At 38.4% G+C, this 57,671-nt stretch carries 49 protein-coding genes and 3 pseudogenes (1 of these 52 running past the window's edge); 35 read left to right on the top strand and 17 right to left on the bottom strand.

Annotated elements, in window-relative coordinates:
• Positions 1 to 1,816, top strand: the 3' portion of a protein-coding gene (locus tag C4E06_RS17520; protein WP_107669231.1) for a methyl-accepting chemotaxis protein. The gene continues 755 nt to the left of window position 1, outside the view; 1,816 of the gene's 2,571 nt are visible here — the last part of the coding sequence; the start codon falls outside the window, past its left edge; it ends in the stop codon at positions 1,814 to 1,816.
• Positions 1,817 to 1,857: 41 nt separating this feature from the next.
• Positions 1,858 to 4,491 (top strand): response regulator, encoded by a 2,634-nt coding sequence (locus C4E06_RS17515; RefSeq protein WP_107669219.1) that lies wholly within the window; start codon positions 1,858 to 1,860, stop codon positions 4,489 to 4,491.
• On the opposite strand, the gene C4E06_RS17510 is transcribed toward C4E06_RS17515, so the two are convergent.
• Positions 4,488 to 4,952: an SRPBCC family protein gene (locus C4E06_RS17510; RefSeq protein WP_107669218.1), complete on the bottom strand. Its 465-nt coding sequence runs from the start codon at positions 4,950 to 4,952 to the stop codon at positions 4,488 to 4,490. The two genes, C4E06_RS17515 and C4E06_RS17510, sit on opposite strands and share 4 nt — an antisense overlap.
• A gap of 105 nt (positions 4,953 to 5,057) precedes the next feature.
• Between C4E06_RS17510 and C4E06_RS17505 the strand changes: the two are divergent.
• Positions 5,058 to 6,013 (top strand): annotated as a pseudogene (locus C4E06_RS17505) (alcohol dehydrogenase catalytic domain-containing protein).
• A 3-nt stretch (positions 6,014 to 6,016) separates the two neighbouring features.
• Here the strand turns inward: C4E06_RS17505 and C4E06_RS17500 are convergent.
• On the bottom strand, positions 6,017 to 6,523 hold the full coding sequence (locus C4E06_RS17500) for a hypothetical protein (protein WP_107669217.1): 507 nt from the start codon (positions 6,521 to 6,523) through the stop codon (positions 6,017 to 6,019).
• A 588-nt stretch (positions 6,524 to 7,111) separates the two neighbouring features.
• Here C4E06_RS17500 and C4E06_RS17495 point away from each other — a divergent pair.
• From C4E06_RS17495 to C4E06_RS17485, 3 genes are all read left to right on the top strand, one after another.
• Positions 7,112 to 7,492, top strand: a complete 381-nt coding sequence (locus C4E06_RS17495; protein ID WP_107669216.1) for a hypothetical protein — start codon at positions 7,112 to 7,114, stop codon at positions 7,490 to 7,492.
• Positions 7,493 to 7,563: 71 nt separating this feature from the next.
• Positions 7,564 to 8,742 carry a cysteine desulfurase family protein gene (locus C4E06_RS17490; protein ID WP_107669215.1) on the top strand — a complete coding sequence of 393 codons (1,179 nt, stop codon included), beginning with the start codon at positions 7,564 to 7,566 and terminating at the stop codon, positions 8,740 to 8,742.
• Between the two features lie 226 nt (positions 8,743 to 8,968).
• Positions 8,969 to 10,636: a choice-of-anchor I family protein gene (locus C4E06_RS17485; protein WP_107669214.1), complete on the top strand. Its 1,668-nt coding sequence runs from the start codon at positions 8,969 to 8,971 to the stop codon at positions 10,634 to 10,636.
• Between the two features lie 147 nt (positions 10,637 to 10,783).
• Here C4E06_RS17485 and dusA read toward each other — a convergent pair whose 3' ends face one another.
• On the bottom strand, positions 10,784 to 11,818 hold the full coding sequence (gene dusA / locus C4E06_RS17480; protein WP_107669213.1) for a tRNA dihydrouridine(20/20a) synthase DusA: 1,035 nt from the start codon (positions 11,816 to 11,818) through the stop codon (positions 10,784 to 10,786).
• Between the two features lie 50 nt (positions 11,819 to 11,868).
• Between dusA and C4E06_RS17475 the strand changes: the two genes are divergently transcribed.
• Positions 11,869 to 12,321: a universal stress protein gene (locus C4E06_RS17475; protein WP_107669212.1), complete on the top strand. Its 453-nt coding sequence runs from the start codon at positions 11,869 to 11,871 to the stop codon at positions 12,319 to 12,321.
• A gap of 16 nt (positions 12,322 to 12,337) precedes the next feature.
• On the opposite strand, the gene C4E06_RS17470 is transcribed toward C4E06_RS17475, so the two are convergent.
• From C4E06_RS17470 to C4E06_RS17460, 3 genes are all read right to left on the bottom strand, one after another.
• Entirely contained in the window at positions 12,338 to 12,793 is a 456-nt protein-coding gene (locus C4E06_RS17470; RefSeq protein WP_198648781.1) for a hypothetical protein, read from the bottom strand.
• A gap of 627 nt (positions 12,794 to 13,420) precedes the next feature.
• The gene (locus tag C4E06_RS17465) at positions 13,421 to 14,113 is read right to left on the bottom strand and encodes a manganese catalase family protein (RefSeq protein ID WP_107669210.1); all 693 of its coding nucleotides are present in this window, start codon (positions 14,111 to 14,113) and stop codon (positions 13,421 to 13,423) included.
• Between the two features lie 343 nt (positions 14,114 to 14,456).
• On the bottom strand, positions 14,457 to 15,251 hold the full coding sequence (locus C4E06_RS17460; protein WP_107669209.1) for an HAD family hydrolase: 795 nt from the start codon (positions 15,249 to 15,251) through the stop codon (positions 14,457 to 14,459).
• 123 nt (positions 15,252 to 15,374) lie between these two features.
• On the opposite strand from C4E06_RS17460, the gene C4E06_RS17455 reads away from it, so the two are divergent.
• The 11 genes and pseudogenes from C4E06_RS17455 (at position 15,375) to C4E06_RS17405 (ending at position 26,017) form a co-directional block, all read left to right on the top strand.
• Entirely contained in the window at positions 15,375 to 15,629 is a 255-nt protein-coding gene (locus C4E06_RS17455; protein ID WP_107669208.1) for a toxin HicA, read from the top strand.
• Positions 15,622 to 15,948 carry a type II toxin-antitoxin system HicB family antitoxin gene (locus tag C4E06_RS17450; protein ID WP_107669207.1) on the top strand — a complete coding sequence of 109 codons (327 nt, stop codon included), beginning with the start codon at positions 15,622 to 15,624 and terminating at the stop codon, positions 15,946 to 15,948. The genes C4E06_RS17455 and C4E06_RS17450 overlap by 8 nt, the downstream gene beginning before the upstream one ends.
• A 76-nt stretch (positions 15,949 to 16,024) precedes the next feature.
• Positions 16,025 to 17,155, top strand: coding sequence for a DNA-processing protein DprA (dprA, locus tag C4E06_RS17445; RefSeq protein ID WP_107669206.1), 1,131 nt, complete (start codon positions 16,025 to 16,027; stop codon positions 17,153 to 17,155).
• Between the two features lie 222 nt (positions 17,156 to 17,377).
• Positions 17,378 to 18,040, top strand: coding sequence for a PD-(D/E)XK nuclease family protein (locus C4E06_RS17440; protein ID WP_107669205.1), 663 nt, complete (start codon positions 17,378 to 17,380; stop codon positions 18,038 to 18,040).
• Positions 18,041 to 18,133: 93 nt separating this feature from the next.
• Positions 18,134 to 18,760: a restriction endonuclease subunit S gene (locus C4E06_RS17435; RefSeq protein WP_107669204.1), complete on the top strand. Its 627-nt coding sequence runs from the start codon at positions 18,134 to 18,136 to the stop codon at positions 18,758 to 18,760.
• Positions 18,761 to 20,293: a type I restriction-modification system subunit M gene (locus C4E06_RS17430; RefSeq protein WP_107669203.1), complete on the top strand. Its 1,533-nt coding sequence runs from the start codon at positions 18,761 to 18,763 to the stop codon at positions 20,291 to 20,293.
• Positions 20,294 to 20,401: 108 nt separating this feature from the next.
• The gene (locus C4E06_RS17425) at positions 20,402 to 20,638 is read left to right on the top strand and encodes a CopG family ribbon-helix-helix protein (protein WP_107669202.1); all 237 of its coding nucleotides are present in this window, start codon (positions 20,402 to 20,404) and stop codon (positions 20,636 to 20,638) included.
• Positions 20,638 to 20,720, top strand: a pseudogene (locus C4E06_RS29615) (type II toxin-antitoxin system PemK/MazF family toxin); the annotation flags it as partial. The gene C4E06_RS17425 and the pseudogene C4E06_RS29615, both read left to right, overlap by 1 nt.
• Before the next feature lie 14 nt (positions 20,721 to 20,734).
• On the top strand, positions 20,735 to 21,949 hold the full coding sequence (locus tag C4E06_RS17415) for a restriction endonuclease subunit S (protein WP_107669201.1): 1,215 nt from the start codon (positions 20,735 to 20,737) through the stop codon (positions 21,947 to 21,949).
• Positions 21,950 to 22,258: 309 nt separating this feature from the next.
• Positions 22,259 to 25,471, top strand: coding sequence for a type I restriction endonuclease subunit R (locus C4E06_RS17410; RefSeq protein WP_107669200.1), 3,213 nt, complete (start codon positions 22,259 to 22,261; stop codon positions 25,469 to 25,471).
• 9 nt (positions 25,472 to 25,480) lie between these two features.
• A complete protein-coding gene (locus C4E06_RS17405; protein ID WP_107669199.1) occupies positions 25,481 to 26,017 on the top strand; it encodes a M48 family metallopeptidase in 537 nt (178 codons plus the stop codon).
• Between the two features lie 49 nt (positions 26,018 to 26,066).
• Here C4E06_RS17405 and C4E06_RS17400 read toward each other — a convergent pair whose 3' ends face one another.
• From C4E06_RS17400 to C4E06_RS17375, 6 genes are all read right to left on the bottom strand, one after another.
• Positions 26,067 to 26,309 carry an HNH endonuclease gene (locus C4E06_RS17400; protein WP_198648780.1) on the bottom strand — a complete coding sequence of 81 codons (243 nt, stop codon included), beginning with the start codon at positions 26,307 to 26,309 and terminating at the stop codon, positions 26,067 to 26,069.
• Positions 26,310 to 26,383: 74 nt separating this feature from the next.
• Entirely contained in the window at positions 26,384 to 27,409 is a 1,026-nt protein-coding gene (locus C4E06_RS17395; protein WP_107669197.1) for a calcium-binding protein, read from the bottom strand.
• Between the two features lie 149 nt (positions 27,410 to 27,558).
• A complete protein-coding gene (locus C4E06_RS17390; RefSeq protein WP_107669196.1) occupies positions 27,559 to 27,756 on the bottom strand; it encodes a hypothetical protein in 198 nt (65 codons plus the stop codon).
• A gap of 142 nt (positions 27,757 to 27,898) precedes the next feature.
• Positions 27,899 to 28,264: a KGK domain-containing protein gene (locus tag C4E06_RS17385; RefSeq protein ID WP_107669230.1), complete on the bottom strand. Its 366-nt coding sequence runs from the start codon at positions 28,262 to 28,264 to the stop codon at positions 27,899 to 27,901.
• A gap of 75 nt (positions 28,265 to 28,339) precedes the next feature.
• Positions 28,340 to 28,708 (bottom strand): KGK domain-containing protein, encoded by a 369-nt coding sequence (locus C4E06_RS17380; RefSeq protein ID WP_107669195.1) that lies wholly within the window; start codon positions 28,706 to 28,708, stop codon positions 28,340 to 28,342.
• A 70-nt stretch (positions 28,709 to 28,778) separates the two neighbouring features.
• A complete protein-coding gene (locus C4E06_RS17375; RefSeq protein ID WP_107669194.1) occupies positions 28,779 to 31,262 on the bottom strand; it encodes a dynamin-like GTPase family protein in 2,484 nt (827 codons plus the stop codon).
• Between the two features lie 182 nt (positions 31,263 to 31,444).
• Between C4E06_RS17375 and C4E06_RS17370 the strand changes: the two genes are divergently transcribed.
• Together C4E06_RS17370 and C4E06_RS17365 are read left to right on the top strand one after the other, a co-directional pair.
• On the top strand, positions 31,445 to 34,627 hold the full coding sequence (locus tag C4E06_RS17370; protein ID WP_107669193.1) for an efflux RND transporter permease subunit: 3,183 nt from the start codon (positions 31,445 to 31,447) through the stop codon (positions 34,625 to 34,627).
• 182 nt (positions 34,628 to 34,809) lie between these two features.
• Entirely contained in the window at positions 34,810 to 35,478 is a 669-nt protein-coding gene (locus tag C4E06_RS17365; RefSeq protein WP_107669192.1) for a hypothetical protein, read from the top strand.
• 299 nt (positions 35,479 to 35,777) lie between these two features.
• Here C4E06_RS17365 and rpsD read toward each other — a convergent pair whose 3' ends face one another.
• Positions 35,778 to 36,386 (bottom strand): 30S ribosomal protein S4, encoded by a 609-nt coding sequence (gene rpsD / locus C4E06_RS17360; protein WP_107669191.1) that lies wholly within the window; start codon positions 36,384 to 36,386, stop codon positions 35,778 to 35,780.
• 266 nt (positions 36,387 to 36,652) lie between these two features.
• On the opposite strand from rpsD, the gene C4E06_RS17355 reads away from it, so the two are divergent.
• From C4E06_RS17355 to C4E06_RS17345, 3 genes are all read left to right on the top strand, one after another.
• Positions 36,653 to 38,383, top strand: coding sequence for a diflavin flavoprotein (locus C4E06_RS17355; RefSeq protein WP_107669190.1), 1,731 nt, complete (start codon positions 36,653 to 36,655; stop codon positions 38,381 to 38,383).
• Between the two features lie 149 nt (positions 38,384 to 38,532).
• Entirely contained in the window at positions 38,533 to 39,069 is a 537-nt protein-coding gene (locus C4E06_RS17350) for a phosphate-starvation-inducible PsiE family protein (RefSeq protein ID WP_107669189.1), read from the top strand.
• An 84-nt stretch (positions 39,070 to 39,153) separates the two neighbouring features.
• Complete coding sequence (locus C4E06_RS17345) at positions 39,154 to 40,881, top strand: diflavin flavoprotein (protein ID WP_107669188.1); 1,728 nt, start codon at positions 39,154 to 39,156, stop codon at positions 40,879 to 40,881.
• 237 nt (positions 40,882 to 41,118) lie between these two features.
• Here C4E06_RS17345 and C4E06_RS17340 read toward each other — a convergent pair.
• From C4E06_RS17340 to C4E06_RS17330, 3 genes and pseudogenes are all read right to left on the bottom strand, one after another.
• Positions 41,119 to 41,340 (bottom strand): annotated as a pseudogene (locus C4E06_RS17340) (heavy metal translocating P-type ATPase); the annotation flags it as partial.
• Positions 41,341 to 41,562: 222 nt separating this feature from the next.
• Positions 41,563 to 43,245 carry a heavy metal translocating P-type ATPase gene (locus C4E06_RS17335; RefSeq protein ID WP_107669186.1) on the bottom strand — a complete coding sequence of 561 codons (1,683 nt, stop codon included), beginning with the start codon at positions 43,243 to 43,245 and terminating at the stop codon, positions 41,563 to 41,565.
• A gap of 163 nt (positions 43,246 to 43,408) precedes the next feature.
• Positions 43,409 to 43,780: a ferrous iron transport protein A gene (locus tag C4E06_RS17330; protein ID WP_107669185.1), complete on the bottom strand. Its 372-nt coding sequence runs from the start codon at positions 43,778 to 43,780 to the stop codon at positions 43,409 to 43,411.
• Positions 43,781 to 44,083: 303 nt separating this feature from the next.
• On the opposite strand from C4E06_RS17330, the gene C4E06_RS17325 reads away from it, so the two are divergent.
• The 12 genes from C4E06_RS17325 to C4E06_RS17270 all read left to right on the top strand — a co-directional run bounded on the left by C4E06_RS17325 (position 44,084) and on the right by C4E06_RS17270 (position 57,220).
• Positions 44,084 to 44,923 (top strand): YwiC-like family protein, encoded by an 840-nt coding sequence (locus tag C4E06_RS17325; protein WP_107669184.1) that lies wholly within the window; start codon positions 44,084 to 44,086, stop codon positions 44,921 to 44,923.
• 256 nt (positions 44,924 to 45,179) lie between these two features.
• Positions 45,180 to 46,451: a hypothetical protein gene (locus C4E06_RS17320; protein ID WP_339377041.1), complete on the top strand. Its 1,272-nt coding sequence runs from the start codon at positions 45,180 to 45,182 to the stop codon at positions 46,449 to 46,451.
• A 121-nt stretch (positions 46,452 to 46,572) separates the two neighbouring features.
• Complete coding sequence (locus C4E06_RS17315; protein WP_107669182.1) at positions 46,573 to 48,672, top strand: cation:proton antiporter; 2,100 nt, start codon at positions 46,573 to 46,575, stop codon at positions 48,670 to 48,672.
• A gap of 341 nt (positions 48,673 to 49,013) precedes the next feature.
• Entirely contained in the window at positions 49,014 to 50,951 is a 1,938-nt protein-coding gene (locus C4E06_RS17310) for a bifunctional diguanylate cyclase/phosphodiesterase (protein WP_107669181.1), read from the top strand.
• 2 nt (positions 50,952 to 50,953) lie between these two features.
• The gene (locus C4E06_RS17305) at positions 50,954 to 51,580 is read left to right on the top strand and encodes a pseudouridine synthase (RefSeq protein ID WP_107669180.1); all 627 of its coding nucleotides are present in this window, start codon (positions 50,954 to 50,956) and stop codon (positions 51,578 to 51,580) included.
• Positions 51,581 to 51,747: 167 nt separating this feature from the next.
• A complete protein-coding gene (locus C4E06_RS17300; RefSeq protein ID WP_107669179.1) occupies positions 51,748 to 52,632 on the top strand; it encodes a response regulator transcription factor in 885 nt (294 codons plus the stop codon).
• 5 nt (positions 52,633 to 52,637) lie between these two features.
• Entirely contained in the window at positions 52,638 to 52,922 is a 285-nt protein-coding gene (gene kaiB / locus C4E06_RS17295) for a circadian clock protein KaiB (RefSeq protein ID WP_107669178.1), read from the top strand.
• 213 nt (positions 52,923 to 53,135) lie between these two features.
• Positions 53,136 to 54,650: a circadian clock protein KaiC gene (kaiC, locus tag C4E06_RS17290; RefSeq protein ID WP_107669177.1), complete on the top strand. Its 1,515-nt coding sequence runs from the start codon at positions 53,136 to 53,138 to the stop codon at positions 54,648 to 54,650.
• Between the two features lie 204 nt (positions 54,651 to 54,854).
• Positions 54,855 to 56,039, top strand: coding sequence for an NAD(P)H-quinone oxidoreductase subunit H (locus C4E06_RS17285; protein ID WP_107669176.1), 1,185 nt, complete (start codon positions 54,855 to 54,857; stop codon positions 56,037 to 56,039).
• Between the two features lie 93 nt (positions 56,040 to 56,132).
• On the top strand, positions 56,133 to 56,501 hold the full coding sequence (locus C4E06_RS17280) for a hypothetical protein (RefSeq protein ID WP_107669175.1): 369 nt from the start codon (positions 56,133 to 56,135) through the stop codon (positions 56,499 to 56,501).
• A 40-nt stretch (positions 56,502 to 56,541) separates the two neighbouring features.
• Positions 56,542 to 56,844, top strand: a complete 303-nt coding sequence (locus C4E06_RS17275; protein WP_107669174.1) for a DUF4164 family protein — start codon at positions 56,542 to 56,544, stop codon at positions 56,842 to 56,844.
• A 40-nt stretch (positions 56,845 to 56,884) separates the two neighbouring features.
• Positions 56,885 to 57,220, top strand: coding sequence for a DUF4164 family protein (locus C4E06_RS17270; RefSeq protein ID WP_107669173.1), 336 nt, complete (start codon positions 56,885 to 56,887; stop codon positions 57,218 to 57,220).
• A 100-nt stretch (positions 57,221 to 57,320) separates the two neighbouring features.
• Here the strand turns inward: C4E06_RS17270 and C4E06_RS17265 are convergent.
• Positions 57,321 to 57,671 (bottom strand): DNA adenine methylase (locus C4E06_RS17265; RefSeq protein WP_198648779.1); only part of this gene is annotated, 351 nt, incomplete at its 5' end.

Genomic DNA, 57,671 nt, shown 5'->3' with positions numbered 1-57,671 from the left:
AACTGGTGAAAAAAGTAACTTTACTGAAATAATTCCTTACGATGAGTTAGCCCAAGAAAATAGTTTCGCTGCGAAAATGTTAGCCCGAGACATGAATATTAAATCTGACAGTAAACCTAATTTTTTGATTCGTTATACTATCACCCCAGTTCGTAACGGAAAAGCCGAAATTGTAGGAGCTTTAATCTCTGGAGATGTGGTTAAGCCTCCCGTGGTTAATAATACATTAAAAGCCTTTAATAATGGTTATAGCGCAGTTTATTTATATGATAATCAAGGTAACTTTAGTTTAGCCACTTCTCAATTACTTAATGCCAATGGAATTCTCAAAGAAAACCCAACTCTTCCCAATAATAAATTATTACAAAAAGCCATTGACGCTAATGGAAACGTAATTACAGGAGTTGTCAATATCAAAAATAATCCTTATACAGTAGCAGCCAAAGCATTATTTAATTTTGAAAATAAACCCATCGGTGTTTTATTAAGAGGAACCCCCCATCATGCTTTAAATACATTAATGTTACAAAGTTTAAGTCTTCAAGGGATGGCTGCATTATTAACGATTGCTGTCAGTATTGTTTTAGCCAAATTACTCGGACAAGCGATTCTTAAACCCCTTAATAAATTAAGAGAAACAACCAGCGAATTTTCTTCAGGAAATCGTCAAGTTAGAGCCGAAAAATTTGCCAATGATGAAATGGGAGAATTAGCCACAAGTTTTAATCTTATGGCTGATAGTATTGTCGCTTCAGAAGCTGAACTTTCCTATTATGCCGAACAACAAGAAAAAGAAGCAGAAAAACAACGACAAGCTAGAGAAAACCTGCAACAAGAAGTGATAAAAATGTTGTTAGATATTGAAGAAGCACAAAAAGGAAATTTAACCGTTGAAGCAGAAGTTACTGACGGGGTTGTGGGGTCCGTTGCTGATGCGTTTAACATGACGATTGGTAGTCTTCGGGGTTTAGTTTCTCAAGTCAAAACAGTCTCCTCTGAGGTCAATGTTTTAGCATTAGAGAAAGAAAAAGAAGTTAAAAATCTCTCCCAAGCAGCCATTAATCAAGCGCAAGAAATTAACCAAGTGTTTGAACGGGTGGCTGATATTAATCAGTCCATTCAAAGTGTCGCTGATTCAACCCAAGAAGTAGCCAATATTTCTAAATTAGCTCGTCAACAAGCAAAAGAAGGGGATATTGCTATGAATCATACGGTTAATAGTATTCAAAAAATTCGTTTTTCAGTGGCAGGAACCGCTAAAAAACTGAAAAAATTAGCAGAATCGTCTCAAGAAATTTCTCAAATTGTTACTATTATTTCTTCAATTTCTGAAAAAACCAATGTGTTAGCTTTTAATGCGTCTATTGAAGCAGCAAGAGCAGGAGAGCATGGGGAAGGGTTTAAAAGTGTTTCTGAAGAAGTTAGTCGTTTAGCCACTAAAGTTACCGAAGCCACTCAAGACATTCAATATTTAGTAGAAACCATACAAGAAGACACTTCTTTAGTGTTAGAAGATATGGAAAATAGTACCGCAGAAGTGGTTACAGGAACCCAGTTAATTCGTCAAACCCAAGAAATTTTACAAGGGTTAGCCCTTACTAGCGAAAACATGGATGATTATTTAGAACAAATTACCCAGAATACAACGGCTCAAACCCATGCGTCTCAACAAATTAATCAGAAAATACATGACGTTGCGCTTATTTCTCAACAGACTTCCTCAGAAGCAGAAAATGTGGTTAACTCTCTTCATACTTTAGTTGAAAAAATGAAGGTTTTACAGATATCTGTCGAGCAGTTTCGTTTACAATCTTAGATTTTTTTGAATTTTTATTAAACTAATAAACTGAGGCAAATATGAAATTTGAATTAGATGATATTACCCTAGCTGAAATGACTAAAGAAGCCCGTCAGTGCTTTTTAGATGAAGATGCCCCTGAGTATATCTTTATCTTAAAAACCGAGATAGAAAAGGGTTATGAAAAAGCTGATTTTACTGAATTACTAAGGGCTGCCCATTCATTAAAAGGAGGAGCCGGAATTGCCCAGTTATCCAGCATTATGGAATTGTCTCATGGGTTTGAAGATGTGTTAGAAATTCTCCAAAAACAGTCTCATTCGCAGAAAAAAGAAGGCTGGAAGTTGTTAGAATGGGCTGTTAAAGAAATTAGTTTGTTGTTACATGAAGCCCAGGGACAAAAAGACATATTTGCTGATGGTAATTTATTAAAAGCTTTAGCTGATTTTTCTACGTTAGCGACACACCAAAACTTAAGGGCTATTTCCCATCAAGATGCTCAAGAAAACCCTTCACTTCAATTAGTCATCCAAAAAGAATTAGAGCGTTGTTTTTCGACGATTGAACCATTATCTTCTGATCATTTACCTAAGAATATAGAAACTATTTTATTTGATTTTTATCAAGAATGTTTATTGTTAGGAGAAACCTTAGAATTGCCTTGGTTAGTTGAGAAAATTGAACCGTTAAAAGATTTATTTCATGAGGTTCCTTCGGCGTATTTGTTAGAAATCATTCAACCATTAATTATTGAATTACGGAAAAAATCTAAAACTTGTTTATCCTCGTCAGAAGTTAAGTTTAAATCATCCCTTAATCAACAAGAAAATAAGATTAATATCAATAATTTTTTCCCTAACTCTCAAGAGGATTTTTCATCATCCTCTAATTTAAGAATTCCTTTAGAACGATTAGAAGTCATAACTAATGAAGTAGAAGAATTGTTAGTAACGAGAGAAAGATTGAGATTAAGACAACAACAATTATCTCAAGTTACTCGAAAAATACGAGACATTTCGCGTCAACTTAATCCCATTCAAGAACAAGTACAAAATTTTTATAATCAATTAGCGATCGCTCCTCTTTCTAATGATATTAACGAATCTTTTGATAATTTAGAATTAGATCACTATACAGAAATTCATAGTAGCTTACAAACCTTTCAAGAATTAATGCTTCAATTTCAAGAAAATTATGCTGACCTTAATTTTATTAATCAAGATATTTCTGATAATTTAGATGTATTTGATAGTAATATTGATGCTCTTTATAGCAATGTCACCCAATGTAGATTAGTTCCCTTTAAAACCATTGCTAACCGATTTTTTCCTCAAATTGAATCCCTTAATAATCGATATGAAAAGTTAGTTGATTTATTAGTTAAAGGGGAAAATGTTTTAATGGACAAAATCCTATTAGAACAATTACAAACCCCCTTATCTCACCTCATTAATAATGCCTTATCTCATGGGATTGAATCACCATCAGAAAGATTATCTAATGGTAAATCTGAACGGGCTAAAATTGAACTAAGTGCCAGCATTGATCATCATCAGTTACAAATAATAGTTAAGGATGATGGACAAGGAATTGATTTATATAAAGTGTATCAAAAAGCCAAACAAAAAGGATTAGTTTCCTCAAAATTAACCTTTGATAAATTATCCCAAGACTCAATTTTAGAATGGATCTTTCATCCTAATTTTTCTACAGTAGAAACTACCAGTGAATTATCAGGAAGGGGAGTGGGTTTAGATATTGTTCGTAATAAAATCCAAAAATTAAGAGGAACCATTAACGTTAATAGTGAAATGAATAAAGGAACGACTTTTATTCTTAATATTCCTCTCAATTTAAACTTTATGTCTCTCTTTTTAATTAAATGGCAACATAATCTTTTTGCCCTTCCTACCTCTAGTGTTTTAGAAACCATTCCCCTATCAGAATTAGTCTGGAATCATCCAGATTTTTCGCAAATAATATGGAGAGATCAATCTATCCCTGTCTTACATTTATCAGAATTATTATCTCATCAAAATCGTTGTGATCTTTCGGTAAAATCTCAAGTTGGTCTTATTTTAGAAGGGGTCTCTTCTCCCTTTTTGGTAATGGTAGATAGTTTGATCAGCGAAGAACAACTATTAGTAAAGTCCTTTGATGAAACCGTTATTGTCCCAAATTACTTATTAGGATGTACCATTTTAGGCAGTGGGGAAATAGTTCCTGTTATTCTCCCTCAAACTTTGGCTATTTTCTCAGAAACTAAATCTAATTTATCAGCTAAAAAACAAAGATTACAATCCTTTAATAAGGGGACAATATTAATAGCAGAAGACTCAGTAGCAACCCGACGGTTACTCGAAAAAATCTTAGACAAAGTAGGGTTTAATGTTATTCTTTGTCGTGATGGACAAGAAGCACTGGAAAAATTAGAACTGCATCAAAGGGGAATTGATCTGATTATTTCAGATATAGAAATGCCTCGTCTCAATGGCTTTGAATTACTAAAAACTATCCGTTCACACTCAGATTTTGCTCATATTCCTGTTATCATGGTTACCTCTCGTACCGGTCAACATCATCGACAAGAAGGAACAACATTAGGAGCTAATGCCTATCTAGGTAAGCCTATTCTAGCAAAAAGTTTACTCAAAACCATTGAATCTTTTTTAACAGTAGAACGATCTAATTAACTACTACATTCTAATTGATAAATCTCTTCTGCCACCCGTTTTAATCGTCTTAATTGTGCTTTCATATCTTTTTTAGTCCAAGCAGCAGCAAATTGATTAAACCCCCAACTCACTAAAGGATTAGGAATTTCAAACTCAAAACGATTAATTAATTTTGTTCCTTTGTGAATGGGTTGACATTCCCAGCGATCGCGTCCTTTAAAAAAGCCAGTAAATTGCCAAACAATTAACCCAGGTTCCCGTTCAACCACATGACTAATTAACGTTGGATTAATGGGAGGAATTTTAATAATAAAACGACTTCTTCCCCCAATGTCTGTATTCCATTCTCGAATGGGTTCACACTTTAACGCCGGGTTTAACCAACGGTGCATTAATTCTAAATCGGTAATGCAACGTTCAACCATAGTTGAACTTGCTTTAATTAAAATGGTCTGTTCAAAAATTTGGGGTGAGGTCATAAGTAAAGTAAACTTGAAAAAAAATCAGTTATTAAATAACCCTTTGTTGATTGTGTGCTGTTCCATTGTACCATCACAATATGAGACCCCTTAAAATAGAGAATTATGAAAGGACTTTGGTTAGAAAATCAACAATTACAATTAAAAACCGATTTACCCATTCCTGAACCCAATAAAGATGAAGCGTTAGTCAAAGTCTTACAAGCTGGTATTTGTAACACTGATTTAGAATTATTACGGGGTTATTATCCCTATCAAGGGGTTTTAGGCCACGAATTTGTCGGTGTGGTTGAACAGGGTCCCCAACATCTCATTAATCAAAGGGTTGTCGGGGAAATTAACGCCGTTTGTGGTCACTGTCGTTTTTGTCAGGGGGTTCTCCTACCCATTGCGAAAATCGTAGTGTTTTAGGCATTGTCAACCGTAATGGGGCGTTTGCGGATTATTTAACCCTACCCATTGACAATTTACACCGAGTGCCTGATAACGTCAATAACGATGTGGCCACCTTTACTGAACCTTTGGCCGCTGCTTTGGAAATTCAACAACAGATAACTATTAATGACAATCATCGGGTGTTAGTGGTGGGAGATGGTAAATTAGGTCAATTAGTTGCTCAAACCTTAGCCTTGACTGGGTGTGATTTATGGGTAATTGGTCGTCACCGAGAAAAATTAGCCAATCTGGCTGCGAGAGGGATTCAAACAGGGTTAGAAACAGAGCTAACACCGAGAAGTTTTGATATTGCCGTCGAATGTACTGGAAATCCTCAAGGGTTTGATCTCGCTCGACGTTCACTTTATCCCCGTGGAATTTTAGTTTTAAAAAGTACCTATGCAGGAAAATTAACCCTAGATGCTTCAGCATTAGTGGTAGATGAAATCACTGTTATGGGTTCCCGTTGCGGTCCGTTTGCTCCCGCTTTACAATTATTAGAACAAGAACAAGTGGACGTTAAGCCTTTAATACATGGGCGTTATCCCCTAAATAAAGGACTTGAAGCCTTTGAAACCGCACAAAAACGAGGCATTTTGAAAGTTTTAGTTGAGATTAATCAGTAATTTCTATGAGGAACAAGTGTCAAGAATTTTTTGATCACTCAAACTAATCTCATCCAGACGATAAAACCCCTGTAGACCAACATGAGGCCATTGACCATTACTCGCCACTGTAGAAGGAACTTGCAAAGCCACCGAGTAATCGTGATGAGTGCCATCATAGGGGTCAACCACAGACATTCTCATTTGATTGCCCTCAAAGGTTCCTGTAAAGCAATTAAACTCTGAATGTGGCATATATAAAGCCCCCTTAATTTCCCCCTGATGGACTTGAAACACCATATATTCTTGTCCAATTTCATCGGCTTGAGGGGAACTGCCATATAGATAAGTCCCGTTAGGTAGCTGATTTCTGGTTACCGTTTGTGTTACTAATTCTTTTTGATTTCCATCGATCTCTTTATCACTGGCAAGCACTGATTGACTGTTGAAAATACCTAAACCAGAAATGACACTCAATGACAATAAAGAAAGAGGCGTTAGTATGGATAAAAATGATTGATTAAATAACATAATTTTGTCTCTTAAAAATCCCTAAACTGCTAGTTTATTTATCTTGACTATAGCTGCCAAAAAACAGAACGACATCACCCAAAAAGGCGATTTTTTCTAATAGATGAGCTTACTTAATAAGAAAAGAAGCTGACTAATGAGTTGATTCAACATACTATTCTTATGTTTAATTTATGCTTATATAAAAGCTTATTTAAAAGTCAGAAATAATGAGCGATTACTCTTATATAAGCTCCTCTGTTCTCCTAGAACTTTTACATTAATTCGGATGTACAGAAGTCTCACAATCGTCCTCACCACTATCTTCATTGTGCAATCACTTTTTGAGAGTCGTCAAGAATTTTCTTAAGTTTTAAGAAGTGGGAGAGCCTTTAACTGGATCTTTACCTGGTGAGTCCTATAAATACTATGATTCATGACTGAATGGAAATTGATTTTTTGATCCCTTGCGTTTAGTTCTTTCGTATTCATCGAGAAGATTAAGTTCAAGTTGTTGCGTTTTCTCAAGTTATTTTGCGAGGGGATCATCTCAGCCTGTATTCTAGATATATGGCACGATCGCAAGCATTTTATCGATAATAGGTTATTATGTCGAGACGAAAAAAAAAGTTTCCCTGTGGTCATAAAGGGTATGGCAAAATTTGTCATCGTTGCGCCCAAGAACAAACGGCCATCCAACAAAAACAACAACAGAAAAATGCTTGGGAAGAAACTTTTAAGAAAGATCCTATCGATTTAAGACCCTTTCCCAAAAATGTAGTGCTTAAAGCCCGTCAAATTCTCAAAGCACTGGCTAATCAGCAAGATTATCGCCTTTTTCGCGGAAAACGACTACGACATGATCGCTTTATTATTAGCATTCCGGTAACCCGACATTATCGCTTAATTTGTCGGGATCATGGCAATTTTTTAACCCCCGAAGCGGTTGTTTCCCACGAAGATTATAATGTATGTAAGCCAGGGCATTAAGATAGATTGCTTCAATTGTCTATTTTTAGAGATTACCCACTGCCTGATCCGAACACTCTTTTTATACCATAATGCAAATTTACTTAGATTATAGTGCCACCACTCCCCCTCGTTCAGAGGTCGTTGCTTACGTTAATACCTTGTTAACAGAGCAATGGGGTAACCCTTCTAGTCTGCATCAGTGGGGACAACGGGCTGCTATGGTAATAGAAATGGCTAGAGTGCAAGTGGCTTCTTTAATAAATGCGAGTAATCCTGAGTCCATTCTCTTCACATCAGGGGGAACTGAAGCGGATAATTTGGCTATCTTCGGTATCACAAGACAATATAGCACACCTCAACATTTAATTATTTCTAGTCTTGAACATCCGGCCATTAGTGAACCGGTGAGGGGTTTAGAAGCACAAGGATGGGAGATAACCCGTTTACCAGTGGATCGTCAAGGTAGAACCAATCCTCTGGACTTAAAAGCGGCGATTCGCTCTAATACGGTGCTGATATCCATTATTTATGGTCAAAGTGAAGTGGGAACGGTACAACCCATTGAAGAATTGGCCAACATTGCCCAGGATCATAACATTCTCTTTCATACCGATGCCGTACAAACCGCAGGAAGACTACCCATTGATGTGCAACGACTCCCCATTGATTTATTATCCATCTCCGCACATAAAATTTACGGAATTCAAGGAGCCGGCGCTTTATATGTGCGTCCAGGAGTCAACATTGATCCGATCCTTTTGGGAGGGGGCCAAGAAAGCAAAAAACGCTCAGGAACCCAAGCCGTAGCGGTGATTGGGGGATTTGGACTGGCGGCCCAATTAGCGGCCAAGGAAATGGCCACCGAAAGCGATCGCTTAATGGGATTACGCGATCGCCTCTTTGATTTAATGGCCGATTGTCCTTATGTCATTCCCACAGGGGATAGATTATACCGGCTTCCTCATCATGTTAGTTTCATCGTTCACGATCCCTTCGGAACGATGGAAACCGAAAAAATAACCGGTAAAATGATTGTCCGTCAAATGAATTTAGCAGGGATTGCCATTAGTGCCGGTTCAGCTTGTCATAGTGGTAAATTAAGTCCCAGTCCTATTTTATTAGCCATGGGTTACTCTCCACAAGAAGCCCTCAAAGGGATTCGCTTAACCTTGGGACGGCACACAACCCGAGAAGATATCGATTGGACTGCGATGGTATTAAAACAAGTTTTGAATCGTTTAATGCCACAATTAGCGATCGCTCGGTAAGAATCTTATGAGCAGAGGGAGTAGGGAGCAGAGGAAGATTAAAACTGTTGCCTGTTGCCACCCCCTCTAACTTCCCCTTTTGTTAGGGGGAGAACCCTTGCCTGTTGCCTTTACTTGAAGGTTAATTTGAGATTAACGGAAGGTTATTAAAGGAAGAAAGATTTATTGAGAAGATTCTGTTATAAATAACGAGAAATCATTAAAAAATGAACTGTTATTTGTTCTCATGACTCTTTTTAAAAATCTACAAACCCTAATCACCCCATCGATTATTATCGGCTCATTCTTCACCTTTTCCCAATCTGCACAGGGGATGAAACTCTCTTTAAATCTTTTAGGAACCCATCAAACCGGCATTTTTGATGAAGGTGCAGCAGAAATCCCCGCCTATGATCCGATTAGTCGTCGGGTATTTGTCGTCAATGGATTTGCTAATGAAATAACGGTTTTAGATATTAATAATCCGAGAAATCCAATCGCTTTATCCCCCATCAGTTTAACGGGAGGAGGGGTTAATAGTGTAGCAGTGAAAAATGGTGTTGTGGCCGTAGCCGAACAAGCAACTATCAAAACCGACCCAGGAATGGTGTCTTTTTATGACACCGATGGACTCTTTTTAAACAGTGTCATGGTGGGTGCTTTACCGGATATGTTAGACTTTACCCCTGATGGGAGCAAGGTTTTAGTGGCCAATGAAGGGGAACCTAACGATGATTATACAATCGATCCAGAAGGTTCGGTAAGTATTATTGATATTAGTGGTGGCATTGGTTCTCTCAGTCAATCGAATGTCATTACAGCCGGTTTCCAAGCATTTAATGCTAGTCAACAGCAATTAATTGATGCAGGGGTTCGTATTTTTGGACCCGGTGCTACTGTAGCGCGAGACTTAGAACCCGAATATATTACCATTTCAGAGGATTCAACCAGGGCCTGGGTAGCGTTACAAGAAAATAATGCTCTAGGTGTTTTAGACATCCCCAGTGCAACATTTACCGATATTATTCCCCTGGGGTTCAAAGATCATTCTTTATCGGGTAATTCTTTGGATGCGAGTAACGAAGATGGAGCGATTAATCTTCAAACCTATAATAATCTCAAGGGAATGTATCAACCCGATGCGATCGCTTCTTATACGGTTGGTGGTCAAACCTATATTGTCACGGCCAATGAAGGAGACTCAAGGGATTATCCTGGATTTAGTGAAGAGGCCAGAGTTGCAGATGTTATTCTCGATCCCGTAGCTTTTCCCAATGCAACTGAACTTCAGCAAAACTCAGCTTTAGGTCGTTTAAACATTACCACCACCTTAGGGGATACAGATGACGACGGTGACTTTGATGAACTTTATTCCTATGGGGCCCGTTCTTTTAGTATTTGGGATGAAAACGGTAATTTAGTTTTCGATAGTGGCAATCAATTTGAGGTGTTATTAGCTCAACTGTTACCTGAATATTTCAATGCGAGTAATAGTAACAATACCTTTGATAATCGCAGTGATGATAAAGGTCCCGAACCCGAAGCGGTAACCATTGGAAGAATAGGGGATCAAATCTATGCCTTTATTGGCTTAGAAAGAATTGGGGGTATTATGATTTATAACATCACCGATCCTAACAATCCCTCTTTTGTTAGCTATACCAATAATCGAGACTTTACCCAGGATGTCATGACTTCTGCTGTCGGAGACTTGGGGCCCGAAGGGGTGTTATTTATTAACCCAGAAGACAGTCCCACTAATTCACCTTTATTAGTGGTTGCTAATGAGATTAGTGGAACAACCAGTGTTTTTAGTGTTTCTCAAGTTCCTGAACCTAATGCTATTTTAGGATTGATGACAGTGGGTTTGATGGGAAGTTTTCGACGATTAAAACGGGGTAAAAATAAGAGTTAGGAGTTATGACCGGTTAAAGGCAACAGGGAACAGATAATTTGTCTAAAGTTTACTGTAGTTTGGCAGAGTTTGTCATACAGTAGTTTGGGAGTTGATGGCATAGGATGTAGGGGCATAATATATTATGCCCCTACCCATTTTTGTCTTTTATTCCGTGGCAATTGGTTGTAATTCTCCCCAATTTCCGACTCCTGACTCCCTATCTGGAACTTTCTTCAACGCTTCAACAATCACTTTTGAGTCTGCACCGGGTAAATGAGCATTTTCGCTAATATGTCGTTTCCACGCTTTTGTCCCTGGAATACCTGAAAAAATAGCTAATAAATGTCGACTAATTTTATGGAGTTTATGGCCACGACTGACCCAATCATCGATATAAGGTAACATTTTTTCGATGATTTCATGGCGAGTTAACTGTGTTACATTATCCTGATAAATATCTCGATCAACCGTAGCAAATAAATAAGGATTATCATAAGCAGCCCTGCCAATCATCACAGCATCAACTAAGTTTAAATGATGTTGGACTTGTTCAAGATTCGTAATTCCTCCATTAATCTCAATGAAAAGCTGAGGAAATTCTTGTTTGAGACGATAAACGTCGTCGTATCTTAAGGGGGGAATATTTCGGTTTTCTTTGGGACTTAAGCCTTTTAACCAGGCTTTTCTTGCGTGTACGGTAAAGTGTTGACATCCTGCTTCAGAAACCACCTTGACAAAGCGGGCCATGTCTTCATAACTATCGTGGTGATCAATCCCAATTCGATGCTTAACGGTAACAGGAATCGTAACCCCTTGTTGCATTGTCTCAACACATTGGGCCACTAATTCAGGGTTAGCCATTAAACAGGCCCCAAAATGCCCACTTTGAACGCGATCGCTTGGACAACCCACATTTAAATTAACTTCATCATAACCCCAATCTTCGGCAATGATGGCACATTGGGCTAATTCTTGGGGGTTATCTCCTCCTAGTTGCAAGGATAGGGGTTTTTCTTCGGGGGAAAAGTCTAATAGTTTCGGGCGATCGCCGTGTATAATGGCTGCGCTGACAATCATTTCTGTATACAGTAAGGTATGACGGGTTATTTGTCGCATCAAGTAGCGAAAATGGCGATCGGTATAATCCATCATCGGTGCTACACTTAAAGGATTCATTGAGTTAGTTTGATTGTCATTCATTATCCATCTGACCAATAACTGGTAACTGGTCACTGCTTTAATAGTTTACTATGAGTTTATTTGTTGGCGATCGCATTTTGGTTCCCATTGATTTTTCTCAAGACTCTTTTAATGCCCTTGATGAAACGTTAAACTATATTAAAGACCCGAATAAAATAACGGTGATTCATGTTTTATTGCCTTTAGAATCCGTTGATCCGGGTGTCATTTGGTCAACGTTAAACGATGACACTCGTCAAAGTAATGTTAAAAATAACTTTTATGAACGTTATCCTAAATCTTTAGTTAATAATTTAACCTTAGTGATTAAAATAGGAAATCCGAGTTTAGAAATTGTTGATTATGCTAAACAAAATAACATCGATTTGATTGTCATTGCTTCCCATGGACGCACGGGGTTAAATCGTTTTTTATTGGGTTCGGTCACTGAAAAAGTGGTTCGTTTAGCTCAATGTCCTGTGTTAGTTTGGCGTAATTATCATCAGAATAGAGAAAGTCTTTAAAATATTTTTTAAAATTCTAAATACAACCTTTCACTGAAACTGTATAAGTTTTTCCCATGGAAATGGGATCACCAACAAATAAATTAACTTGAATGGGTATATTATCCGCTTTGGGAACTCCTTTTATTTCTATGGGTTCCCCAGGGGTAAACGTTTTATTTTCGTTATAAATTTCATCGGCAGTATTATCATTATATTTCAGATAACCTCGTACTTTATATTCTCCTTCATCTTTTGGTAGAAAAGTAATAATATATTGTTTATATTGTTTGAGAGGGATAATAGAAAAATCCGTATTCCAGTTATTATTTACCCCCACACTGGCAGGACCGATAACAGGAATAGAAAGACCGGGTTGAGAAACGGTTTTAGTGACCTCGGTTTCATCTTTTGTTTCCCCACCAACCACAGGAAACGCTGTACAAGTTGCTCCATTACTGGGTTTAATATTAAAGGCTAATAAGTTAGTCACTGTTAATAAATAAAGTCCTAAGAAGTAGGAGAAATTTTTATGAGAAAAACAATTCATCATGTTCCTCGGATGACCATTACTAAGAAAATAAAGGGGATTTTAGCATAAATATTCAACGGATACTTAAACAAATCTTTTAATCCTATTTAAGACTTACAACTGTTATTTTGGTCTTTTTGTCAAGAGCAGCTTTACAATGGTTTACTCTTGTTTAGTACATTTGCTCAAAAAAGTTGCTATTTTTTCTTGAATCACCTTGATTTTGAGATGTGTTTTAGGATCAAGCAACGTAAGACTGGGAATATCTCGACTATTTTTAACAGTTGACATACTACGCCTTGATTATCAGTCTTTATGATCATACCACAAGCCCGTAAACTCGTGAGTTATTGATAATAATTCTCACACATTAAGGAATGTAAAGAGGGGCAAATATTTTTATTTTCTTTGTTATTGTAGTTTTCAATAAGTTTTTGTTATATATAAGGGAGTCTCAAAAAGATAGATGATAATCTTTTTTAAAAGTAATAAAACTGAGGGTAAATCAAATCGATTATACCCTCGAAAGTTCAACACATTTACCTCTTCAACAAAGAAGTTGCCCCCTATCAGAACTATGGCGTTTAACTATTCTTTTTCGGCTACCGGATTAGCAATATAATGGAAATTTTCATCAGAGTTCCAAGGGCCTCGCTTGTCTTGGTCACCATCACTCGATAAGTTATAGTAGAGGTCTACGGTTTCATCGGGCTGAATATCTCCAAAGAAAGGATCAGTGAGTTTCCCTAATGAATTAAGTGCTTCCATGAACATTTTGGTATGGGAAATTTCACGAGTTAGCAAATGAACCAGAGTATCTTTTGTTTCCTGGTCTGGAGCTAGTTTAATGAGGGATTCATAGGTTTGACGCGCACCGGCTTCGGCTGCAATATTAGCACGTAAATCACGAACAACATCACCACCTTCATTGAGATAATTAGCATTCCAAGCGGAACCTTGAGAATCGAGAAAGTGGGGACCCACACCTCTGACAGCAAACAAAGTGCTTTTGAAAGCATCGGTTTGATCGACATTTTTTGTATGAACTTCAATCAATTTTCCGATCATTTCTAAGTGACTAAATTCTTCTACAGCAATGTCTTGTAACATATCTTTGATACCAGCATCTTCGACATGAAATGACTGTACCCAATATTGTAAAGCTGCAGAAAGTTCGCCGGTGGCACCGCCAAATTGTTCTAGTAGCAATTGAGCAAAACGAGGATTTGGGTCTTTAACATTGACCGATTTAGCGATTAATTCCTTCTTATGAAAAAACATTACTTCTATTTCCTGAAATCTTTATTTATTAGCTATTAATAACAATAATAAATTTCAAAAAAAAAGCCCTGGGTCAAAAGTTAGATATATCATTTTTGACATCAAGAATTTTTGACTTTTCTCTAACCTAAGACATACTTATTGTTATAGATTATAACCGGTTAGCTATAATAGCATTCAAACTATTTAAAATTCACTGTAACCATCAAGTCTTATTGATAGTAATTCAAGTTAATTTTATTATTAATGGCATCATCAATTTAAGCGATCGCAAAAATTCCAAGAGGATATAATCACCTATTATTAGTTAGTTAACAGACTATTTATAGTTCTAATTATGAAACTAAAAATGAATCCACTGAGAAAAATCTTGAGAAAATTTCTCTAAAGAAAGTAAAGAAATAGTATTATCTTCCTTGACTATTTCATGGGTTTTTGAGGTATTATAACCCCAGTCAGCTAAAAATAATTTAACTTCCCTTAAATCGGATTGGGTTTGTACAGTTTTTAAAGTTTTCAATAAGTCTTCAATAAACCATAAATTATTAGGACTTTCTTGATTATCTTTTAAAATTTGTCGTAAGGTTTCATACTTGGGTTGTTTAACTTCCTTGCCAAAAATATGCCCTTCAGGAAAAGATAAATTTTGCTGTTTTAGCAGTTGTTTAACAAATCTTCCTTCTTTGGTTGTAACAATATATAAAAGGGGAGAAGAGTCTAACAGTTGACCTAATTTTTCTAATACCCCTGGATAAAATTCATGTAAGGCTAACCAGTTATCTAAATCACTTTTAATCCAATGATCTCTAACCCCATCCAATTCTGACATGACTTGTTGTTTATTTAAGTTTTCTTTTTCAACAATTTCAGAACAAATCTGATGCCAATTACTTTCTATATTGTCTTTGTCATATTCTAATACTAATGCTCTTAATAAAATAGGCATTTCCCAACCGGTTTCAATGACGGGACGTAACTGATAAAAAGAATCTGCCCAAGTTTGTAAATTGTTTTGAGAATGATCTGACCATATTTTTTGATAGGTTCTGAGGGTGGTCTGAAAATATTCCTTTAAACCGTTACAAATGACTCCATCAAAATCGAGGGCTAAAATTTTTGGGGCAGTCGTTGTTATCATTAGCTTATCGAAAAATTATAACTCGTTATTATTCAGTTTAGCTTTTGAGCTTAATTCTAATTATGTAAAAACTAAAAAGGTTGACATAGTATCAATAGTGATACTAAAATTAGAAAAAAGGGTATGGCACAAATCAACAAACTTGTTGAACGCTTAAGGAATAATCCAAAGAATGTCAAATTTACCGATTTAGTCAAGGTTTGTAATCATTATTTTGGAGAACCCAGACAGCAAGGAACAAGTCACTGTATCTATAAAACACCCTGGCCTGGAGATCCCCGTGTCAACATTCAAGAAAAAAACGGAAAAGGCAAACCTTATCAAGTCAAGCAAGTTTTAGCTGCTATTGAAAAAATCGAGGGAATGAAAGATGGTTAACCATAATCACTATTGCTATAGAGTTACTTGGTCAGTTGAAGACGAAGAATTCGTAGGACTATGTGTTGAATATCCTAGCTTATCCTATCTTCATGAAGATCGTTATGCTGCCCTTGAAGGGATTACAAACTTAGTAAAAGAAATTGTAGCGGACATGGAAGCGAATGGGGAAAAAGTTCCAGAACCCATTGCCGAAAAAAGCTATAGTGGAAAATTTCAGGTACGTATCACCCCGGAACTTCACCGTAAACTAGCTATAGAAGCAGCAGAAGAAAATGTCAGTTTAAATCGCTATGTAAGTCATAAACTAGCGTCTTAGAATCTTGAATTTTTGGAAATAATAGCTATGGGTTTAATGATATTAAATCCTAAAAGTAAATTGTCAGGAGAAACCCTTGCAAAACGAGTCAGCTTATTGGTTAGCTTGGTCGAAAATACCGGGAGTTGGGCCAATCCTATTAAAACGGGTATGGCAACAGTTTGGCAGCTTAGAAACGGCTTGGAATGCGTCTGCCACTGAGTTAGGGCAAGTAGAAGGAATCGGAGCAAAATTACTCAATACCATTAAACAACAGCGAGGGCAGATTAACCCTTTAGAATTACTTAAGAAACATCTAGCAAAAAATCCTCAATTTTGGACTCCCAACCAAGATAATTATCCCCGTTTATTATTAGAAATTCCTAGCCCTCCCCCTCTACTTTATTATCAGGGACAGGTAAATTTATTGGAAAATCAAGGACATAGGCCGTTAGTGGGTATTGTGGGGACTCGTTACCCTACGGATCATGGTCGTCGTTGGACTCGTAACATTGCGATCGCATTAGTTAAACATGGGTTTACGGTGGTTTCAGGAATGGCGGCCGGGATCGATGGGGTTGCCCATCAAGCTTGTTTAGAAGCCGGCGGCAGGACCATCGCCGTGTTGGGAACGGGGGTGGATCGGGTTTATCCCACGCATCACCGACAGTTGCATCGAGACTTACAAAAACGGGGTTTAATTATTAGTGAATATCCAGCCGGGACTCCAGGCGATCGTCGTCATTTTCCTGCGAGAAATCGCATTATCGCCGGGTTGAGTCGGGCCATTTTGGTGATGGAAGCGCCGGAGAAGTCGGGGGCGTTAATTACAGCCAAATACGCTAACGAGTTTTGCAGAGATGTTTATACCTTGCCTAACTCTCCAGAAGTTGCCCAAGCCAGAGGCTGTTTACGACTCATTCATCAAGGGGCAGAAATGATCGTTACTGAGGATGAGTTATTAGAAATGTTAGGGGCTATTCCTGCATTAGATCAACAGCCTCAACAATTATCATTATTTGAGGTTGAAAAAAAGGAATCTTTACCGAAGTTAGACCCTGAGTTATTAAAGATATTTCAAGCGATTTCGACGGAAGCAACCCCGTTTGATGTCATTGTAGAAAAAGCTGGTTTACCCACTGCCCAAGTCTCAGGAGGGTTATTACAACTAGAGTTAGAAGGTTTAATTACTCAGTTGCCAGGAATGCGATATCAACGGTGTAGTTGAGGGTGGGGAGTGTGGGAAGTTTGGCAAGAATTTGTACTGTTGACAATTTCGATAAAAGAGTAGGAGTAAAATGATTTCTAAGTTTGTAACCCGATTACAAAGAAAAATCTTGACATTAAAGGGGGACTTGTATAGAATTACGAGAGTAACTCAATTACAATTTGCAACACGCAGACAAAAAAAGTCCTCTAATGGGACTCAATTACAATTCTTACCTTAATTATGACAAACAATCGACCTGAAAAAAAGCTTTCCCATCGAGGGAAAACCTTCATTCATCCCAGTTGGTTAGCCAAAGCATTAGCTGGAGATAGACATTGTGACTATTCTTTGCATCTGCAAGCTAATTATAAAATTCCGAAAACAGATAGAGATTTTGATCTCTTAGCTTACAAGAGTAAACATCAAGCAGCCATCGAAAGAACAGTTAAACTCTTGATTTCTCAAGGTTATCAAGTTCATATCGAAAACGCTAACAGTTTTTGGGTTAATAGTGGCAATGCTGTCATCTCAGGAACCCCTGATATTATCGCTATCAAAGGGGATGACGTGATCATCATTGACAATAAAACAGGAAAACCGAGGGCTTGTGACCAAGAACAAGTAAAACTCTATATGGCTTTGATAGTATCGGTAAAACTGCATGGAATCACTAAAATTCCTCTAGGAAAAGTCATTTATGACAATTATTCCCCTGTTGTGATTTTCCCTGAAGAAATTACGGAGGAATTCAGAGCAAGAGCGAGAAACTTAGTCAAAATGCTGAAATCTACCACAATTCCCTTACCTACTCCCAGTTATCGGGAATGTCAATGGTGTCCGGTTGCCCATGTTTGTTCCCATAAAATGGAGGATATGGCAACAGGAACGGCTGAATGGCTGTAAATAAGGTGATTATGCTGTAATTTATCGTAGGGTGGGCATTGCCCACCTTATTAAGTTAATTTTAACAAGAGGGATTTAAAATAGATAATCATAATGAATAAGCAGAAAAAAGACGAAGAAAATGAGAGTAAATCTTATGAAAGTAAGCGATTAAAAGAGATTGCAACGATTAAAACTGGTTATCCTCTAAAGTCTCAGGAAAAAGCCAACAGTCAGAGGGAGATCAAAGTTATTTATATGAGTGATATTGATGAAAATAACGTCATTAATTGGCATAATTTAGAAACAGTGGAGATAAATAACTTAGATAATCGTCATTTACTCAAGCATAATGATATTTTGTTTTGTTCACGAGGTGTTACTAATAAAGTTGCTATGGTTTCTAACCCTCCCGATGGGGTTATCTCTGCGACTCCTTTAACCGTCATTCGTCCCCACTCAACCCTAGTTAACCCTGCTTATTTAACTTGGTATCTTAACCATCCTCGTACTCAGTACGAAATTAGTCGGTTTGCTAAGGGAACCAGTCTACTGATGATTAGTAAGGAAGACTTAGGTAAATTGAATATAACCTTACCCCCGTTGAGTAAACAACAGTTAATTTTAGAAATACAGGAATTAAACCTTAAAGAACAACAAATTATCCAAGATATGGCTCACAAAAAACAAAAATTAACCGATAAGTTATTGTGGAAAATTGCACAAGGAGAGATAAATTAAATGGAAATTACACAAAAAAAAGTAAAACAAGAAGAAATCAATAGTATTTGTTGGAATGCTTGCGATACCTTTCGGGGAATCGTTGATCCCTCTGAATACAAAAATTATATTTTGGTGATGCTGTTCCTTAAATATATTAGCGATATTTGGCAAGACCATTATCAACGGTATCAAGAAGAGTATGGGGACAATAAAGAGCGAATTTTGCGACGAATGGAGCGAGAACGCTTTGTTTTGCCAGAAGGAGCGAGTTTTTACGATCTTTATAACCAACGCAATGCCGATAATATTGGAGAGTTGATTAATATAGCGTTAGAAGCGATCGAAGAACATCCCAATAATAAATCAAAGTTAAATGGTGTATTTCGTAATATTGACTTTAATTCAGAAGCAAATCTAGGAAAAACGAAAGATAGGAACCGAAGATTAAAGAATTTACTGGAAGATTTCAATAATAGTAAGTTAGATTTACGTCCCTCACGGGTAGATGAGGATATTATCGGCAATGCTTATATTTATCTGATTGAGCGATTCGCAACAGGGGCAGGTAAAAAGGCGGGAGAGTTCTTCACACCAGCACAAATCTCGAAATTAGTGGCAAAATTAGCAAAAGCAGAGTCTGGTGACAGAATTTGTGATCCGGCCTGTGGTTCCGGTTCTCTATTAATTAAGGTAGCCGATGAAATACCGGATCATAATTATGCTTTGTTTGGCCAAGAGGTAAATGGCAGTACCTGGGCATTAGCTAGGATGAATATGTTTCTGCATGGGCAAGATGGGGCGAGAATAGACTGGTGTGACACCCTAAATAGTCCAACTTTGACGGATAATCCCACTAATTTACTTAAATTTGATGTGGTTGTAGCTAACCCTCCTTTTTCTTTGGATAAGTGGGGGGCAGAAGAGGCGAAAAATGATGTTTTTAACCGATTTTGGCGTGGTATTCCCCCAAAAACTAAGGGAGACTATGGTTTTATTACCCATATGATCGAGGTTGCATTGCCGAAAGAGGGCCGAGTGGTGGTTATTGCCCCTCATGGGGTGTTATTTCGGGGATCTAGTGAGGGGAGAATCCGCAAAAAACTGATTGAGGAGAATCTATTAGATGCTGTGATAGGTTTACCGCCGAATTTGTTTCCTAGTACCTCAATTCCCGTTGCTGTGCTTGTTTTTGACCGTTCCCGTGAGGAGGGAGGGGTTAGGGAAGGTTGCCAGGAGGTGATGTTTATTGATGCTAGTAGCGAATTTCAGAGTGGGAAAAATCAAAACTTATTATTAGATAGTCATGTGGAGAAAATCGTCGAAACTTATCTAAACTGGCAAGATGTGGATAAATATGCCCATGTAGCGACGTTTGAGGAGATCGAGGAAAATGACTTTAATTTGAATATTCCTCGTTATGTAGATACCTTTGAGGAGGAGGAAGAAATTGATTTAAAGAAGGTACAGAGAGAAATTGAGAGTTTGGAGGATCAGTTAGGGGAAGTAAGGGGTAAAATGAGGGATTATCTCAAGGAATTAGGGGTTTTGTAGGGGCGAACGGCCGTTCGCCCCTACGGATGGGATGATTGTAAGATGGGGTGTAGGCCGATGCAATGCCCACCTTGCTTTAAAATAAAAAATAGAGTCTAGGAGAACAATATGAAAACAGCAATTTCTATTCCTGATGAGGTGTTTAATAAGGCGGAAGAATTAGCGCAAAAACTTGGTATTAGTCGCAGCGAACTTTATACACAAGCGATTAGTAATTTTCTTCAGTCTTATCCTTCAAAAACTGTAACAGATGCGTTAAATGAGGTGTATTCTCATCAGGAAAGTGGGTTAGATGAAACAGTCGCAGCTATGCAATTTTATTCTATTGGTTCAGAAGAATGGTAATGTATAGAGGAGAAATCTGGTGGGCAAATTTACCTCAACCGATAGGAAGTGAACAGGGTATCGTCGTCCAATTTTAATTGTTTCTGTGGAATTTTAATGGTAAAAAATGATTGGAAACATTTAAAATTAAAAGAAATTGCATCTATCAAAACTGGACCGTTTGGTAGTCTTCTACATCACAGTGACTATAAAGATAGTGGGACTCCTATCATAACTGTTGAACATCTTTCAGAACAAGGAATTACCTATCAAAATCTTCCTTTTGTATCTGATGAAGATAAAGAACGCTTATCTTCCTATTTATTACAAGAGGGTGATATTGTTTTTAGTCGTGTGGGTTCTGTAGATAGAAGTTCTATAATTTCAAAGCACGAAAATAACTGGTTATTTTCAGGTCGCTTATTAAGAGTTAGACCTAATAAAAGCAACGTATATTATCCATTTCTTAATTACTTTTTTCATCAAGAATATTTTAAACATAGGATCAGAAGTCTCGCTGTTGGTGGTACAATGCCATCATTGAATACTCAAATATTGCAAAATGTTTATGTTTCTCTTCCCCCCCTAAAAGAACAGCAAAAAATAGCGGAAATACTGTCAACATGGGATGAGGCGATCGCAGTTACAAATTCCCTGATTAAAGCGAAACAGAAACTTAAACGGGGTTTGATGCAGAAACTATTAGAAGGAAAGTTAAGATTAGATATTTTTAAATCTGAAAAATGGGATTTAATCAAACTAGGAGAAATAGCAGATATTAGACGTGGTGCATCTCCTAGACCTATAAAAGATTCTAAATATTTCGCCAAAACTGGAAGAGGATGGATCAGAATTTCAGATGTAACAGCATCAAAAACTTATTTAAAAAAAACAACTCAATATTTATCAGAATTAGGTGAAAGTAAAAGCGTAAAAGTTAACCCTAATGATTTAATTATGTCTATATGTGCTACCATTGGAGTTCCTAGAATTGTCGGGATAAAAGCTTGTATTCATGATGGTTTTGTTGTAATTAGACCTCGTAATAACAATATTAATAAACTATTTATTTATCATTTTATTGATTATATTTCAGAAAAATTAGCAGGTAAAGGACAACCAGGAACACAAAAAAATCTTAACACTACTATTGTATCTAAAATTAAAATTCCTAATATTTTACTTGATGAACAAACTTATATCAGTAATCTTCTATCTACTTGCGATCAAGAAATATATAAATTACAAGAAAAAATTGATCATTTACAAAAACAAAAAAGAGGATTAATGCAGAAACTATTAACAGGAGAATGGAGAGTTAAAGATGACTAACCTACTAGAAACAGCATTAAAAAAAATTTCTGAACTTCCGAAAGAAGAGGGTTTAACAGTGTTAAACCCCTACGGGGATATATTTGTAGGGACATAATACTATTATGTCCTGATATGTTATGTTTGACCACAGTATATTGTTAGAATTGTAGGGTGTATTAGCGTAGCGTAATGCACCAAAAAACTAGATGTTGGTGGGTTACGACGGATAATGATATTCTTGTTATACCCTAAATTATAGCCGTCTAACCGTTCGGCTGACGCTTACGGAAGTCCACCCTAGGTTAATAATTTTAACTGGTTAAGACAATGAAATTTAACACAGACGAAAAACATAGTTCCCAAATACCTGCCTTACAATTATTCATCCAAATGGGGTATGAATATCTACCCCCACGTCAAGCATTAGAAGAACGAGATAATAAGACAAGTAACGTTATTTTAGAGCATATTTTAACCAAAAAACTAAAAGAAATTAATCGTATTAACTACAAAGGGAAAGACTATCTATTTAGTGAAGACAATATAAAATCTGGACTCGAAAAAATAAAAAATGTACCCTATAATAACCTACTCAGCAACAACCAAGAAATTTATGATTTAATTACCTTGGGAACCAGTTTAAAACAAACCATAGACGGGAATAGTAAAAGCTATACCCTAAATTATATTGACTGGAAAAACTGGGAAAATAATCAGTTTCATGTCACCGCAGAGTACACCGTAGAAAGGACATCTTTTAACGAAACTATCCGCCCTGATATTGTTCTCTTTGTTAATGGTATTCCCTTAGTGGTTATTGAATGTAAAGCCCCAAAAATAGAAGTTAAAGAGGGCATTTCCCAGATGATTCGTAACCAAACTGATGATTATATCCCCAAACTATTTATCTATAGTCAATTACTCATTGCTACGAATAAAAATACTGTTAAATATGCCACCACAGGAACACAGTTAAAATTTTGGTCAGTGTGGCAAGAGAAAATATTTCAAGAATCAGAAATTGAACCGATCATTAATACACCCCTAACCCCAGAAAATAAACATAAACTATTTAAAGAAACCCCCTGTTTTAGCGAATGTCAAGACTATTTTGAGCAACTGGAAAGCCAAGGCAAAAGATTAGTTACCACCCAAGACTTAACCCTATATAGTCTCTGTTATCGTCAAAGATTATTAGAACTCATTTATCAATTTACCCTTTTTGATCAAGGTATCCGCAAAATTGCCCGTTATCAGCAATATTTTACTGTTAAGAATCTCTTAAAATACATTAAAGAATATGATGAAAATGGCAAAAGAAAAGGGGGCGTTATTTGGCAAACTCAAGGATCAGGAAAATCATTGACAATGGTGATGATGGCCAAAGCATTGGCATTAGACCCCGAAATTATCAACCCTCGTATTATATTAGTAACCGATAGAGAAGCCTTAGACACTCAATTAAAAGATACTTTTGCTAACTGTGGACTTGACCCCAAAAAAGCCAAATCTGGCCGTCATCTAATTGACTTAATAGAAGAAAACAAAGCCAGTATTATCACCACTATTATTAATAAGTTTGCCTCTGCTGTTAATATTCGTAACTTCCAAGACCCATCCGATAATATATTTGTTCTAGTGGATGAAAGTCACCGATCGCAACATGGTCAAAGTTTCCATCCGAAGATGCGTCAAGTCTTCCCCAATGGGTGTTATTTGGGGTTTACGGGGACTCCCTTGATGAAAACGGAAAAGAATACCTTTAGTCAGTTTGGGGGACTGATACCAGGGACAGAATATACTATAGACCAAGCAGTGAAAGACGGGGCCGTGGTTCCCTTGGTCTATGAAGGTCGTTATACTGAACAAGAGGTTAATAAAAGACCCCTCGATGTTTGGTTTGAACGATATTGTCAGGGACTCAACGAAGCACAAAAAGCAGACTTAAAACGAAAATATAGCCGTATCAGTCAACTAAATCAAGCGGAACAGGTTATTTATAGCCGCGCCTTCGATATTAGCGAACATTATCGAGAATTTTGGCAAAATACAGGGTTTAAAGCCCAATTAGTCGCCCCCAATAAACGGACGGCCCTTAAATATAAACAATGTCTCGATGAGTTTGGTTATGTCTCCTCAGAGGTCATTATTTCCCCCCCAGACACCCGTGAAGGAAACGATGATCCCACCCAAGACACCGATGATCTCATCGTCAAGTTTTGGAAACAGATGATCGCCCGTTATGGTTCAGAAAAAAATTACAATGAACAGGTGATTAATAGCTTTAAATACGGAAATAACCCCGAAATATTGATAGTTGTCGATAAATTAATCACAGGATTCGATGCCCCTCGTAATACCGTCCTCTACCTCACCCGTAAACTACGAGATCATACCCTATTACAAGCGATCGCCCGTGTTAACCGTCTTTACTCCGATGATTATACTAAGAAAGTTAAAGATTTTGGTTATGTGATCGACTATGAGGGAGTTCTCGAAGAGATAGAAAACGCTTTAAAAACTTACAGTTCTTGGCAAGATTTTGATTATAACGACTTAAAAGGAACATTACAGAATATAGACGTAGAAATTGATAAACTAGGACAGCATTACGCCAATTTACTCGATATTTTCAAAACCGTTGATAACCCACAGGATGAAGAAGCGTATAAAAGAATTTTATCGGATGAACAAAAAAGAGACGATTTTTATGAAAAATTAGCGATATTTTCTAAAACCTTATCTATCGCCCTCTCTTCTCAAAAATTTCTTGATAAAACCCCTCCTAGCTTAATCACAACCTATAAAAAAGACTTAAAACGGTTTCATAACCTCAAAGCAGCCGTTAAACTCTTGTATTCAGAATCCGTTGATTATCGAGATGTTGACCCAAAAATACGCAAATTACTCGATACCCATCTTCATGCTTCAGAAATCACCCAAATTGTTGCCCCTTTCAACCTATTTGACGACGTTTCCTTTGAGTCAGCTTTGGCCCAGCAAAAAACCGACGCATCCAAAGCAGACTTAATTGCAAGTATCACCAAACGAACCATTAACGAAAAGCTAGAAGAAGATCCCGCCTTTTATTCTGAGTTTTCCGAACTTATTAACCAAACTATTGCAGATTATCACGCCTCACGGATATCTGAAGCCGAATATTACCAAAAAACCCAAGAGATTCGAGAGAAAATATTACACCGCGATCAAACCGATATCCCCCAAGACTTCTTAACCAACCCCGATGCGATCGCCTTTTTCGGCCTCATTAAACCCTTTATTACCACCCATGAAAATGATCCCCAACGGTGTCAACAAATCAGCGAAGATACCACCTTGGCTATTTTAGAGATTATCAATAACTATTGTATCGTTGATTGGCAAAATAACGAAGATATTCACAAAAAAATAATGAATGAAATAGATGATTTTTTATATGATGATTTAGGCGATCGCAAAGGGATTAAATTAACCCCTGACGAAATGGATAATTTGATTGAACAAACCCTATTATTAGCCCGTCGTCGTTTAGGAAATTAAAGAATAAAAATGATAGAACAAGTAATTACTTATGGAAGCCAAAATATTAGTTATCAAGTCAGCTTTAGCCAAAGAAAAACCCTAGATATATCCGTTCATCCCGACCAAAAAATTACCGTTAAAGCCCCTACAGGAACTCCATTAGAAGCCATTGCTAAACGGGTAAAACATCGCGCCCATTGGATAATAAAACAGCAACAATACTTTAGTCAATTTACTCCTCGTACCCCTTCCCGTCGTTATGTTGGTGGAGAAACACATTTATATTTAGGGAGACAATACCGCCTAAAAATTGAAGCGGCGATCGATACGCAAGTTAAGCTAAAAGGGGGTTATATTTTAATTCAAACCCCTCAGATAAACGGTTCAGAAACTATTAATCAAGACTTAATTCGGGCTTCTACCAATTGTATTGATTATGTCATCATTCATGAACTGTGTCACCTAAAATATCAAGATCATAGTCCACATTTTTATGAATTTCTTACCCTTATGATGCCAGACTGGGAAATAAGAAAACACAAATTAGAAACATTATTAAGTTAATATAGTGATGATTGTATAGCTTAAAAATTGCTATTGATAACAATAATTTTCAGGTAAAATGACGACGAAAACGAGGGTCTAAATGATGTTTTTTTTGTTGATTACAACTTTGACATAAAGTTTGTAAGTTACTCATATCATTACTTCCTCCTTTGGCTAAAGGAATAATATGATCAATATTTAAGATGGTTTCTTGTTGTTTTTTCCCACAACTTTGACATTGATAGTTATCTCTATTAAAAACATAATCTCTAACGGATTTTGGAATGGGTATTCTAGGGGTTTTCTTCATTATTTTTTGAGATGAGATGAAAGTTTACTCCAGGTTATAACACTGGAGTAGACTTTCATCATCCGTAAGTTAACTTAAACATAGGTAAAATAGCTGTCCGATAAGTCAAGATTGGTTGGCCCACCTTGAAATTGAACAATTGCGATTAACTCCGAGGGCAGTCCATTACTAATACCATCATCATAAAAAATGGCTGTCCCTTGTACCCCCGAAAGCGGTGAACTTCCCAGACGATAATGAGGTTGAGAACCAATTTCAAACTCTGGTAATTTAGTAAGTTGAATGATATCTTCTGTTTTATCAAAGTCCCTAATTAGAGCATAATCATGAATACCAGTGCTATAAATATTATCATCATCGTAAAATAATTTATTGGTCTTTCCTAGTACAAATACATCGGGTTCGTTCCCAAAAGAACCGATGGGACTATCCCCTTGAAGAATGTCTATTTCGTATTTTCCGGGGTCACTAGCATTCCAGTCAACTCCGATTAACGTATCCCAACCATCATTCCCTATTAACGTATCATTGCCCGTTCCGCCATAAAGGGTATCTCCTCTTATACCACCGTCTAAATAATCGTCACCCTCATCTCCATAAAGTTTATCTTTTCCTAACTCCCCAAACAAAAAATCATTCCCTCTACCACCCCGTAACAGATCATCAAAGTACCACCCTGGAATTAATTCGTCGTTATCATCTAACCGTTCAACCCTTTCTGGGATGTTTTCAATATCAAAATCATCAAAATACCAAGGACTCGAACCGTCATCCCCATACAGAAAGTCGTCACCGTCATGACCTACTAAAAAATCTTCGCCATTTCCTCCAAATAGATAATCGGTACTGTTTCCTTCTCCTCCATAAAGCCAATCATTTCCTTCCCCTCCATCGAGAATATCACTATCTTCTCCACCGTTTAAATAGTCTCCGTCTTCTTCTCCCAGTAGGCTATCTTTACCTTGGCCACCATAAAGTTGGTCTTTTCCCCTATCACCATACACAAGGTCATTACCCCCTTCTGCAAAGATGTCATCGTCGCCAATGGTTGCCCTATAGACATCATTACCGTTACCTAGAGATTTAACAATACCTCTCATCAATACTACCTCAACAATTCAGTACGATTATAATATATCGAGTTTGCGTTATTTGATTTCGAGGACGAAAAATTTCTTAAATACTTAATAGTACGTTAAATCTTGAATTATCTAAATAATTATTAAACTTATTGCTTAGTTAACTCATCCTATAAAATTTCAGGTGTGAGTCCTTTTTCTTTTGCTTCTTGGCGAATTTCTTGAACAATTTCTTCAAAGTTGTCATTTTTTACCATTTCATCAATAATAAGGTTCCAAATATGAACCATCCTTTGCTGTTGGTTTGCATCAACTTCTCGGTAAGCTTTGGCAATTTTGGGGTCAACTTGAATAGTAATATTTTCCATGATTTGTATATTGCACTTGTATCTTTTATGTAAATTTAACATATTATAATTATAGTTGAAATGGTGGGTTAAGTAAATATTTAGTTGTTAGAATAACCCCTAAATTGACTGGTTACTTAACCCACCCTACAAAGAATTATTGTTAATTTATCGATTGACGAATATCGTCTAATACTGAATCATTCTTATTGGTTTCAGGTTCGGGTTCATCAGGAATAAATTCTAATTGTAATTTGATTTTAACGGTTCCCTTTTTCCAATTTTCTCCTGGTTGTAACAGTTCGCAAGAAATGCCTTTATGAAACCAATCACTTCCATTAGAAGGTATTCTAGCGATTTGAGAAATCAGTGACATTAAATGCTTATATCCTTCTGTTGAAAAAGCACTAATCATTTTGTTGATTAATATATTAACTTTTACAGAAGAGTCTCCATATAACAGAACACTATCTGGTTTATTTTCCAAGTCTAATACTATTTTATTGTTGGTATTAGGATTATTATTCATGGTAATTTTGTTTAGTTTTTGGTCAATTTTGTTTGAGACATTTAGTAGGGTGGGCATTGCCCACCTTACAAAGATTTATGGTTCATTCATCGATTGGCGAATATCATCTAAAGGTGATTCTATTTCCTTAATTTCTGGTTCATCGGGAATAAATTCTAAACTTACTTTAAGTCTGATTTTTCCTTTTTTCCAGCCATTTGATCCCACTTGTAATATTTCGCAGTTTTGACCATATTTAAAAACATCAAAACTATTAATAAATTCACCTCTTATTCCTATATGGTGAAAATGATCAGTCATAACTTTTAATAAACGACTCTTAATAAAAGAATTGATTACCTCTTTAAGCTTAGACAATTTAACTAGAGAATCAGCAGAAAAAGCAATAACATCATCATCGTTATCGAAATAGTGATTGTGTTCAAGCAATTGATTCTTACTCATAATATACCTCAAAAAATTGTTGAAAATTTGTACAAGAAAATAGGGTAAGTCTTCCCCACCCTAGAAAAATCTAAACGAGATCAACTACCTCAATGTCAACATCTGATTTGTGATTATTGATAACAGGAACATTAATTACTTCAACATCAGACTTAGTAACATCAGGCTGTAAACTTTCCTCATTAATTAAAGGTAATTGATGCTCATAAACTTGCATACTTTGGAGACAATTATTAATCCCAGAAATTGCTTTATTATAAGTAGCAATTTTTTCTTTAATTTCTCCCTGTAAGCGGATATTACGAGCAATTTTTTCTTGTGCTTCTTGTTCTAAGGTTTGCCCTAAATAGTCTCTTGCTTGATCGTACTGTTGGAGAATACTATCTGCTTGTTCATCTGCCATGGGTAATAATTGACTTTTTAAGGTCATATTAATGGTTTGACGAAAATGTTTACGGATAGTTGCTGATACTTTGGGTTCAAAATCTAACTTTAACAATTGACGGATCGCGGGTTCTGCTTCCACCATGCTACTACAATCATAACCTTGGGAAGTTTGTTGTAACGTTTGACGAAATTGATAGATAGAAAAAGTCCCTTCATCATAAAATCTGGGACTTTCTCGAACATAGCGATCGCATTCTACTTTAGACTCACTCACCAAGGCAGCGATCAAGGTTTTTTCTACTGCTTGTAACTGGGTTTCTATGCCACCATCATTACCTAATAAACGGTATAATTTACCGTAGTAGTCTCGTTGTTTAACTCGCTGTAGTAGTCGCTGAGAAAAGGAAGAAATTAAGGTTTTTACCCCCTCAACTAAAACATCCTCTAACTCATTAGCTAGGTAATACAAAGCCTCGACTAAAATGGCAATCAAAGGAACAGTAGAATTACGGGGATGACTCATTGCAGCGCGACGGTGGGCATTCTCAACGGAAAAAGTTTGTAATAATTCATCCAAACGAGTCACCATTCTCGCTTTTAATTTTTTGAAGTCTTCTTCAAAGTAATGATCTCCATTAACCACAATTTCATTAACTTCATGAGCAATGTGATCTCGAAACTGTATGCCCACTTCTTGTAACTCATGATTAAGACGATTTAACTCTTGTGCTTTCATGGCATCAATTTCACGGGGTTGACTCTCTAAATCTCTGTATTGATCTAGATAGTGTTTCCGTAAAACAATGCACAAGGGTTGTAAATCATCTGCTAAGGTTGAAAAAAGCTGAGGCCGTTTTTCTTCCGTTAAATAACGGGTAATAGAGTCTCGAAATTCCTCAATTCCACTGTCAGCAATTAACTGATTAATGAGAGGGTTTCCCCACTCGCTAAGAATACGGACATAATTTTCATTGGGGGTCTCATATCCATTTACTGATACTTTGAAATCAGTACGAGTTAACTTACCTGAATTCGCACAATAATTGTTAAATTCACTAACAAATTGGGGGGTTTCTTCTTCCCCTCCCATGCTTTTAACACTCTCAGAAAAGAGGGTATCTAGTCCAAAACGGGTACTACTATTCGTTTGTTTTACCTGACTACCATAAAAGCCTAATAATCCACTGGTTTTATGTATCCTAGAGGTATCTTGAAACTCAGTTTGAATTAAATGATCGAGACGTTGACGCAGTTGGCCATTGTACCAAGTTTCATCAATACGATTAAATACATAAAAAACGCGATCGCGGATGCCTAAATTGTCTCGCATCTTCTCTAAAAGTTCCGTTTCTTCTGTACTCATATCCCCCGCAGAAGCTGGTTTTAAGACACAAACCACTGCCGAAGTATCGGGATGTTCAATCTTGTTATAAGTTGCCTCAGCGTCTTTTTTTACTGGTGCATCAATACCCGGCATATCAACTAAAACGTTACCATCTTTTAATAGGGGATGATGACAATAATAATCTAATCGTTTCAACACCGAACTATTACTACCGCGCCGTGCATAACTTGCCGCTTCTGTCAAGTTAGAAAAGTTAAATTGTTCCATCGAATAAGTGGCAGCATTAATAGTATGAATGCGATCGCGATTATTGGTAAATCCCTCTAATAACAAGATTAAAGCTTTAGCTTGTTTGGCTTTTTCTGACTTACTTTCGCCCCCTTCTTGTTCAATGATTTTTTGACCCATTTCAGTTAAAATATGTTTAACTTCGGGGTTATTAATATTAGCGGCTTGCTCAATGTTTAATTTTTGACAAATGACGTTAACTTGTTCCCTGATATCTGCCTCACTCAAGAAAGTTAAAACCACTTTTTCTTGTTGCGGTTCGGCATAATAAATATGACATTCTGTCCCGGTTGCATGGCCTTCGGCACTATATAATAATTCTCGTTCTAATAACGCATTAATTAACATAGATTTTCCGGCACTAAAGGCCCCGGCGAAAACAATTTCAAACTGAGGAGAAACTGCCTTGCTTAAGGATGCTTCAATGGCACTAATATTCTGTTGCGATCGCAATGTGGGTTCTTGCTGTAAGAGTTCTAATAAACCATTAACATGGGTAGGTAACTGTTCACATTGGGGAATCATTTGACTCATAAAAAATATCCAAAAGGTCGTTTATCTTAGTATTCCCCGTCTCCTCGGTAAATTCTCCATGATGAGTGAATTACCCCAACTAAAATGTGGGGATTTTGATAGTATTTTTAGGTGGGGACTTCCGCCAACCTTTCCTTAAAAAATTGATCGAGTCCAGATTATAACAATTATCACTAAAAAAAATGAGTTTAATTAAAACAGCCGTTCGTTGGCGACATGGTACAGGGGTTTTGTTTGCTTTATTAGTAATATTTGGGATCTTATCCCTCTTTAATTTACCCTTAGAATTACAACCCGGCGGCGATCGCCCGGAAATCACCATTACCACCCCTTACCCCGGTGCAAGTCCGGCAGAAGTGGAAGACTTAGTAACCCGTCCCATCGAGGAAAGGTTAGAAGAAGTTCAAGGGATACAAGAGATCAGCAGTACCAGCAGTAACGGCACCAGTAATATTAGTGTCGAGTTTACCTGGAATACGGACATTGACCGCAGTTTAATCGATGTTCTCAATAAATTACAACAAGTAGAAGCCCTTCCCAACGAAGCAGACGAGTCTAACGTCGAAGTGGTAAGCGGTAGCAGTAGTCCCATGATGTGGGTTATCTTAATCCCTAAAGAAGGCTACACCCCCGATGAATACCATTATCGGGACTTAGTGGATGATGTAGTCGTCCCCCGTTTACGACAAGTCCAAGGAGTGGGACAGTTTCTGATCTCCGGGGGACGAGAAAGGGAAGTGGAGGTTATTGTTGATCCCAAAGCATTGGCCGATCGCAACCTTACCATTGGGGATGTGGTTAATACGCTGCGTAGCAATAATAGGGATATTCGCGGTGGCCCGTTAGTCTTAGGAAGACGAGAATATCGAGTCAGGACCCTCAGTCGTATTAATGACGTGAAACAGTTAGAAGGGTTTGTCTTGCGTCGGGATGAGTCCGGAACCGTTTATTTAGGAGACGTGGCCCAAGCGCGTATGGGAAGGGCGATTCAAGATCGGGCATTAGTGAGAAATAATGAGCCAGCCGTTGGTATTGGCATCATGCGACAAGTAGGGGGCAATGTTCCTGAAATTTCTTCAGGTATTCGTGCAGCGTTAGCTGACTTAGAACAAAGATTTGATCGGGAAGGAGAAGGGATCACCTTCGATATTACTTATGATGAAAACGACTACATTAACGCTTCTATTTCCTTTGTACAGAGTAATCTAATTATGGGTGCGATCCTCGCCGCCTTGATTTTACTGTTATTTTTGGGGTCATTACGAACCGTTGGGGTTATTGCGATCGCTATTCCGACTACTTTAATTACTGTTTTTATTGTCTTCTTTTTACTGGGCCGAACCCTTAATGTAATTAGTTTAGCCGGGTTAGCCTTTGCTGTGGGAATGGTAGTGGATAATGCGATCGTTGTCCTCGAAAACATTTTTACCCATATGCAACAGGGTAAAACCCCCATGAAAGCGGCTATTGATGGCACTCAGGAAGTGGGGGGTGCAATGTTAGCCTCTACCTTAACCACCGTAGCCGTATTCGCCCCTATTATTCTCGTAACAGGAGAAGCCGGACAATTATTTTTTGATATTGGGATCGCCTTATCTGCGTCGGTGTTATTCTCTCTGTTGGCAGCCTTAACCTTAGTTCCTATGTTGGCCGGCCTGTTTTTAAACCGAACCGAAGCAGAACAAATGTTAACCGAAGTCAACCATCAAGGGGGTAACTGGTTAGAGAGAAAAGTCGCCCAAACTTCCACTATTTTTCGGACAGGACAAGGAAAACTCGAAGATTTTCTACTGAAAACCGTTAAATGGTCATTAGGAAGGGGTAAAGTAAAACGTCGCTTACTTATTTTAGCTATTCCCCTAGCTTTAATTGTGGTGAGTCTGCAAATTTTACCCCCACCGGACTATTTACCCCAAGGCAACCGTAACCTGATTTTATGGTTAGCTGAACCCTTTCCCGGAACCAGCATTCCTGAGGCCATTGAACAGTCCGAACCGGCGAGACAGTTTGTCAGTGAACAACCTGAGATCATGAGAACGTTATATGTTCATCGGCCAGGAAGACGTATTATTGCGGCCTTTGTCCATCCGGATCAAGCGACTGGTAACACCCTAGATAGTTTAGTTAACCGACTCCGTAGCAAGAGTTTAGAGTTTCCTGGGTATCGCTTTATGGTTCCTATCAGGGCCTCTATTTTTAACGATCCGGGAAAGGAATTTGAAGTACAAATTATCGGGGAAAACTTAGACCAGTTAAACCAACTACAACAACAACTTAACCAAGACATTCGACAATTACCAGGTGTACAAAACGTTCGCTCTAATTTTGTCACCGGTGCGCCAGAATTACAAGTGATCCCGAACCGGGTTCGTTTAGCCGAGGCCGGGTTATCGGAGTCGGAGATCGGATCGATGGTACAAAGTGCCTTAGGGGGTTTAAGGGCCTCGGAATTTGTGGACGGGAAACGGGAATTAAACGTCAGTGTGGAACTCAAAGATACCTTTGTTAGTACCCCTGATCAACTGCGACAACTAGCCATGTACAATGGCCAAGGTCAATTAGTGCAACTATCGGATGTGGCCGAAGTTATCGAAACCACTGGCCCCGATGCTATTAACCATGTGGACTTAGAACGGTCCATTACCCTCACCGTAAGCGTGGGTAGAGAGGCACCGTTAGGGGCTTTGGTGGAGCAAACCGAAACAGAGATTTTAGAGCCGTTACGGGGGAATTTACCCCCTGGTGTGCGCTTAGAATTAGGGGGATCGGCGGATGTTTTAGCAGAAACCTTGTTTCAGTTGGCTGCAACGTTTGTTCTTTCTTTGGTGATCACCTATTTACTCTTGGTTGCGTTGTATCGTTCCTTTGTTTACCCTCTGTTAATTATGGCCACGGTTCCCATGGGAATGACCGGGGCCCTGTTAAGTTTAGTGTTGGCCAATGCGATTCCTGGGGTTGTCGTACCTTTGGATATGATTACCGGGTTAGGATTTGTCATTTTGACCGGTATTGTGGTTAATAACGCTATTTTACTGGTAGATCGGGCCTTGCAACTCCAAGCAGAAGGAGTGGAGTATGATGCGTCTTTATATTATGCCGTGAGCGATCGCTTACGGCCTATTTTTATGTCTGCCGGCACCAGTGTCTTAGGGATGTTGCCCTTAGCTATTATTCCAGGGAAAGGGGCCGAACTGTATCAAGGGTTAGGAATAGCCTTAACGGGAGGGTTAATTTTATCTACCTTTTTAACCCCGACAGTGATTCCTGCATTGATGGGGTTATTAAAAGATTTTGAGGGCAGAAAACATAAGAAACAGACAACAGTTAAAGTGTCCCCAGAGAAGGAAAAACAGACACAACATTAACATTTGTAGGGTGGGTTAGACGGCAATAAGTTAGGATAAAAACAGAATATAAAAATCCGTCTTAACCCACCATTTCCCTTGAAATAAGATTACCCCACACTAACACAAAATTTAATAATTTACTTTGGTAAAAAGGATAAAATAAAGGTAGAACCAAAAGGTTTTTAATCAAGGAGGTAATTATGATTACCGACAAACATGATGACAATGATAATAATCGTCTTCCCTTGATTTGGAAAAAATTGCAAGTAGTAAGTCAGTTACTTTCAAGTGTCTTAATTCCTGTTGCGATCGGTGTAGCCGGGCTAATTATTAATCGAGGACTAGCCACAGAAGAGTTAAACTTGAAGTATATTGACTTAGCGACTGATATTCTGAATGAAGAAAAAATTAATGAAAAAGAAGAACTTAGAGATTGGGCAGTAGAAATCATTAATTTTCATATTGATGAAGCGCTAAAAATGTCAAAGCAAATCAAGAAAGAATTTAGTGATTTTTATTTAGGTTCTGTTATTCAGCAAAATCCAGAAAGAACCGATTTTGATCTTTTTGTATGTCAAGAAAATCAGAAAGCTGGTGACGAGATTGCCGCTCATTTATGGAAGACTTTTAAGACTTGGCAAAAAGGATATGGTTCTCTTGGGTATTATCTATGGGATAATGAAGAACTTTCTTTTGATGAGATAAAGGGAAAAGCTACCATTATTTTAGATAAAGATCATCCGGAAAAAGAAGAAGTTAAAAGTCTAAAAACTTTTCTAAAAAGTGCAGACAATAACTTAGAGATTCAAACAATTGATAATACTGGTGAGCCAACCCCTTGGCGTATTAGTATCATTGTTTGTCCTTAATAGAACTGCATGACAGGAGGGTGGGTTAGACGGCTAAAATTTAGGGTACAACTAGAACAGAAAAATTCGTCGTAACCCACCATTTCAAAGGAGAATTTAAATACTTAATTAGATTAAATAAGATTTTGAATTAGTTAGCATCAAAACAAAACAACATTGCCACCCCCTTTTGTGAGGGGGAGAACCCTTGCCTATTCCCTATTCCCCAGTGCGTAGCACTATAAAAAAAGAGGACAACCTTAAGAGTTGTCCAACGGTCAAAATAGGCTCCGTCGTGGTATGGCGGAGTAATCTTTGACTTATACTTTCCGAGAATAATACTCAACCACCAGTAGTTCATTAATTTGTAATGCTACCCATTCCCGTTTTATAACATCATTGACTTTACCAGTCAGGGTATTTTTATCAAATTCTAAATGATCAGGAAGGTTAGCTAACCCTGGATATTGCATATTAGTTTCTACTATACGACGAGAATTGTCTTTATTTCTCACCGCAATGACATCCCCAGGACGACATTGATAACTCGCAATATTAACCACACGGCCATTCACAATAACATGACCATGATTGACTAATTGACGGGCCCCTGGAATGGTTCCGGCCATCCCTAAACGGAACACCGTGTTATCTAAGCGCATTTCTAGCAGTTCTAATAGTTTTTGTCCCGTCGAACCGGTAGACCGACGAGCTTTCTTCATGTAACGAACTAACTGCTTTTCGGTAACACCGTAGTTGTACAATAACTTTTGTTTTTCTTCGAGTCGAATGGCATATTCTGACCGTTTACGGCGGCCTTGACCATGTTGACCCGGTGGATAAGCCCGACGGGGGGTTTTTCTGCTTAACCCTGGCAGTTCTCCTAGTCTTCGCACTACTCTCAGGCGAGGTCCTCTATAACGAGACATATAAGCGATTTTCTCCTAAAACACAATATACTCCAAAAGAACCATTATAGCAGTTTTTCTACTCATCCGTTAAACTCCCTTGATTCAATCTAGGAAACCTTGGCCCTTGATACTCTTAAAAAGAGTTATAGCTTAGATATTTTTATATAAAAAAAACTTATTAAAACCTTAAAGAATTGACATTTTACAAAACCTATGTAGGCGCGCCATAATGGGAGTCAAGCAAGTTTCAATATTGTAAATAAATTATTTGGAGGCAGCAGTATATGGTTGCGCTCACCGCTCACAATACCCAGTTAACCGCATTAAATCGTTTGACCTTACAAACCAGTCAGATTGGTGAAAATACCACGACTATTCGTTGTTTAGATTGGGATCGCGATCGCTTTGATATCGAGTTTGGCTTAAGAAATGGAACCACTTACAATTCTTTCATTATAGAAGGAGAAAAAACCGCCCTGGTTGATACATCTCATGGAAAATTTCAACAATTATATTTAGAGGGTTTAAAAGATTTAATTGATGTCTCTGCCTTAGATTATCTCATTATTAGTCACACTGAACCGGATCACAGTGGGTTAGTTAAAGATGTTTTAAAGTTAGCTCCTAATGTTACCGTTGTCGGATCAAAAGTTGCCATCCAATTCTTAGAAAGTATGGTGCATCAACCCTTCAACAGCTTAATTGTTAAGAGTGGAGCGAGCTTAGATTTAGGGAAGGGACACGAATTACAATTTATTTCTGCTCCTAATCTTCATTGGCCCGATACCATTTTTACTTATGATCAAAAAACGAGTATTCTTTATACTTGTGATGTGTTTGGAATGCACTATTGTGACGATTATATTTACGATGAAGAACCAGAGCTACTGCAAGCCGATTTCAAATATTATTATGACTGTTTAATGGGTCCGAATGCTCGCTCCGTTTTAGCTGCTTTAAAACGGATTGATAAGCTAGAAATTAATACCATTGCCACCGGCCATGGACCCCTATTAAAACACCATATTCCTCAATGGATGAATGATTATGATCAATGGAGTAAAGAACAGGCAAAAACCGATAATTTAGTTGTAATTTTTTATGACGAAAACTATGGTTATGCTGAGGAGATCGCCAGGAAAATTGCCCAAGGATTGCAGAAAACCGAGGTCAATATTGACTTAATTGATTTATCTACCACGGACCCCCATGAAACCCGACAACTGGCTTATGAAGCTAAAGGGTTAGTCTTGGGAATGCCTTCCCAGTCCGATAATCACGGTCAGATCATTGTTAATACCATTTTAGCCGTTGCCCATCCTAAACAAGCCATCGGGTTATTTGAGTCCGGGGGAGGGGAAGACGAACCCATTTATCCCTTGCGCAATAAATTGCAAGAAATTGGCGTAAGCGAAGGATTTCCCCCCATTTTAGTGAAAACAGCCCCAACCCCTAACACCGAAAAAATGGCCGAAGAAGCCGGCACGGATCTCGGTCAATGGATCACCCGCGATCGCTCCATTAAAAACCTAAAAAACATCGATTCAGGACTAGAAAAAGCCTTAGGTCGCATTAGTAACGGATTATATTTGATTACAGCTAATAAAGGAGAAATTGCTGGCTCAATGTTAGCCTCTTGGGTCATTCAAGCCAGTTTAGAACCCTTGGGAGTGGCCATTGCCGTGTCCAAAGATCGGGCGATCGAGTCCTTATTGCATCCCGGCGATCGCTTTGTTCTCAATGTTCTCGAAGAAGGGAACGCACAAGGGTTAATGAAGCACTTTCTGAAACGGTTTGCCCCAGGGGCCGATCGCTTTGCCGGTATTAAAACCTACCCGGCTCAAAATGGCTCTCAAATTTTAGCCAATGCCTTAGCATACCTCGAATGTGAAGTGAGCAGTCGCACTGACTGCGGCGATCACTGGATGATTTATAGCACAGTGCAACGAGGACGAGTTTCAAAAGTTGATGGTTTAACCGCCGTCCATCATCGCAAAGTCGGAACCCATTATTAAAGATGGGCAATCGGCAAGGGTTTTCCCCCTAACAAAAGGGGGAGTTAGAGGGGGTGGCAATAGGGTTAGATCATGACAAGATTTCCTTATTTTTTACTATTTCCTGTCTCTTCGTTTTTTCATTATTAACTTTTTAAAACTAAACAATCATGTACGAATCTATAAAACAGTCTTCTTCACAACGCAACAGTTGGCTTAACCTTAACCGTATCGTCAACATTCTAGAAATCATTCAAGATGCCATTGTTATCTGTTTATGTTTAGGACTATTTTCGTTTATGGTGTTGCAACTGTATTCAATGGTATTGTCTCTGTTGCCACCGGTACAATTTCAGATAGTAACGGCTGATATCTTATCCTTGCTCATTTGGGTGGAATTATTCCGTTTATTAATTATTTACCTGAAAGAACAGCGCATTTCTATCGGTGTTGCTGTAGAAGTCGCTATTGTCTCGGTTTTACGAGAATTTATTGTCAGAGGTGTTCTAGAAATTGCTGCAACGCAAGTATTAGCCACCTGTGCCTTTTTACTGGTTTTAGGAATGTTAATGGTGATTCGGGTTTGGCTTCCTCCCACGTTTGATGGGATTGATCCCGAACACGCCGTTTCCCAACGTCATCAACAACGTGCAACGACCAAAAAAGCAGAAACCAATGGTAATCATGCCATTTTAGCTAAAAATTGAGCCTTTTATAGATGGGCTTAATATCATTAAGCCCCTACGAACTTTCACTCAAACCTACTATCTATTATCGATCAGAATATAATCATGCTTAGCTCAACCTGTCTTCCTACCCGTCCCCGTGACGTTCAAACCGCCACCATTGCCAAGAATACCACTATCTTTCGCTCTAGAACCTGGGAACGTCTTAAATTTGAAGTTGAATATGCTTTATGTAAAGGTACAACCGCTAACGCTTATTTAGTTGAAGGGGATAAAACCGCTTTATTTGATCCCCCTGGGGAGTCGTTTACCGAAATTTTCTTACAAGAATTAGAAAATCATCTGGCGTTATCGAAAATAGACTATGTGATCTTGGGTCATGTTAATGCCAACCGAATGGCCACGTTGAAGATTTTAGTAGAAAAAGCCCCTCAAATTACCCTAGTTTGTTCTAAACCGGCGGCTAAGACCTTAAAAGCCACATTTCCCCAGTGGCAGGACAAAATTCAGGCCGTGCGTTCCGAGGAAACCTTAGACTTAGGGCAAGGTCATCATTTACAATTTACCTTTATCCCCACTCCTCGCTGGCCCGATGGACTGTGTACCTATGATAGTCAAACCCGTATTCTTTATACAGATAAATTATTTGGCTTACATCTGTGTCATGATGCGGTGTTTGACGACGACTGGAAAGCATTGGATGAAGATCGCCGTTACTATTTTGACTGTTTGCACGGTTCACAGTCCAAACAAGTGGCCGAAATTTTAGACAAAATTGAGCCATTTTCCGCCCGATATTACGCCCCAGGCCACGGAGTTATGGTGCGCTATAGTTTGAGTCGTTTAACCTATGATTATCGTCAGTGGTGTCAACAACAGCAGTCTCAAGACTTGAAAGTGGCCTTATTATACGCTTCTGCTTATGGGAATACAGCTATTATTGCTCAAGCGATCGCTCAAGGGATCATGGATCAAGGGGTGGCAGTAGAATCCATTAATTGCGAGTCAGCAACCCCTGAAGAGATCACCTGTGCCATTCAAGACTGTGACGGCTTTTTGATCGGTTCCCCAACCTTGGGGGGTCATGCACCGGTACAAATTCAAACCGCCTTGGGAATTGTGTTAGGTACAGCCAGTAAAACCAAATTAGCCGGGGTATTCGGTTCCTATGGCTGGAGTGGGGAAGCCATTGACTTAATTAGTCAAAAATTGAGGGATGGTAATTACAATTTAGGGTTTGATCCCTTGCGTATTCGCTTTAGTCCCGATGAGGCTGCCGTTGAACATTGTCAACAAACGGGGCTTAATTTCGCTCAAACCTTGAAAAAACGCCAAAAACAAGGGCCTGTAGCCTCTGGGTTAACCACGGTACAAAGCGATCGCACTGAACAAGCCATCGGGCGGATTGTTGGTTCTATCTGTGTGATTACCACCTGTCAAAACCACCAGCACCAAGGGTTTTTAACCTCTTGGATCTCTCAAGCCACTTTTAATCCACCTGGGTTAATGATTGCTATTGACAAGAAACAGTGGAATGAGGCAGATTTTAAGGCAGGAACTCCTTTTATTGTCAATATTCTCAAAGAAGGACGCAACGTAAGGAAACATTTTTCCCACTGTAATAGTAGTCCCTTTGAGCAACTAGAGACGGAAACGGCCTCGAATGGGTGTTTGATTTTACAAGAAGGGTTAGCTTATCTTGAATGTACCGTACAACATCGAGTCGAAGCCGGCGATCGCTGGTTAGTGTTTGCCCTAGTTAACCAGGGAGACGTTTTAGAAGATAAGGGGTTAACGGCCATCGCCCATCGCAAGTCAGGAAAGCAATATTAGGGCTTATGCCCCTAACCCCCCCTGCCCCCCTTTGAAAGGGGGGTGTGGGGGGTGGAAGGTGTGAGTTTTAACTGACATCTTCCACCAGTACATAAAAACTAAATAATAGACTAGAGAGAATCAACTCTCAATGAGTTACAGGCAAAAATAAATACCATTGCCTATTCCCTATTCCCCATTCCCTACCCCCCCTGCCCCCCTTTGAAAGGGGGGTGTGGGGGGTGCAAGATGTGAGTTTTAACGCAACAACCGCAAACCATTTAAAGTGACTAATAACGTCGAACCTTCATGGCCGATGACTCCCAAGGGTAAATTAATGCTACCGAATAAATTAGCGAGTAAGAGTAAAAAGATAAATAACAAAGCAAAGGTAATATTTTGTCGAATAATACGGTTGGCACGACGACCTAAAGCAATAGCTTGGGATAATTTCCCTAAATTGTCCGACATTAACACAATATAAGTAGATCACAAAGATCCTAGTTAGGATTGCGGGGGAGCAGGGAGACCGAAGCGGAGGAGAAAGAAAATAGAATAAAAATAAAAAATTAGGGAATATGATTGAGATTTTTAGAGATTTATAACCTTTTGAACTTTTATTTACTCTAAAATACTTTAAAATAATCTCCCCTTCTCCCCACTCCGGCGCTCCCTTGCAGCCCAAACAAGTAAGTTTTCGATCTACTGAATATCGGCACTTTCTAAGGCCACATCGGTTCCCCCCACTCCCATGGCGATGCCTACCGTCGCTGCCGCTAAGGCCGGGGCATCATTAATGCCATCTCCTACCATGGCCACCGTTTGATACTGTCGTTCAAGTTGACCAATGACAGCGAGTTTATCTTCTGGTAATAATTGGCCATGGATGCGATCTAATTTGAGCCTCTGGCCTACGGTTTGGGCGGTGCCTTCGTTATCTCCGGTCACCATTACCGTGGCTTGAATGCCTAATTTTTTCAACTGTGCGATCGCTTCAATGGCTTCTGGTTTGATGGTATCGGCAACGGCAATGATACCAATAACCGCTTGCTCTACACTGACCCAAACAACGGTTTTACCCTCATTTTCTAGGGTTTGGCTGGCTTGTTTTAAGGGTTCAGCGTCAACGGTTGTCATGGTTTTGCCTACTGTCACCGGTTTTCCGTTGACTTCTCCGACAATCCCTTGACCGGTTTTGGCTTGTATTTTAATGGCACTCTCCCAGGATAGGTTCGCTGTTTGGGCTGCTTCGACAATGGCTTGACCAATAGGATGTTCTGAACCGGATTCAATGGCTGCGGCTAATTTTAACACTGTTTCTGCCGACTGTTGGGCGGCGGGAATGATTTCAACCACCTCTAAATGTCCCAGGGTTAAGGTGCCTGTTTTATCAAAGGCGATGGCTTTTACTCGTCCCATTTTCTCAAGTTGCGCCCCATTTTTAAACAAAATCCCCTGTCTGGCACCGGTGGCAATCCCTGATAATAACGTGGGCATAATTGAAGCCATCAACGCACAAGGAGAAGCCACTACTAAAAAAATCAGCATCCGATAAATGGTTGTTTCCCAGTCCCATCCCAAAAGAAAAGGGGGTAAAGTGGCTAAAACGATGGCTAAAAAGACAATAACCTTAGAATAGCCTCTCTCAAAACGTTCTACAAATTCCTGAGACGGAGGGGCTTGGGTTTGTGCCTGTTCGACTAAACGAATGACTCTTTGAATCAGACTGCTTTCTGGCGGTTGTTCAACCCTCAGTTTTAAGACACCATTGCCGTTGAGGGTTCCGGCAAACACTTCGTCCCCCATCACTTTATCGACGGGAACGGATTCCCCTGTGATAGAGGCTTGATCAACGCTGCTTTCTCCTTCGATAATTAGGCCATCAATGGGAATCATTTCTCCTGGTTTAACCAAAACGCGATCGCCGATTTGTAATTGGGAAATGGAAACCGTCTTTTCCCCCTCTTCCCCTATGACTCTAGCGGTGTCGGGAGTCACTGCCATTAAGGATTGAATATTGCGTTCGGTGCGTTCCATGGCAAAGCTTTCTAAGGCCCCACTCATGGCAAAAATGAGAATTAAAATCCCTCCGTCCACAATTAAATGATATTCCTGTCGCCATAACCCTAAACCGGCTGCCCCTAAGGCTGCCACAATCATCAGTAAATCCACATCTAGTTCTTTTTCTTCCCAAAGGGTGGTTAGTCCTTCTTTTGTGCTTTCATAACCCCCAATGACATAAGCAGTGGTCAAGATCAAAATTCCTAAACCAACCCAGTTAAAATGAAACGAAACGACACCAAGTATCAATAAAATAGCACAGGTGATGGTTGCATAAGCTTGGGCGTATTTGGGCGAAAGTCTAATTAATGGCAGTTGAGTCATGGCTAAAAAGAGTCAAGGAAATCAATGTTAACTCAGTCGATCGAAAACTTACTTGTTTGGCCTGCAAGGGAGCGGGGAGCAGGGGGCAGGGGAGAAAGCCGAAAATCCCTCTCCTCCGGAACTCCCCTGCAATCCTAACTAGGATCTTTGTAATCTACTTAGATTATTTTTTATTGACTGGTTCGTTACTAACCCAAATTTTGCGCGCCATTCCTGCACCCACTCCGATACGATGCTCTTCAATGGCTACCAAAACTGAACCACTGGGTTGTACGCTAATGACTTGAACTTGAGTCCCAGGGTTTAATTGCATTCCCAATAGTCGACTCATTCCTCCTTTTCCCACAAACCCCACTATCCAAACTTTTTGACCTACCTGGGTTTGGGACAGGGGATAATGACCACTATGATGGGGGTTTTTCCCCTGTTCGGGGGTTTCCTCCTGAGTCTCATCACAGTCGCTGAAAAAGTCAAAACTCCAACCCTTACCCCGACGATGGGGAACACGGGTATTGTCATTAACCTTCCAATCCATCTGGCTCTCCTTTGCAATAAGATGTTTCAAAGATTATTCATTAATAAAACTTCCATTTCTCCCAATCAATCAGAAATTTCTGCATTAGTTGACTTAGGCTTATCAACACTAATTGAGAGATAGTCTTAATTATTTTACTTAAATTTTAGGGTAATTTGTTGAGACACGCTCCCTGGTTGAATTAAGAAAATGTTAAGAAAAAGACCCATAGCGAAACGAATAAAAGCTTAAATTTTGTTTTTAATCGAGAAAGGTATGGTTCAATGTTATTGAGAATAATTATTATTAAGCTAGTGTGATTTTATGGCACTCTCATCTTTTCCCTTCGTCAGCGACCGTTCTCAGGCTCAAAAATCCTCTAAAATACTGCTTTGGTTGCGCCCCACCTTCGCGCCGGAACAGGGTGTACTGTTGGTGTTGTTGGGTTCTTTTTTGACTGGTGCTGCTTTAGCGCAACATTGGAATCAATGGACCAATCTCGCTTTGCTGTGTGCTTTTTTTACCCTACAAGTAGAACATCCTTATGTTGTGCAACTAAAACGACGAAAAAGTTGGAAACCTCGTTTTTTGATTTGGGGGGGAATCTATGGCATCACTGCGCTCAGTATCGCTATTATTCTGGGGTTACACTCACCTATTTTGTTAACGGTTTATGGCTTAGTGGTGGTGGCCTTAATTGCCGATGGAATTGCTGTACTGCACCAAAACCACAAGTCCATTGTTAATGAAATTATCAGCTTTGCAGCTATTTCTCTAGCGGCCCCCTTAGCTTATGGTGCAACCACCGGACATCTCTCCATTGAAGCGGTAGGAATGTGGATTTTGAACACATTATTTTTTAGTAGTGCGATTTACACCATTAAACTACGGAAGAAAAAAACTCGTTCATTGAAACCAGGGATAATCTATCATGGTGTCTCGGTGTTAATTTTGGCTGGATTGTACAGTTTAAACTATTTATCATTGATTACCGCTTTATCCTTTGCTGTCGCTTTAATTAAATTTGGTATCGTTAATTGTGTATTAAATTGGTATCGTCAAGCCAGTTTTCACTCAATTGCTATTTTTGAAACGAGATTTGCTTTAATTTATGTTGCCATTGCTTCTATTAGTGTTCTTCCAGCCCATTTACCCCCTCAATAAACCCTCGGGTGAAACGCCATCTAAGTCGATAAGATGAACTGATTATGGAGTTTACATCAAATTATCAAGCATTGAACAAAATTGCGACGCATTCCCCCACCTCGACTTATCAGGTGGGTGTTAAGGACCTTAGAGACGTTTACACTTTAAAAAACTATACGTTACACTACGAGTTATGGTAACACAAAACCACAAGATTATACGCACCGATAAGTGGAGTCTTAACCCAAGTGCAACACAGCGCAACTTTTGTACTGTGACTGTTTCTGTCTATCAAAGAGCTTGCAAATTTTTAACATCAATTGTTTACACACATTGGAACCTAATTGGTTCTTTAAGTACGAAAGAAGCTGTACCTATTGTTGAGCAATTGATGCACAAAACGAAAAAGAATACTAATCCTAAGTATTCAATTTTTGGGAAAGTATTCTATAAAATGCCTAGCTATTATCGTCGTGCTGCGATAGCCTTTGCTCTTGGACAAGTTAGTAGTTTTGTTACCAGATATCGAGATTGGCAATCAAGACAATCTCGAAATAAACGTACAGCTAAACCACCTAAATTAACCATTGGTTCTAATTGTTATCCAGCATTATATAAAGGTCAATGTTATCGACTTGATTCTTTACAAGAGGTTGATGTCAAGCTGTTTAATGGCAAGAAATGGATTTGGGAAACTATTAAGATTTCTACTGTTAGAAATCGTCATGAAGTTTCTGAGAACAAACAGCTTTCTCCATACTTAATAGAGAAAAATGGGAAGTGGAATCTAGCGGTTCCATTCCACTGTAAACCAGAGAAAAAAGAAGGAGTAAACCGTGTAGTATCTGTTGACCAAGGTATTAACACAACTGCTGTTGTCTCAGTTGTTGACTCTATTGGCACTGTAATCTATCGTGAATTTATTCACCCTGGACGAGACATAGACCGTAGAGACAAAAGGCTGAAGTCGATAGCCAAAAAAGCGTCAAGAACAATGGGTAAGGGAGGAAAACTACATAAAGGATTTTGCTCTAATACCTATCGTAAATGTCGTAATATTAACCGTCAAATAGCTCACCAAGTATCAAAAAGAATAGTTGAAATTGCTATTAATTTTGATTGTGCAGTCATTGCTTTTGAGTATCTTAAAAACTGGAAACCAAAAGGTGGCAAAAAACGTTCTAACTTAAAACAAAAGTTTCATGGATGGCTAAAATCTCTGATCCGAAACTATACCGAAGAAAAGTGGTTAGAACTTGGTGGAAAAGTAAAAGATGTAATTTCTAGAGGAACTTCTAGTAATGCTTATGACGGAAGCGGAAAAGTAAAACGTGACAAATCTAATTATGCTCTAGCTACTTTTAGTAATGGAAAAAGATACAATTGTGATCTTTCGGCCAGTTACAACATAGCAGCAAGAGCTATTCAAGAACTGACTCGCAGAAATGACAGTCAGGGACGGTCTAGCAGAAGTTCTAGCCGTTCGCACAGAAGTCGTGCCGTCTTGTGTGATCTTTGGGTGCATTCTAACTCAACGATAGCATAAGACACGCCCACCTCGTTTTCAGGTGGATGAGGCTTCATTTCTAGTTCTATGTTTAAGACTTTCTCCTCGTATTTAAAATAGAGACTATAATGATTAAGGTAATTAGCCAAGATTAACCTTAATGGAAAATTTATTATCTATTTTACGAGGTAATCCTCTTGTTTCCTTTACTATTTTATTATTGGTTATTCTGACGTTACCGCCTATTTTTGAACGGTTACGACTCCCTGGGTTAGTTGGACTATTATTTGCTGGTGTTATCTTAGGTAAAGATGGATTATATCTCTTAGATGCTGACTCAGAAAGCATCGATCTTTTAGCTGAAATTGGTAAAATTTATCTCATGTTTGTCGCTGGTTTAGAGATAGATTTAGCTGAATTTCGTAAAACGAAAGATCGATCATTAGTATTTGGAATTTTAACTTTTTTCTTTCCTTTAGTAACTGGGACTTATGTGGGTCTTACTTTTGGGTTTAGCTGGAATTCTTCAATTTTAATTGGTTCTCTTTTAGCTTCTCATACTTTGTTAGGCTTTCCCATTGTTCAACGGTTAGGAATGGTCAAAAATCAAGCGGTTATGGTAACAATAGGAGCAACTATTTTTACTGATATTGCTGCTTTATTAGTATTAGCTATTTCTGTTTCCATTCATCGGGGAAATTTTTCGTCAGCTAGCTTAATTATTCAACTGGTTTCTTTGGCTCTTTATTCAGTTGTTGTTCTTTTTGGTTTTGATTGGTTGGGGAAAGAGTATTTTAGACGAAGTGGCGATGAAGAAAGTAATCAATTTTTGTTCGTTTTATTAGCAGTATTTCTCGCCTCCATTGGGGCGCAACTTATTAATGTTGATAAAATTGTCGGAGCTTTTTTAGCTGGTTTAGCGGTTAATGATGTGGTAGGAAATGGTCCCGTTAAAGAGAAGGTCGAATTTGTAGGAGGGACGTTATTTATACCCTTCTTTTTTGTTGGAATGGGATTATTATTAGATATTCCAGCTTTTATTCAAACCATTCAATTTGAACTGCCTTTAGTGATTGGTATTGTCGGGGGTTTAATCCTTGCTAAATTATTGGCTGCAACAGCAGCAAAGCTTTTTTATCGGTACACTTGGGCTGAATTACTTACGATGTGGTCTTTATCATTGCCCCAAGTCGCGGCTACTTTAGCCGCAGCCTTAGCAGCTTACCAAATTCAAAATTCAGCCGGGGAAAGATTGATTAATGAAGCGGTTTTTAACAGTGTGATTGTTCTAATGTTAATTACCTCAATTTTAGGACCGGTATTAACTGCCCAATTTGCCACGAAATTGCCCCTACCCAAAACAACAGAAAACGGAGATTATGAAAATCTTGGTAGTACATTAGATGAATGGTTACCTGAATTAAAATTCCCAAGAGAGAATAATAGTTTTACCGTTGTTATCCCTATTTATAATCCCCATACCCAACGAGATTTAATCGAAATGGGAGCCTTATTAGCTAAAAAAGAATCAGGCCTTATTGTGCCAGTTTCTATTGCTACTGCCGGGGTTCATATGGATGATCCTCAACTGGATGGAAACTTAAAACAAAGTCAAATGTTATTAGAGAGAGCCATAGAAATTAGTCAAGAATTTAGTGTGGATGCGGATGCGATGATTCGTATTGATGATGATATTGCCTATGGAATTAGTCGCGCAGCCAGAGAAAAAAATGCTAACTTAATTATTATGGGATGGAGTGAAAATACAGGGTTGAAAGCGCGACTTTTTGGCACAATTTTAGATACCGTATTTTGGTCGTCTCATTGTCCCGTTGCGGTGATGCGTTTATTAGATAATCCCACGAATTTATATCGCATTCTTGTCCCAGTAAAAAACTTAAGTAAAGCGACCTTAGAAACAATTAAATTTGCTAAACTTTTTGCTGATGCTAATCAAGGATCAATTACTTTATTACATATTTGCGATCGCCAAACCCCAACCCAACAAGTTACAGAATTTAAAACAACCTTATCTCATTTAATCACTGAGTATGAATTATCAGAAAACTGTAAAATAAAAATGATTATTCATGATGCTCCGGCACAAGTGATTATTCGAGCTTCTCATAAATTTGATCTCGTTATTTTAAGATCCTTTCGCCGTCGTACTGCCGGGGGTTTAGCCGTCAGTGATATTACCACAGAAGTGCTCAAAAAAATAAGGTGTTCTTTAGTCTTGTTTGGTCAACCCCATTCTTAATCAAATCATATTCAACTCAATAAAATTGTTATGATGACACACAATAGAAGTAACCTGAATTATATTGTGGACAATAGTGCTATGGGCAAGGCAAAAGGCAAAACGAAGTTGTCAGTGAGTTTAAGGCTTGGTTAATATCTTAAGTGAATGCGTAATGTTATATTCTCAAACAACAGAGAATGGATAAACCATGTTTTGCAGTTAATCAAAGAGGTTATGGAGTGAAAACGAGAAAATTCTTGACAGATTTCAAAGTTAACTTAAAATAGCGTACATTCCCTTATTGTTGTTCCTTGACTGCAAATCATGCTTATATTTATTAAAACCATTTATTTATCTCTATGGCAAAAGAAACAGACCCATCTCTTAATTCTTACTTAGTCTTGGTCGAACAATTACTGAATGAACAAACGAATATACTCGCTCATGCGAAGGAAAATTTACAACAATTTACCCTTTGTTTAGATGATTTAGAACAATTAAGCAATAGAAATATTCAATTATTAGAATATATCCGTCACTGCCAACGGTTATATGAACAACTAAAAACGAATGAGGAAGCCTTACAACTGAATCAAGAACACCTTCAAAGCATTGTTGGTTCCCTTGATGATGTGGTCTGGTCAATTGTTCCCCAAACCGGTGACATTTTATACATTAATCATGCCACTGAAACCGTTTACGGTCGCCCCATTGACGACTTTTTAGATAACATCAATTTATGGCACGAAGTTATTTATCCAGATGATCAACAAAGAGTTCAAGAGTCACAACAACTAATCTATAAAACGGGACGACAAGAGATTGAATATCGTATCCTTTGGCCCGATCAATCAATCCATTGGATCAGGGTTCGCAGTCATTTGATCAAAGACGTTCAAGGAAACCCCACCCGCATCGATGGACTAACCACAGAAATCACCGAACAAAGAGAAATTCAAGAACAACTGCGCCACGATACGTTACACGATAATTTAACCGGACTGCCTAACCGAACGCTCTTAATGGATCGGATCGAACAAGGGTTAAAACGGTGTCAAAGAGATGAAAATAGACGCTTTGCCTTGCTTTTTTTAGATGTAGATGGCTTTAAACTTATTAATGATACTTTGGGTCATTTGACCGGGGATCAACTCTTAATTATCCTCAGTCGTCGATTAAGTCAATGTTTGCGGGCCGAAGATACCTTATCCCGACTCTCAGGGGATGAATTTGTCATTTTATTGGAAAATTTAACCCATATTGATGAAGGGATCTTGATTGCTGATCGTATCCATGACAGCCTGAAAGAGCCTATTTTGTTGCACAATGAAGAAATTGTAATTAGTGTCAGTATTGGTATTGTTTTAGGAGGAGAACAATCAGTTTATCAGGAGGGAGATCAAGTGGCAGAACTCCTACGAGATGCAGATACGGCTATGTATCAGGCCAAGGCCGACGGGCCAGGAACCTCCAAAGTATTTGAACCCTCGATGCACAATCAAACCATTCAACGGTTGCAAGTGACTAATGACTTACAAAGGGCCATTGAACGTCAAGAATTTGTTGTTTATTATCAACCGATTATTTCCTTAGAAAGCGATCACATTGATGGGTTCGAGGCCCTAGTTCGTTGGCAACATCAAGAACAAGGATTAATTTCTCCCATTGATTTTATTCCCATTGCTGAACAAACAGAAGCGATCTTAAAAATTGATCATTGGGTGTTGCGCCATGCTTGCACTCAATTAGGTCTTTGGCAACAAAAATTCCCCAATCTTAAACCGTTGACCATCAGTGTTAATCTATCAAGTAAACATTTAAGTCAACCCGGTTTAATTGAAATCTTAGATGAGATTTTAGCGGAAACTGGGTTAACAGGAACTTCCTTAAAATTAGAAATTACGGAAAGTTTTCTGATGGAACAAAGTAGAACCGTTCTGGATATGATTGAGCAAATAAAAGAGCGAAATATTCAACTTTGTTTAGATGATTTTGGCACGGGATATTCTTCATTGAGTTATTTAGATTGTTTTCCCTTTAATATTTTGAAAATTGATCGCTCGTTTATTAAACGATTAGCTGGCGAAACCGATAAATGTGAAATTATTAAAGCGATAGTTGATTTAGCGGTCACCTTAAATATGAAAGTCGTGGCCGAAGGGATAGAAACCAATGTACAACGAGATAAATTAAAAGCTTTAAATTGTAGTTACGGTCAAGGTTATGGCTTTTTTCCTCCTTTAGATAGCCACAGCGTTAGCCGTCTTTTAGAGGAACAAAATACAACCATTCGTTAAGTATGTCCAAAAACAATTATCGTTATCTTTTATTCAATAAACCCTATGGTGTTTTATGTCAATTTACCGATAATAGCAATCCCGAAAACCCTCGACCCACCCTTAAAGATTATATTAACGTCCCCGATGTTTATTCGGTGGGGAGACTGGATAAGGATAGTGAAGGGTTGCTGTTGTTAACCAATAATGGCCCTTTAAAACATCGTTTATCCCATCGTCAATTTGCTCATCCTCGCACCTATCTCGTGCAAGTTGAACCCATTCCCAATGAAATGGCCTTAAATCAATTACGTCAGGGTGTTACCCTTAAAGATTATCAAACCCGGCCCGCTAAAGTTAGATTATTAGACAGTCCCCCTTCCATTCCTCCCCGTGATCCTCCGATTCGTTATCGTAAAACTGTTCCCACTGCTTGGTTAGAAATGACCTTAACCGAAGGACGAAACCGACAAGTGAGACGCATGACCGCCGCTGTGGGTTATCCGACCCTAAGATTGATGAGAATCGCCATAGGAGTGCAAAAAAAGGGAAACATAAGAAATTTAACCTTAGAAGGGTTGAAACCAGGTCAATGGCGCGAATTAACCCCCTCTGAGCTAATGATTTTTAAAGATTGGACGAATATTTAAGGGATGTAGGAACAATTCATAAGCAAAGATTATTATAATAATATAATTTTGTATCAAAACACACGATATGGGGGAGTATACCCTATGCGATCAAGAAAATTCCGTTTATGATATAGGTATCCAACCAGTATAAACACTCAAACGCAAAGTTGAGCTTATTCTAACCAATGCCCAACGAAACTTGTCATGTTTTATTAATAGAAGATAAGTTAGAGAATATTGAGTTATTAGAAGATTTATTGTCTAAAAGTCAACAAAGTTCTCTAGCGGAAAATTTGACTTTTGCTACCACTTGTACGACCACTTTAAGGGATAGTTTACAATCCTTAGAATCCCATCAGTTTGACGTTATTTTATTAGACTTAGATTTACCCGATAGTCAAGGGTTAGATACCTTGATTAAAGTGAGAGAAAATGCAGTTAATATTCCGATTATCGTAGAAATGGATCGGCAACGGGAAGGAAAAGTCGTCGAATCTTTTCAGTTAGGGGCCGATGGTTATTTAGAACTTAAAAGTCTTGACAGTAATTTGTTGATCCATGAAATTCGCTTGAGTATTGAACGGCAAAAATATCGGGCTAAAATTAATAAACAACAACAAGCCGTACGCCAGGCGCAAGAGTTTGCCGATTTAGATGATCTCATTAACTCCAGTCGTGAAACCAGTGTCACCGCTCGATTATTTGGGGCCTATCCCCTCAAAGAAAGCTTACCCGATGTCTTTGAAGAATTGACAGAAGCGTATGGTCAGTTATTAGACTTATCGTTAGAACAAAGAGTGTTTAAAGTAGAGTATAATATTTCTCAACAACTGCGAACCTTAGCAGATAAATTAGGCTTTCTCAAAGCCAGTCCTAGAGATGCTATTGAAATTCATACCAAAGTTTTAAAAGAAAAAAGTCAAGATGTTCCGGTGGTTAAAGCTCAAGCTTATGTCGCCGAAGGAAGACTGATGATTTTAGAATTGATGGGTTATTTAGCTTCATTTTATCGTAAATATTATATCGGCCTCAGTAATATTAACCTATCGGCCAGAAAAGATTACCCGTAACCTTCATGAATAAATATCTCCTCAAGCTCTATATTACAGGGAATACCGCCAACTCGAAAAGGGCGATCGCTAATCTCTTTCGCATCTGTCACGAGGAATTGCGCGATCAATATACAGTAGAAATTATCGATGTCCTCGAACAACCGCAACAGGCCGAACAAGAAAAAATTTTAGTCACCCCTACCCTCATCAAGCAGTTACCCCCACCCCTACAACGCATTATCGGAGATATGTCAAATACGCAAAAAGTGCTTTTGGGGTTAGATTTAGTTTCCCAAGATAAAAATTAACTAACATTTCTTGGCAATAGTAAAAGAAACAGGCAAAATAAACAATGAACCATTAACGTAGTCGAAAGTATAGATTAGGATAGTCACTTTTCATCAAACTTTAGATAGAAAGCGTGTTGAACTTCTGTGTGGTAGCACCAGAACAAACTTCTGACTTCTGACTTCTGACTTCTGACTTCTACTGTAACCCTCTATTCCTTAACAACAACACGGATGACTCCAGAAAACGAACTAGACTATATTCAGAAATTAGAAACCTTCATTCCAGGATTTGATTTTTTGTCAGAAGGGGGCCTACCAAAAGGACGGGCCACGCTAGTCGCTGGAACGGCAGGAAGTTCTAAAACGGTTTTCGCTTGTCAGTTTTTAGCCGAAGGAATTAAACGAGGGGAAAACGGTGTTTTTATTACGTTTGAAGAACCACCCAAAGCCTTACGACGGAATATGCGAGGGTTTGGCTGGAATATTGCTCAATGGGAACTAGAAAGAAAATGGGCGTTTGTAGATGCCTCTCCCCAACCCGGAGAACCGATGATGGTGACAGGAGACTACGATCTCGGTGCCTTGATCGCTCGGATCGAATTCGCTATCCGTAAGTATAACGCCCAACGGGTGTCTATGGACTCTCTGGGGGCGATTTTTAGCCATTTAAGCGATAGCGCACAAGTAAGAAGCGATCTCTTTCGTCTGGCCTCGGCGTTACGAGAATTAGGGGTAACAGCCATTATGACGGCCGAAAGAACCGAAGAATATGGAGATATTAGTCGGTATGGGGTAGAAGAATTTGTAGCTGATAATGTGGTCATTTTACGCAACGTCTTAAGCGAAGAAAAACGTCGCCGAACTATCGAAATTTTGAAATATCGGGGAACCGATCACCAAAAAGGAGAATATCCCTTTACCATTGTTCCGGGTCGTGGAGTGATCATTATTCCCTTATCGGCCATTGTCTTAGAACAAAAATCCTCTAACATTCGCATTACTTCAGGGAGTCACGAATTAGATAGAATGTGTGGGGGCGGATTTTTCCGAGATTCGATCATTTTAGTTTCTGGGGCCACCGGAACGGGCAAAACCCTCATGGTCACAGAATTTATGGCCGGTGGAGTGGTTAATGATGAACGATGTTTAATTTTTGCCTTTGAAGAAAGCCGAGAACAACTCTTTCGCAATGCCACCGGTTGGGGTGTCGATTTTCGCGAAATGGAAAAACAAGGCAAGTTAAAAGTGGTGTGTCGTTATCCAGAAACCACCGGGTTAGAAAATCACCTGATCAATATGAAGGAAACCATTGAAACCTTTAAACCCAACCGCGTTGCTGTCGATAGTTTATCAGCGATCGAACGGATTTCCACCTTAAAAGGATTTCGAGAGTTTATTATTGGTTTAACCTCTTTTATTAAACAGCAGGAAATCGGCGGTTTATTCACATCAACCACCCCAACTTTATTGGGGGGATCTTCCATTACAGAGGCCCATATTTCTACCATTACGGATTCCATTATTTTATTGCGTTACGTCGAAATGTATGGAGAAATGCGTCGAGGGATCACTGTTTTAAAAATGCGCGGTTCAATGCACGATAAAGATATTCGGGAATTTTCTATTGATAATGAAGGAATGCACATCGGTAAACCCTTCCGCAATGTCACTGGCATTTTATCCGGTTCGCCAATGTACACCGCACAAAACGAAGTCGAACGATTAAGTAACTTATTTGAAGAGTAAGAATAGATTAAGAGATGACAAACAGTTGAAACCTTTGTGAATTGTATTGTTCCCTGTTCCCCGTTCCCAACCCCCCACACCCCCCTTTGAAAGGGGGGCAGGGGGGTTGGGGGTTTATCGAAGGTGCAAGATATGAATGTTTCCTATCTCAAAAGGCGTTATCCTAAATAGTAAAGATGACGGTTAAGTGTAAGTGACCACCCTATGTCAAAAATAGAAACTAGAACCGAACCCATGGTATTGAACATGGGGCCTCATCATCCCTCAATGCACGGGGTATTGCGTTTGATCGTCACGTTAGACGGAGAAGACGTGGTAGACTGTGAACCCGTGATCGGGTATCTTCATCGAGGGATGGAGAAAATTGCGGAAAATCGCACCAATATCATGTACGTTCCCTATGTGAGTCGTTGGGATTATGCGGCCGGAATGTTCAATGAAGCGATTACTGTTAACGCCCCTGAACAATTAGCGGATATTGAAGTTCCCAAACGGGCCCAGTATATTCGGGTGATTATGTTGGAACTGAACCGCATTGCTAACCATTTACTGTGGTTAGGCCCCTTTTTAGCAGACGTTGGCGCACAAACTCCCTTTTTCTACATTTTCCGCGAACGGGAAATGATTTATGATCTCTGGGAAGCTGCCTCAGGAATGCGTTTAATTAATAACAACTACTTCCGTGTCGGTGGGGTAGCGGTAGATTTACCTTATGGTTGGATCGATAAATGTGAAGACTTCTGCGATGCGTTTGACCCCAAAGTAGACGAATATGAGAAGTTAATCACCAATAACCCCATTTTCCGCCGTCGCGTCGAAGGGGTAGGAACCATTACCCGCGATGAAGCGATTAACTGGGGACTGTCTGGCCCGATGTTACGGGGTTCTGGGGTTAAATGGGACCTACGGAAAGTGGACCATTACGAATGTTATGATGACTTCGATTGGGAAGTACAATGGGAAACCGCAGGAGACTGTTTTGCCCGTTATTTAGTCCGTATTCGGGAAATGCGCGAATCGGTTAAAATCATTCGTCAGGCGTTAAAAGGCATTCCAGGAGGTCCGTTTGAAAACCTCGAAGCCAAACGCATGATGGAAGGGAAAAAGTCCCAATGGAATGATTTTGAATATCAATATATTGCCAAAAAGGTCGCCCCTACTTTTAAAATTCCTGAAGGTGAACATTATGTTCGCATGGAAAGTGGAAAAGGAGAATTAGGGATCTTTATTGTGGGTAATAATGATGTCTTCCCCTGGCGTTGGAAAATTCGCGCCCCAGACTTTAATAATTTACAAATTCTGCCCCATCTCCTTAAAGGGGTTAAGGTTGCTGATATTATGGCAATTTTGGGTAGTATCGATATTATTATGGGTTCTGTTGACCGTTAAAGGTTTTCTATCCATAATTATTAACTTTTTGAGGGGTTTTTCCCCTCTCTTTTTTTACAATATAATAAAAGAAATATTGTTAAAGTTTAATTCATGAATGAACCAGTAACAGTTAAATACTCTTTAGAAGATATTCTCAAAAAGATCGATGATAAACTCGATAAAATGGAAGAAGCTTCTACTAAACGATTTGAAAAACTAGAATCTAAGTTAGAGAGTAACCAAAAATACTTTGATCAGAAATTAGATAGTTTCCAGAGAGATGTTAATCAAAAATTAGATACTCTGCAAAAAGATGTTACTGATTTAAAAGTTGGACAAGCAAAATTAGAAGAAAAAGTAGAAGGTTTAACCAAACGATTAGATTATCAAGAGTTTATTAATCGAGGTGTACTTATCGGTTTGCTTGCTGCTTTGTTAGGAGGTTTAGCCAAAATGTTCGGGTTGATTGGCAATCCCTAAATGCTATCATTAATAGTATTAATAGATAGGAGTTGAATTCATGAATGAACCGGTGAAAGTGACTTACCCCATAGAAGATATCCTCAAAAAGATCGATGATAAACTCGATAAAATGGAAGAAACTTCTATTAAACGATTTGAAAAACTAGAATCTAAATTAGACACCATCCAGAAAGACGTAACCGATTTAAAAGTAGGACAAGCAAGATTAGAAGAAAAAGTCGATGGGTTAGGAAAAAGATTGGATTATCAAGAGTTTATTAATCGAGGTGTACTTATCGGTTTACTTGTTGCTTTGTTAGGAGGTTTAGCTAAAATGTTCGGGTTTATTGGCAATCCCTAAATACTATAATTAATAGTATTAATAGATAGGAGTTGAATTCATGAATGAACCAGTAACAGTTAAATACTCTTTAGAAGATATCCTCAAAAAGATCGATGATAAACTCGATAGAATGGAAGAAGCTTCTACTCAACGATTTGAAAAGTTGGAATCCAAGTTAGAGAGTAACCAAAGAGATGTTAATCAAAAATTAGATACTCTGCAAAAAGATGTTACAGATTTAAAAGTAGGACAAGCAAAACTAGAAGAAAAAGTCGATGGTTTAGGAAAAAGATTGGATTACCAAGAATTTATTAATCGAGGTGTACTTATCGGTTTGATGGTTGCTTTATTAGGAGGGTTAGCTAAAATGTTGGGATTGATTGGTAATCCTTAGCTTTCTAATTTTAAATATCAGTTATGATAGTTTCGTTGAGAATTAATGCTTCTAAAATTCCTGATTGAACCATATTAAGATTCAGAATATAATCATATTTTTAATAATTAGTAACTAAAATTTCTCTTATTTTTCCTCGTTTACCTCCTTTAGAATTAATCATCCTTGATGCTAAAATGCGACTAATATTAAAGTCTTGATATAATTCATCAAAGAAAGGATCATCAACATAATTAGTCGGATCTGAATTACTCAACATTTGTAATGCACCTTGATTAGATGTTTTCACAAATATATCCCTTAATCTTCTTTGTTCATCATCATTAAATTCTAGGGAACTATAAGCATTAAAATTTGCAGTTTCGCTAATAGGACGATAGGGAGGATCATAATAAATAAAGGTTGATTCATTAGCATAATTAAGAACTTCTGCAAAATCGGTGTGTTTAAT

The organism is Cyanothece sp. BG0011, from assembly GCF_003013815.1.
Taxonomy (GTDB): domain Bacteria; phylum Cyanobacteriota; class Cyanobacteriia; order Cyanobacteriales; family Microcystaceae; genus Crocosphaera.
This window is presented reverse-complemented; position numbering and strand designations above follow the sequence as displayed.

What these genes read in the sequence shown, in the direction of transcription:
- C4E06_RS17495 (WP_107669216.1), top strand. Translation starts at nt 7,112, where the DNA reads ATGTCGAGACGAAAAAAAAAGTTTCCCTGTGGTCATAAAGGGTATGGC.
- C4E06_RS17385 (WP_107669230.1), bottom strand. Translation starts at nt 28,264, where the DNA reads ATGAATAATAATCCTAATACCAACAATAAAATAGTATTAGACTTGGAA.
- C4E06_RS17460 (WP_107669209.1), bottom strand. Translation starts at nt 15,251, where the DNA reads ATGATAACAACGACTGCCCCAAAAATTTTAGCCCTCGATTTTGATGGA.
- C4E06_RS17425 (WP_107669202.1), top strand. Translation starts at nt 20,402, where the DNA reads ATGAAAACAGCAATTTCTATTCCTGATGAGGTGTTTAATAAGGCGGAA.
- C4E06_RS17440 (WP_107669205.1), top strand. Translation starts at nt 17,378, where the DNA reads ATGACAAACAATCGACCTGAAAAAAAGCTTTCCCATCGAGGGAAAACC.
- C4E06_RS17500 (WP_107669217.1), bottom strand. Translation starts at nt 6,523, where the DNA reads ATGTTATTTAATCAATCATTTTTATCCATACTAACGCCTCTTTCTTTA.
- C4E06_RS17375 (WP_107669194.1), bottom strand. Translation starts at nt 31,262, where the DNA reads ATGAGTCAAATGATTCCCCAATGTGAACAGTTACCTACCCATGTTAAT.
- C4E06_RS17280 (WP_107669175.1), top strand. Translation starts at nt 56,133, where the DNA reads ATGAATGAACCAGTAACAGTTAAATACTCTTTAGAAGATATTCTCAAA.
- C4E06_RS17315 (WP_107669182.1), top strand. Translation starts at nt 46,573, where the DNA reads ATGGAAAATTTATTATCTATTTTACGAGGTAATCCTCTTGTTTCCTTT.
- C4E06_RS17395 (WP_107669197.1), bottom strand. Translation starts at nt 27,409, where the DNA reads ATGAGAGGTATTGTTAAATCTCTAGGTAACGGTAATGATGTCTATAGG.
- C4E06_RS17310 (WP_107669181.1), top strand. Translation starts at nt 49,014, where the DNA reads ATGGCAAAAGAAACAGACCCATCTCTTAATTCTTACTTAGTCTTGGTC.
- C4E06_RS17355 (WP_107669190.1), top strand. Translation starts at nt 36,653, where the DNA reads ATGGTTGCGCTCACCGCTCACAATACCCAGTTAACCGCATTAAATCGT.
- C4E06_RS17455 (WP_107669208.1), top strand. Translation starts at nt 15,375, where the DNA reads ATGGCACAAATCAACAAACTTGTTGAACGCTTAAGGAATAATCCAAAG.
- C4E06_RS17330 (WP_107669185.1), bottom strand. Translation starts at nt 43,780, where the DNA reads ATGGATTGGAAGGTTAATGACAATACCCGTGTTCCCCATCGTCGGGGT.
- C4E06_RS17400 (WP_198648780.1), bottom strand. Translation starts at nt 26,309, where the DNA reads ATGAAGAAAACCCCTAGAATACCCATTCCAAAATCCGTTAGAGATTAT.
- C4E06_RS17335 (WP_107669186.1), bottom strand. Translation starts at nt 43,245, where the DNA reads ATGACTCAACTGCCATTAATTAGACTTTCGCCCAAATACGCCCAAGCT.
- C4E06_RS17450 (WP_107669207.1), top strand. Translation starts at nt 15,622, where the DNA reads ATGGTTAACCATAATCACTATTGCTATAGAGTTACTTGGTCAGTTGAA.
- C4E06_RS17345 (WP_107669188.1), top strand. Translation starts at nt 39,154, where the DNA reads ATGCTTAGCTCAACCTGTCTTCCTACCCGTCCCCGTGACGTTCAAACC.
- C4E06_RS17285 (WP_107669176.1), top strand. Translation starts at nt 54,855, where the DNA reads ATGTCAAAAATAGAAACTAGAACCGAACCCATGGTATTGAACATGGGG.
- C4E06_RS17515 (WP_107669219.1), top strand. Translation starts at nt 1,858, where the DNA reads ATGAAATTTGAATTAGATGATATTACCCTAGCTGAAATGACTAAAGAA.
- C4E06_RS17365 (WP_107669192.1), top strand. Translation starts at nt 34,810, where the DNA reads ATGATTACCGACAAACATGATGACAATGATAATAATCGTCTTCCCTTG.
- C4E06_RS17435 (WP_107669204.1), top strand. Translation starts at nt 18,134, where the DNA reads ATGAATAAGCAGAAAAAAGACGAAGAAAATGAGAGTAAATCTTATGAA.
- C4E06_RS17465 (WP_107669210.1), bottom strand. Translation starts at nt 14,113, where the DNA reads ATGTTTTTTCATAAGAAGGAATTAATCGCTAAATCGGTCAATGTTAAA.
- C4E06_RS17415 (WP_107669201.1), top strand. Translation starts at nt 20,735, where the DNA reads ATGGTAAAAAATGATTGGAAACATTTAAAATTAAAAGAAATTGCATCT.
- C4E06_RS17275 (WP_107669174.1), top strand. Translation starts at nt 56,542, where the DNA reads ATGAATGAACCGGTGAAAGTGACTTACCCCATAGAAGATATCCTCAAA.
- C4E06_RS17325 (WP_107669184.1), top strand. Translation starts at nt 44,084, where the DNA reads ATGGCACTCTCATCTTTTCCCTTCGTCAGCGACCGTTCTCAGGCTCAA.
- C4E06_RS17370 (WP_107669193.1), top strand. Translation starts at nt 31,445, where the DNA reads ATGAGTTTAATTAAAACAGCCGTTCGTTGGCGACATGGTACAGGGGTT.
- C4E06_RS17350 (WP_107669189.1), top strand. Translation starts at nt 38,533, where the DNA reads ATGTACGAATCTATAAAACAGTCTTCTTCACAACGCAACAGTTGGCTT.
- kaiB (WP_107669178.1), top strand. Translation starts at nt 52,638, where the DNA reads ATGAATAAATATCTCCTCAAGCTCTATATTACAGGGAATACCGCCAAC.
- C4E06_RS17430 (WP_107669203.1), top strand. Translation starts at nt 18,761, where the DNA reads ATGGAAATTACACAAAAAAAAGTAAAACAAGAAGAAATCAATAGTATT.
- C4E06_RS17300 (WP_107669179.1), top strand. Translation starts at nt 51,748, where the DNA reads ATGCCCAACGAAACTTGTCATGTTTTATTAATAGAAGATAAGTTAGAG.
- C4E06_RS17485 (WP_107669214.1), top strand. Translation starts at nt 8,969, where the DNA reads ATGACTCTTTTTAAAAATCTACAAACCCTAATCACCCCATCGATTATT.
- dusA (WP_107669213.1), bottom strand. Translation starts at nt 11,818, where the DNA reads ATGAATGACAATCAAACTAACTCAATGAATCCTTTAAGTGTAGCACCG.
- C4E06_RS17390 (WP_107669196.1), bottom strand. Translation starts at nt 27,756, where the DNA reads ATGGAAAATATTACTATTCAAGTTGACCCCAAAATTGCCAAAGCTTAC.
- C4E06_RS17380 (WP_107669195.1), bottom strand. Translation starts at nt 28,708, where the DNA reads ATGAGTAAGAATCAATTGCTTGAACACAATCACTATTTCGATAACGAT.
- C4E06_RS17405 (WP_107669199.1), top strand. Translation starts at nt 25,481, where the DNA reads ATGATAGAACAAGTAATTACTTATGGAAGCCAAAATATTAGTTATCAA.
- rpsD (WP_107669191.1), bottom strand. Translation starts at nt 36,386, where the DNA reads ATGTCTCGTTATAGAGGACCTCGCCTGAGAGTAGTGCGAAGACTAGGA.
- C4E06_RS17305 (WP_107669180.1), top strand. Translation starts at nt 50,954, where the DNA reads ATGTCCAAAAACAATTATCGTTATCTTTTATTCAATAAACCCTATGGT.
- C4E06_RS17270 (WP_107669173.1), top strand. Translation starts at nt 56,885, where the DNA reads ATGAATGAACCAGTAACAGTTAAATACTCTTTAGAAGATATCCTCAAA.
- C4E06_RS17410 (WP_107669200.1), top strand. Translation starts at nt 22,259, where the DNA reads ATGAAATTTAACACAGACGAAAAACATAGTTCCCAAATACCTGCCTTA.
- C4E06_RS17475 (WP_107669212.1), top strand. Translation starts at nt 11,869, where the DNA reads ATGAGTTTATTTGTTGGCGATCGCATTTTGGTTCCCATTGATTTTTCT.
- C4E06_RS17490 (WP_107669215.1), top strand. Translation starts at nt 7,564, where the DNA reads ATGCAAATTTACTTAGATTATAGTGCCACCACTCCCCCTCGTTCAGAG.
- C4E06_RS17510 (WP_107669218.1), bottom strand. Translation starts at nt 4,952, where the DNA reads ATGACCTCACCCCAAATTTTTGAACAGACCATTTTAATTAAAGCAAGT.
- kaiC (WP_107669177.1), top strand. Translation starts at nt 53,136, where the DNA reads ATGACTCCAGAAAACGAACTAGACTATATTCAGAAATTAGAAACCTTC.